Genomic DNA, 56753 nt, shown 5'->3' on the forward strand with positions numbered 1-56753 from the left:
CGTCCCGGAGGCCGGCTCGTTCACGGCGCGGCCTCGTACCAGGCGCGGGCCACGTGGCTTTCGTTGAGCGTCACCCGGATCCGCTCGATCCCCTCCGAGCCCACGCCCAGGCCCCCCGCGCGCGCCGCGGCCGAGAGCTGGTCGTGGACGTGCTTCGCCAGCCATTCGGTGGTGGTCAGCTCGCCGGGGAAGGTCTCGTCGAGGTTGGCGTAGTTGAGCGGGGCGAGCGCCGCCTTCAGCGCCTCGTGGGCGCGGCCGATGTCGACCACGATCCGCTCCGGCCCGAGCTCTGCTCGGTAGAAGGCCACGTCCACCACATAGGTCGCCCCGTGCAGCCCCTGGGCGGGGCCGAACACCTCCCCGGGCAGGGAATGGGCCAGCATCACGTGGTCTCGGACCTCGACGGCGTACATGGAATTCTCCGGTTCGGGGACGGTCAACGGCTCGCGCGCAGCTTCACGGACCAGCGCGGCAGGTCAAGCGCCGCCCGGTCACGATGACGGAACGAGGCGGCGGAAGAAGGGCGGCCGGTCTCACGGATAGCGCACCAGGGTCGCGATCCCCTCCGCCCCGGGCGCGAGCAGCTCGGGCAGGCGGGCGGGGAGCTCGGCGAAGGGCGTCTCGGCCGAGATCAGCGCGTCCAGCGCCGGGTCCTCGGCCAGCAGCCGCAGGGCCGCGCCCATCCGCCGGGCGTGGTCCCAGCGGGGCGCGCGGGAGGGGGGCAGGCGGCCCACCTGGCTGGAGACGAGCGAGAGCCGGCGCGCGTGGAAGGCGCCGCCGAGGGGCACCGGCGTCTCTCCCGCGCCGTGCCAGCTCGCCTCCACCGCCCGCCCCTCGGGCCCCAGCGCGGCGAGCGCGGCTGCGAGGCCCGCGGCGGAGGCGGAGGCGTGGATCGCCACGTCGCAGGCGCCCCCGTCGAACCCCGCGAAGGGCGGCGGGAACTCACCGGGCGATGACGTGAACTTGACGCCCAGCGCGTCGGCCGCCGCTTGGCGCGAGGCCAGCCTGTCGCACAGGATGACCTGCGTGCCGGGGATCCGGGCGCAGAGCCGGGCGACGAGGCAGCCGACCAGCCCCGCGCCCACCACCGCCACGCGGTCGCCGGGGCCGACGCCGGCGTCCCAGGTCACGTTCAGCGCCGTCTCCATGTTGGCGGCGAGCGCCGCGCGCCCGGGGGGCAGCCCTTCGGGCAGCGGCGTCAGGGCCGAGAGGGGGAGGCGGAAGCGCGCCTGATGGGGATGCAGAGCGAAGACCCGCCGGCCCAGCCACTCGGCCGGCCCCTCCTCGACGCGGGCGACGGCGCAGTAGCCGTATTTCACCGGGAACGGGAACTCGCCCGCCTGGAAGGGCGCGCGCATCCGGGCGCGCTCGCTCTGCGGCACGCGGCCCTCGAAGACCAGCCGCTCGGTCCCGCGCGAGAGGGCCGAGACCTCCATGCGCAGCAGCGCCTCGCCCTCGCCCAGCGGCATCTCGCGGATCTCGGCCTGCCGGGGGGCCACGTAGACCAGCGCGGGCGCGGTCTCCTGCCGCAGCGTCGTCGCCGGGTCGTGATTGGAATTCGACTCCACGTTCGCCTGTTTCCGTCTACCTCTGCGGGAATGACGAGAGAACGCGGCCCGCGCCGCGCATGCAAGGGACAAGCATGACCGAGATCGCCACAGGCCTGCCGCTGCCGAGCGATGCGCCCTCGACCACGCCTGCGGGGCTGCAGCAGGCCCGCGCGCTGACCCGGCGCCGGGCGCTGGCGGCGGGGCTGAACCTCGTCTCGCTCGCCGCGGTGATCTGGGGGGCGACCCAGGTCTTCGGCGCCGGCGGGTGGAGCGCGACGGACGTCGTGATCCTGGTCTGCATCGCCGTCGGCGCGCCCTGGACGCTGATGGGGGCGTGGAACGCGGTCATCGGCCTGTGGCTGCTGCATGGCGCGCGCGACGGGCTCGCGCGCGCCGCGCCGCATCTCGACGTCGATCCCGACCAGCCGATCCGTCTGCGCACCGCGGTGGCGATGACCATCCGCAACGAGGCGCCCGACCGCGCGCTCGCCCGGCTGGCCGAGATCCGCCGCTCGCTGGACCTGACCGGCGAGGGGCACGCCTACGACCTCTTCGTCCTCTCCGACACCACGGACCCCGAAATCGCCGCGGCCGAGGAGGCCGCGATGGCGCGCTGGCGTCCGCGGCTGGGCAACGCCGTCTATCGCCGCCGCAGCCGCAACGACGCCTGGAAGGCCGGCAACATCCGCGACTTCCTGCGGCGCTGGGGCAAGGACTACGACCTGTTCCTGCCGCTCGACAGCGACAGCCTGATGGCGGGCGAGGCGATCGTGCGCATGACCCGCATCCTGCAGAGCCACCCGCGGATCGGCATCCTGCAGTCGCTGGTGGTCGGCACGCCGTCGGCCTCCGCCTTCGCGCGGATCTTCCAGTTCGGGATGCGCCACGGCATGCGCTCCTTCACCATCGGCGCGGCCTGGTGGCATGGCGACTGCGGCCCGTTCTGGGGCCACAACGCGCTGGTGCGCGTGGCCCCGTTCCGCGCCAAGTGCGCCATGCCGCGCCTGCCGGGCAAGCCGCCGCTGGGGGGCTGGATCCTGAGCCACGACCAGGTCGAGGCGGCGCTGATGCGCCGGGCGGGCTACGAGGTCCGCGTGATCCCCGTCGAGGGCCCGTCGTGGGAGGACAATCCCCCCACGCTCCTCGACTTCACCCGCCGCGACCTGCGCTGGTGCCAGGGGAACATGCAGTATCTCAAGCTGCTGGCCCTGCCGGGGCTGAAGCCGATGAGCCGCTTCCAGATCTTCGCGGCGATCATGATGTATTTCGGCGCGCCGGCCTGGATGCTGATGACGCTCGCCGCCGCCGCCAAGATCGTGCTGGGGGAGGCGAACGACGTGAACCTCGCCTTCGGGCTCGCCATGTTCCTGGTGATGTTCGCCATGTCGCTGGTCCCCAAGGTCGCCGGCTGGATCGACGTGGCCCTGACCCCGGGCGCGATCCGCGCCTATGGCGGCGCGCCGCGCTTCCTCGCCGGGGCGCTGATCGAGACCGTCTTCTCCATCCTCCTCGCCCCCGCCGCCGCGCTTCGGGTGACGATCTTCCTGATCGGCCTGGCCCTCGGCCGCACGGTGACCTGGAACGGGCAGGAGCGGGACGTGCACGCGCTGACGCTGGCGGACGCGGTGCGGGGCCTCTGGCCCCAGACGCTGTTCGGCGCGGGCCTGACCGCGCTGATCGCGGCAAGCGTGCCCGGCGCGCTGCCCTGGGCCGCGCCGGTGCTGGCGGGGCTGACGCTCGCGATCCCCTTCGCGCTGCTGACCGCCTCGCCCGCCGTGGGCCGGGCGCTGGCCCGCGCAGGCCTCTGCGCCGTGCCGGAGGAGACGAGTCGCCCCGATACGCTGCGCGCGCTCAGCGATGCGGGTCCCTCGGAATCGCCTCGCCCCGCGGTCGCCGCCGCCTGAGCTTGCTGCATCGCGGCGACGGATTGCACGGGGCCGCCCGCAGGCCCCGGTTCCGTGCACGACCCTTGCGCCAAATCCGCCGGCCGCGGGAGGATGTTGCGAATTATCGTCAGTGCGCGAACGAATATTGACGGGCGGGGCCGTGAAATGGTCGAGTATCGATAACTTCCCGCAGCTTGCCCGACCATGGAGCGGCCGATGATCGAGCTTCCCTACCTCCTGTTCCTGGGCGACGCGCCCGATCCGCTTGCGGCCAAGGTCGCCCAGGGGATCAAGGACTGGAACCCCGACGCCGCCGTCGGCCAGCTTCGCCTTCCCGGCTGCAACGCCGACATGAAGCTGCCCGAGATGACCATCGACCAGGCGGTCGAGGCCGGCGTGAAGACGCTGGTGATCGGCGTCGCCAACCGCGGCGGCATCATCTCCGACAAGTGGAAGGTCGTGCTGAAGGAGGCGCTGGAGAAGGGCCTCGACCTCGCCTCCGGCCTGCACAACCTGCTGCGCGACGAGCCCGAGCTGGTGGCGCTGGCCAAGGCCAACGGCCGCTCGCTGCACGACGTGCGCATCCCGACGGTGAAATACCCCATCGCCTCGGGCGTGAAGCGCACCGGCAAGCGCTGCCTCGCGGTCGGCACCGACTGCTCGGTGGGCAAGATGTACACCGCGCTCGCCATGGGCAAGGAGATGGAGAAGCGCGGGATCAAGTCCTCGTTCCGCGCCACCGGCCAGACCGGCATCCTGATCACCGGGGGCGGCGTGCCGCTCGACGCCGTGATCGCCGACTTCATGGCGGGCTCGATCGAGTATCTCACGCCCGACAACGACGCCGACCACTGGGACCTGATCGAGGGCCAGGGCTCGCTGTTCCACGCCTCCTACTCGGGCGTGACGCTGGCGCTGATCCACGGCGGCCAGCCCGACGCGCTGGTGGTCTGCCATGAGCCGACGCGGCCCCACATGCGCGGCCTGCCGGACTACAAGGTGCCCTCGATCGGCGCGGTGGCGGATCTGGCGCTGACCATGGCGCAGATGGTCAATCCCGACTGCAAGGTGATCGGCATCTCGGTCAACACCTCGGGCATGCCCGAGGCCGAGGCGCTGGCCTACCTCAAGGAGCTGGAGGCGGAGTACAAGATGCCCGCCGTGGACCCGTTCCGCACCGGCGTCGGCGCCCTCGTCGACGCGCTCGTGGCCTGAGCCCCGTGGCCGGCCCGATCCTGACCGCCCGCCGGGAGGTCTTCCGCTTGCGGGAGGCCTTCACCATCTCGCGCGGCTCGCGCACCGAGCAGGCGGTGGTGACCGTCGAGGTCGCGGCCGGCGCCTTCAAGGGATGGGGGGAGTGCACCCCCTATCCGCGCTACGACGAGACGCCCGAGGGCGTGATCGCCGAGATCGAGGCCCTGGAGACCCAGGGCCTCAACCGGGCCGCGCTGCGCGAGCGGATGCACGCGGGCGCCGCGCGCAACGCCGTCGACTGCGCCCTGTGGGACCTGGAGGCGAAGGCCGCTGGCATCGAGGCCTGGCGCCTCGCTGGGCTGGAGAAGCCGGGCCCCTGCATCACCGCCTACACGCTCTCGCTCGCCGATCCCGAGTTCATGCGCCGCAAGGCCGCCGAGAACGCCTTCCGCCCGCTCCTCAAGATCAAGCTGGGCGGCGAGGGCGACATGGCCCGCCTCGAGGCGGTGCGCGAGGGGGCGCCCAAGTCGAAGATCATCGTCGACGCCAACGAGGGCTGGTCGGCCGCCGAATACGCCGAGCTCGCGCCTGCGCTGCAGCGCCTGGGCGTGGCGATGGTCGAGCAGCCGCTGCCCGCCGGCAAGGACGACGACCTCGCCGAGGTCGAGCGCCTGGTGCCGGTCTGCGCCGACGAGAGCTGCCACGACACCGCCACGCTGCCTGCCCTGAAGGGCAAGTACGACATGATCAACATCAAGCTCGACAAGACCGGCGGCCTGACCGAGGCGCTCGAGCTTCGCGACGCCGCGCGCGCCGAGGGCTACCAGGTGATGGTGGGCTGCATGATGGGCTCGTCGCTCGCCATGGCGCCGGCGGTGCTCTGCGCGCAGGGGGCGGAGGTCGTGGACCTCGACGGGCCGCTGCTGCTGGCCGAGGACCGCGAGCCGCCGCTCTTCTACGACGCCGAGGGCGTCCACCCGTCCACGCCGGCCCTCTGGGGCTGATCCGCGCCACCTGCGCGCGCAAGGAGTCTTCGCGATGTCCCGCATCGTCTACGTCAACGGCGAGTATCTCCCCGAGGAAGAGGCCAAGGTCTCGATCTTCGACCGCGGCTTCCTGATGGCCGACGCCGTCTACGAGGTCTGCTCGGTCCTCGACGGCAAGCTGCTGGAGTTCGAGGGCCACATCGCCCGCCTCCACCGCTCCCTGTCGGAGCTGAAGATGGCCGAGCCCTGCTCGGACGAGGAGCTGCTGGAGATCCACCGCGAGCTGGTGAAGCGCAACGAGGTCAAGGAAGGCGGCGTCTACCTGCAGGTGACCCGCGGCGCCTCGGACCGCGACTTCGTCTGGGCGAAGGACCTCAAGCCCACGCTGGTGCTGTTCACGCAGGCCAAGTCGATCGAGCATTCGCCGACCGCCACGACCGGCATCAAGGTGATCGCCATCGAGGACCAGCGCTGGGCGCGGCGCGACATCAAGACGGTGCAGCTGCTGTTCCCGTCGCTGGCGAAGATGGAGGCCAAGGCCCAGGGCAAGGACGACGCCTGGCTGGTCGAGGACGGCTTCGTGACCGAGGGCACCTCGAACAACGCCTGGATCGTCACGAAGGACGGGACCATCGTGACCCGGGACCTGTCGACGGACCTGCTGCACGGGATCACCCGCGCCTCGGTGATGAAATACGCCAAGGAAGCGCAGATGAAGGTCGAGGAGCGCAAGTTCACGATCGAGGAGGCGCAGAACGCGGCCGAGGCCTTCTTCACCTCCGCCTCCGCCTTCGTGACCCCGGTGGTCGAGATCGACGGCGCGACGCTGGGCGACGGGACCCCGGGCCCGGTGGCCAGGCGCCTGCGCGAGATCTACCTCGCCGAGAGCCGCGCCCGCGCGATCTGACCTGCGGGCCGTTCCTGCCGGTTTCGGGCGCTCCCTTCGCGGGGAGCGCCCGTTGCGTTTGCGGCCAGGGCGCCGCGTCGGGTGGCGCGCCCGGGGCGGGCGGCGGGCTCGCGGCGCGCGGGGGCGGACGGGCGTGCGGCCCGGGGGCCCTGGGCGGGCGGCGGACGGGACGGCCGGAGGGGCGCGGGGGGCGGGCGGGGAGATGTCCGTCTTCGCCGGACGCGCCGCGTCGGCCGTCGCGCCGGGGGGGCGGGTCCGCCCGCGGCGCGGGGCGGGCGGGGCGCCTGCGGGCCTCCGGGGCGGGCCGGATGACGTTGCGGCGGGCGGAGCGCCAGGGGCCGGGCTCGCCGCGGTTCCGCCATCGACGGCCGCTAGGCGGGGGGCTCGGGATTTCAGCGGCGGAGCGTTCATGAGACGGGTTCGGTCTTTCCCTCGGGCGCCGCGGGCGATCCTGGCGCTGGCGGCCGCGGGGCTGCTCGCGGGGTGCACGGGCATCGGGCCGCGGGCGGTGGTGACCGACCAGGCCGACTACGCCGTCGCCCTGCGCGACGCGCGCAAGAGCCAGCTCCTCCAGAGCATCGTCGCGGTGCGCAACGGCGACATCCCCAGCTTCGTGCGTGTCGACCAGATCGTGGCGGGCTACGAGCGGCGGGTGGTCGGCTCGGCCGGCAACGTGCTGGGCACCGACTTCCTCTTCAACAGCGATTTCAACGTCTTCGCCGAGGGCTCCTTCGCCGACCGGCCGACCTTCACGCTCAAGCCCCTGCAGGGGGTGGACTACGCCCGCGTGGTGCTGCGCCCCGTCACGCCCGCCGACCTGCTGGCGCTGGCTTCCGGCGGGGCCGACCTGCGCGCGCTCTTCGGCCTCGCGGTGCAGAGCATCAACGGCGTGGTCAACCAGCGCCTGCCGGGCCCGCCGCCCGAGCCGGGGTCGAGCGGGGACTTCGACACGCTGATCTCGGCCCTGACCCGGATGCGCGACGCGGGCCGGCTGCTGATGGAGTTCGAGCGCGACGCCGACACGGGCGCCGCCGTGGCCTATCTGACGATCCTCGACGACCCCTCGGGGCGCGCCTCGGCCGACGCGCAGACCGCGCGCCGCCTTCTGCGCCTGCCCGAGGGCGACGAGCGCCATCCGGTGACGCTCGCCCAGGCGCGGCGGGCGCCGGCCTCGATCGCCATCCAGACCCGGCCGCTGATCGAGATCCTCGACGACGCCGGGCGCACGATCCTGGCCGAGGACTCGGAGGAGCCCTACTTCCTGACCGGCGACTGGCGTCGCCCGCCCGGCGTCATCGTGATCCGGCGCACCGACCGCGCGCCGCTGCTGCACGGCGCCTATGCGGCGACGGAATACAACGGCGACTATTTCTGGATCGACGCGGACGACGCCCCCAGCAAGGCGAGCTTCGCCATGCTGATGCTGCTCGCCACCGTCATGGAGCAGACCAGCTCCGAGGCGAACCCGGTGCTGATGATCCCCACCAACTGAGCCCGCGCCGGGCGGCCGCTCACTCGGCCGCCCTCGGGTGCGCCTCCTCGAAGAGGTTCAGCGAGCGCTGGGCCGCGGGGGCGGGCGCGCCGGTCCACACCAGATCCGCGGGCGCGGTGCGCGCGGCGGCCCGGCGCAGGCGCATCCCCTCGCGCGCATCGCGCGACCAGGCCAGCGCCTTCGCCGCCCCGACCCCGATCCAGATCCGCGCCGCCAGCGCCGCGGGCGTCACCACCAGCGTCAGCACCGTGGCCGAGCCCAGCCCGAAGACCACCGCGGTCGAGAGCTGCTTCCACCACAGCGCCGAGGGCGCGTCGATCGTGTAGCCGCCCCCGAAGAAGTCGACCGAGATCCCGAACATCATCGGCGCGAGGCCGGCCATGGTGGTGATCGTGGTCAGCAGCACGGGGCGGATGCGCTGCTCGGCCGTGCGCACGATCGCCTCCAGCTCCGGCATCTGGCGGCGGAACTCCTGGTAGGTGTCGATCAGCACGATGTTGTTGTTCACCACGATGCCCGCCAGCGCCACGATGCCCGTCCCGGTCATGATGATCGAGAACGGCTGCTGCATGATCACCATGCCCACCAGCACGCCCGCCACCGACATCACCACCGCCGAGAGCACCAGCGCCGAGTTGTAGAACGAGTTGAACTGCGCCAGCAGGATCACGAACATCAGCCCCAGCGCGCCGGCGAAGGCCTTCATCAGGAAGTCCTGCGACTCCGCCTGCTCCTCCTGGTCGCCGGTGAAGGACCAGGCGACCGAGGCGGGGAAGGGGTCCTCGGCCTCGATCCAGGCCTGGATCTCGGCGATCTTGACGTTGGCGTTGACGCCTTCCTCCACGTCCGCCTTCACGTCGAAGAAGCGGGTCCCGTTGAAGCGGTTGATCTCGCCCAGCTTCTTCACGGGCTCGCGCTCCACGAAGTTCTCCAGGGGCACGAGGCCCGCGGAGGTGCGGATGCGCATCGTGTCCAGCGTGGAGATCACCCGGTCCTCTTCGGGGTAGCGCACGCGGATCTCGATCTCCTCGTCCGAGCCGTCGGGGCGCATCTCGTCGAGCAGGATGCCCCGCGTGATCAGGCTGACCATCGGGCCGATCTGGCTGACGTCGGCGCCGAAGCGGCCGGCCTGGGCCACGTCCACGTCCAGCGCCCAGTCGATGCCGGGCAGGGGGCGGGTGTCCTCGACCTCGGCCAGGCCCTCCATCTCCTCGAAATGGTCGCGGGCCAGCGCGGCGGCGTCCTGGAGCTCCTGCCAGTCGTCGCCCTGCAGGCGCAGCTGGATCGGCTTGCCCTGCTGGGGGCCTTCCTGGGCCTGGGCGACCTCGGAGATCACGCCGGGATAGGCGGCGATGGCCTCCTCGATGACGGCGAGCACCTCGTCGCCCGGCGGGCGCGTGCCCCAGGGCGAAAGCTCGAGCTGGATGCGGCCGACGGCGTCCTTGGGGGCGTTGCCGCCGCGGTCGTTCAGCCCGCCGTCGCCGGCGAAGGCGAAGACCGACTGCACGCCGTCGATGTCGAGCACGATGTTCTCGACCGCATGCAGCAGGCGATCGCGCTCTGCGAGGCTGAGGTTGCCCCGCGCGCGCACGTAGATCACGGCGCGCTCCGGCTCGGTCTTCACGAAGAACTCGGTGCCGAGCTGGTTGGCGGGATACCACACCGCCATCACGAAGAAGACCGCGGCCAGCGTCGAGCCGATGGCCACGAAGGGCATGATCGGGTTGCCGGTCAGGAACCGGATCACCTGGCCGAAGGGCGTGCGGCGGTAGCCCGCGCGCGACGGCGGCGGCAGGCCGTGGTCGCGGAACGAGCCGGCGACGGCCGACAGCTCCAGCCAGAACAGCACCAGGACCACGGCGAAGAGGATGCGGGCCGGGGTCCCGGGCGCCTCGATCATCATGAAGGCGGCGCCGGCGGTCAGCAGGGCCATGACCGCGAAGCGCGCCGCGCGCGCGCCCCGCGACCAGCTCGCCTGCATGGCGGCCGAGCGGCGGTCGAGCGTGCGGGTCAGCCGCCCCGCGACGCCGCCCACGACCGGCAGGTAGATCAGCGCCACCACCAGCGAGGCCGAGAGCACGAAGATCAAGGTGACGGGCAGGTTGCCCATGAACTCGCCCGGGATCCCCGGCCAGAACAGCATCGGCAGGAAGGCGCAGAGCGTCGTCGCGGTCGAGGAGACGATGGGCCAGAACATCCGCTTGGCCGCCTCGACATAGGCGTGCATCGGGCCGGAGCCCTCCTTGATGCGCTGGTCGGCGTATTCGACGACCACGATCGCCCCGTCCACCAGCATTCCCACCGCGAGGATCAGGCCGAACATCACGATGTTGGTGATCGACATCCCGAACACCGCCAGCAGCCCGAAGCACAGCAGGAACGAGGTCGGGATCGAGAAGCCCACCAGCAGCGCCGAGCGCACGCCCAGCGAGCCCAGCACCACGATCATCACCAGCGCGATGGCGGTCAGCACCGAGCCCTCGAGCTGGCCGACCATCCCCGCCACCTGGGTGGATTCGTCCATCGCGTAGTTGATCGCCACCGCCTCGCGCAGCGGCTGGGGCCATTCGGCCTTGGCGCGCTCGAGTTCGGCCTTCACCGCGTCGACGGTGTCGATGACGGGCATGCCCTTGCGCTTGACCACCTGCAGGGCGACCGTGGGGTGGCCGTTGTAGCGCGCGGTGCCCCGCGCGTCCTCGAAGGTCAGGCGGATGTCGGCGATGTCGCCCATGGTGACGATGCGGTCGCCGTTGACCTTCACCGGCAGGTTGTAGACGTCGGAGGGGTCCTCGAACGAGCCCGGCAGCTTCACCGAATACTGGCCCGAGCCGCTCTCGACCGCGCCGGCCGCCACCAGGGCGTTGTTGTTGACCACCACCTGCACCAGCTCCTGGCCGGTGACGTCGTAGGCCTCCAGCTTGAGGGGGTCGATGACCACCTCCAGCATCTCCTCGCGGTGGCCGGCGAGCCCCGCCTCCAGCACCTCGGGCAGGCCCTCGAGCCGGGTCTGCAGGTCCTTCGAGACCTTGAGCAGCGTGCGTTCCGGCACGTCGCCCGACAGCGCCACCACCAGGATCGGGAATTCGGAGAAGTTGAACTCGTCGACTTCCGGCTCCTCCGCGCCGGCGGGAAACTCGACCTTGGCGGTGTCCACCGCCTCGCGCACGGAGGCGAGCGTGGCGGTCTTGTCCCAGCCGAACTCGAACTGCAGCAGGACGCCTGCGTAGCCCTCCGAGGCGAAGGAGGTCATCTTGTCGAGCCCGTCGATGGAGCGCAGCTCCTGCTCGAGCGGCTTGACCATCAGGCGTTCCGAATCCTCGGCGGTGATGCCGGGGAAGGGCGCCGAGATGAACACCATCGGGATGTCGATGTCGGGCTCGCCCTCCTTGGGCAGGCCCACGTAGGCGAGCGAGCCCGCCCCGATGGTCAGCAGGATGAAGGCGAAGATCATCCGCGCCCGGGCCGCGGCCCAGTCGATGATGCCGGTCATGCGAGGGATCCGTTCGTGCTGAAATCCGTGCGGGGGGTCATTGCGCGCCGTCCCAGTCCTTCCAGGTCACGTCCAGCGCGCGGCCGTCGGCGACGAACTCCTGGCCCACGTAGATGATCGCGACCTCGGCGGGCAGGCCGGTCAGCCAGATGCCGTCCTCGTCCTCGCGCAGGATCTCGGCGGGCTCGAACCTCGCCTCCGGCGCGCCGCCCTCGCCCTCGGCCACGGTGCGCACGCCCAGCACGCCCGAGTCGTCGAGCGTCAGCGCCGACTGCGGCGCCAGGTGCGCCTGGTCGGAGGCGACGGGGATCAGGATCTCGGCGGTCATGCCGTCGCGCACGCCCTGGTCGGGGTTGGGCGCCTCGATCTCCACGCGGAAGGTGCGGGTGGTCTGGTCGGCGGAGCGCGAGACGAAGGCGACCTCGCCCGAGATGGTGCGCCCGTCGACCAGCCGCGCATGGGCGGGCATGCCCACCGAAAGCTCGTCGACCTCCGATTCCGGGACGAAGCCCACGATCTCGATGGGGCTGAGCGAGATGATCGTGGCGCAGACGTCGCCGGTGCGCACGAGGGAGCCGATCTCGGCCGAATCCGTCTCCAGCACGCCGGAGAAGGGGGCGTCGATCTCCAGCCGCTCGATGTCGAGCTGGATGGCGCGCGCGGCGGCGCGGGCGGCCTCCAGCGCGGCGCGGCGGGCCTTGGCGGTGTTCTCGGCGGTCAGCCCGCGCTGGGCGAGCGTGTCGGCCGCCTCGGCGTCGGCCTCGGCCTGGCCGAGCTTGGCCTGCGCCTCGGCGAGCTGCGCCTCGCGCGAGCCGGAATCGAGCCGGCACAGCAGGTCGCCCGCCTGAACATGCGCGCCGGCGCGCAGCGGGTCGGAGACGACGAGGCCCGCGGTCTCGGCCTTCACCTCGACCAGGCGGTGCGCCTCGGTCCGGCCGCGCAGGACGATGGCGTTGCGCACGTCCTGCGCCTGGGAGCGGAAGGCCACGACCTTCACCGCCGGCGCCTCGCCGCGCGGATCGGCGCCGGCGGCGGGGGCGTCCACCGCCGCCACCTGCTGGCCGTTCGCCGGAACGATCCAGAACCAAAGCCCGACGCAGACGGCCAACGCCATCAGAACGGGAACCAGTCTCATGAAACCGCCTTTCGTCCACCGGCGGGCGCCGGCCTTCGTCACTTTCCGGCGCGCGCCGGTCCACTCGATGCGGAGCCCGGCCGGGCCGGCCCCCTTCTCTCACGCCGCGGGCGGCGGGTTCCGTCGCGCCCCGGACGCGCCTCTCCGCGCTCGCCGGAGCGGCGCGCGCCGCTCCGTCTCGCGGCTGGCGCCGCGCCGCGTTCCGACGGCCCGGCCGATCGTCAACCTCGTCATTCTGACGCAAACGTCAACCGCGTCCGGAGGGCGCGCGCTTCGGTCACGCCGACGGTGACGTGTCCGTGAGAGCGCGTAGATGGCGCGGGGCGCTAGTCCGCGCAACCTTGCGCCGCATCCAGACGACAACTATACGCAAAACCGCGGTCTTCGGATCGCCGACACGGGGAAATCCGCCCCCTCGCGGCGATCCCGGCACGCGACGACGCGCCCGCGGGGCCGGGGAAACGACAAGGGATCCATTTACGTGGCCGACAGGGACTCCTTCATCGACGAGGTCTCGGAAGAGCTTCGCCGCGACCGGATGCTGACGGCCTGGCGGCGCTGGGGCCCCTGGGTCGTGGGCGTCGTGGTGCTGGCGGTGGCCGGCGCCGGGATCGCCACCTGGCTCGACCAGCAGGACGACGCGGCCGCCCGGGCCGCCGGCGCCCGCCTGATCGAGGCCGCCGACATTCCCGACGCGACCGAGCGGGCCGAGGCCTACGCCGCCCGCGCCGCCGAGCTCGACGCCGGCGCCGCGGTGATCGCCCGCCTCTCGCAGGCAGCCGCCCTGGTCGAGGCCGGCGAGCGCGCGGCCGCCGTCGAGGTGCTCGACGGGCTCGAGAGCGACGGGGCCGCCGACCCGCTCTACCGCGATCTCGCGGGCTTCAAGGCCGCGCTCCTGCGCGCCGAGGATCTCGACCCCGCCGCGCGCGCCGACGCGCTGGCCGCCTACGTGGCCGAGGGCCAGCCGTTCCGCCTGCTGGCGCTGGAGGCCCGCGCCGTCGCCCGCCTGCAGTCGGGCGACCTGCCCGGGGCGCGCGAGGACGTCGAGACGGCGCTCGCCGATCCGATGCTCAGCCCGTCGCTGGGGCAGCGCCTGACCCAGCTTCAGGAACTTCTGGGGGAGGGCGAGGGATGATGCGTCCGGTCCTGCTGACCGCCCTGATGGCGGCGATGGCCGTCGCCGGCTGCTCCGACGACGAAGACGTGCGCCTGCCGGGAGAGCGGATCCCGATCCGCGCCGCCGCCGAGGCCGCGCCGCCGGCGGCGACGCCGCGGCCCCTGCCGCCCGTGCAGGGCGCGGAGGAATGGACCCACCGCGGCGGCGGCGCCCAGCGCTCCGGCGGCCGGCTGGAGGCGCCCGCCTCGCTGTCGCTGGCCTGGCGGGTCTCCGCCGGCGCCGGCGCGGACGAGCGGATCCCGATGGCCGGTCCGGTGATCGCCGACGGCACGGTCTTCGTGCGCGACGGCGAGACCGGGGTCGAGGCCTTCACCACCTCGGGCTCGCGCAAGTGGTCGGTGGACCTGACGCCCGAGGACGAGGACGGCGACGCGGGCTACGGCGGCGGCCTCGCCTATGCCGACGGCAAGCTCTACGTCACCGACGGCTTCGGCCAGCTCACCGCCCTCGACGCCGCCGGCGGCGAGGTGCTGTGGACCGTGCAGGGCGCCGCCCCCTACCGCGCCGCGCCGACCGTGCGCGGCGGCATGGTGGTGGCGGTGAACCGCGCCGACGTGGCCGCGGGCTTCGACGCCGCCACCGGCGAGAAGCGCTGGGAGATCCAGACCGGCCTCTCCAACGCCGGCAACCTGGGCGGCGCGGCGCCCGGGCTCGCCACCGACGTGGCGGTGCTGCCCTTCGGCTCGGGCGAGCTGATGATGGTGCGCACCGCGCCGGGCTTCCGGGTCTGGACCGCGACCCTCGTCTCGCTGGGCAAGAGCTCCGGGCTCTCGGCCTTCTCCGACGTGACCTCCGACCCGGTGCTGGCGCCGGGGCCGGTGGTGATCGCGGGCAATGCCGCCGGCGCGCTGGCGCTGTTCGACGGCCGCAACGGCCGCCGGGTGTGGCAGCGCGACTTCGGCTCGCTGTCGCCGGTCTGGGCGGCGGGCGAGACGCTCTACGCCGTGACCACGCAGCCCGCCGTCGTGCGCCTCGACATGCAGACCGGCGCCACGCTGTGGCGCACCGAGCTCGAGGCGCGCGAGGATGCCGACGACGCCACCACCCGCATCGTCTACGGCGGGCCGGTGCTGGCGGGCGACCGGGTGCTGATCACCTCTTCCGACGGCCGGCTGCTGAGCTTCGACGCCCAGACCGGCGCGCCGGGGCAGGCGATCGAGATGCCGGGCGGCTCGCGCACGGGGCCGGCGGTGGCCGGCGGAACCGTGTATGTTCTGACCGACGAGGGCGAGCTGCTCGCCTATCGTTGATGGCCCCCTCCGGATCGGACCGGGCCGGATTTCTTTTGGGACCGGCCGGGACGGCCGGAATGGTGACGCGGTGTTCAAGCTCGCGATCGTCGGGCGGCCCAACGTGGGCAAGTCGACGCTGTTCAACCGCCTGGTGGGCAAACGCCTGGCGCTGGTCGACGACCAGCCCGGCGTCACGCGCGACCTGCGCGAGGCCGAGGCGCGGCTGGGCGACCTCCACTTCATGGTGATCGACACCGCCGGCCTCGAGGAGGCGGACGCCGAGTCGCTGCCCGGCCGGATGCGCGCGCTGACCGAGCGGGCGGTCGACATGGCCGACGCCTCGCTGTTCCTGGTCGACGCCCGCGCCGGCCTGCTGCCCCAGGACGCGACCTTCGCCGAGATCCTGCGCCGCAAGGGCGCGCGCGTCCTGCTGGGCGTGAACAAGGCCGAGGGCCGACAGGGCGCCGACGCCGCGATGGAGGCCTGGAGCCTCGGCTTCGGCCAGCCCATCCCCCTCTCGGCCGAGCATGGCGAGGGCATGGGCGACCTCTACACCGCCCTGCAGGAGGCGATGCAGGAACACGAGGCCCAGGCCGCCGCCGCCTCGCAGCCGGTCGCCGACGACGACCTCGAGGCGCCCGCGGGCGACGCCGAGGGCGACGGGATCGAGCCGGGCGCGCCCCAGAAGCCGATCCAGATCGCCGTGGTCGGCCGGCCCAACGCGGGCAAGTCGACGCTGATCAACAAGATCCTCGGCGAGGACCGGCTGCTGACCGGCCCCGAGGCCGGCATCACCCGCGACGCGATCTCGGTCGAGATCGACTGGGCGGGCACCCGGATGCGGATCTTCGACACCGCCGGGATGCGCAAGAAGGCCCGCGTGTCGGAGAAGCTCGAGAAGCTCTCGGTATCCGACGGCCTGCGCGCGCTGAAGTTCGCCGAGGTGCTGGTGGTGCTGGTCGACGCCGACAAGCCCTTCGAGACCCAGGACCTGCGCATCGCCGACCTCGCCGAGCGCGAGGGCCGGGCGGTGGTGATCGGCGTCAACAAGTGGGACCTGGTCGAGGACCGCAACGGCGCCCTGAAGCTGCTGACCGAGGAGTTCCACCGCCTGATGCCCCAGCTCAAGGGCGCGCCGGTGGTGCCGGTCTCGGCGCTCTCGGGCGAGGGGCTGGAGCGGCTGCGCGCGGCGATCCTCAAGGCGCGCTCGCGCTGGGAGATGCGGATCTCGACGGCGAAGCTGAACCAGTGGCTGGGCGAAATGACCTCGGCCCATCCGCCCCCCGCGCCGGGCGGGCGGCGGATCAAGCTGCGCTACATGACCCAGGCGAAGACGAGGCCGCCGACCTTCGTCGCCTTCTGCTCGCGCCCCGACGAGCTGCCCGACAGCTACAAGCGCTTCCTGGTCAACGGCCTGCGCCGCGACTTCGGGATGGAGGGCACGCCGATCCGCCTGAACTGGCGCAAGGGCGAGAACCCCTACGAGGGCAAGCGCAAGAAGCGCTGAACCCGGGAGGACCGGTCTACAGGCGCCCTGCGGGCGGGCTTGGCTGCGGCGCGCTCGTGGGGGCGTTGGGAAGGATCGTCGGGGGCGGGAGCCTCCGGCGGGCTCCTGACTCACCCAAGAACAAGCCCGCGCCTGTTCCCCGGATCCGTCTCTCGCTTGCGATGCCTGAGCGACTCGGCCCCCGGGGTCAAGGACAAGCCGCGCTTCGCGCGGTCGCTGCGCGATCCTTGACCCCGGGGGCCGAGTCGCTCTGGTCGGCATCCGCGAGAGACGGCTCCGGAGAACAGGCGCTTGGCGAGGGCTGGCGGACGTCGCGCCACAGGCGTCCGGGGCGGGCGTCGGGGCGTCAGGGGGCGCGGGCGATCCAGGCGGCGAGGGCGGGGTCGAGGCCCTCGGACGGTTTCGCGGGCGGGCGGGCGTAGGCGCCCCGGTCCGCGCCGCGCGGGGCGAGGCGGACCAGCGCCTCGGCCTGGGTCACGGCGGCGGAAATCGGGTCGATCGCCACGCAGGGCAGGTCCGGGGCGAGGTCGCGCGCGAGGCCCGCGAGCGGCGCGCCGCCGAAGATCACCGCGTCGGCCTCGTCCTCGCGCGCCATGCGCTCGGCGAGGCGCAGGAGGGTGTCGCGCATGGTCGAGGCCACCTCGGTCACCGGGCCGTCGATGTCCTCGGCCGAGCGCAGGCCGGCGAAGCGGGCCTCGAGCCCCAGGTCGCGCACGGAGGCGTGATACCACGGCTTCAGCCAGGGCGCGAAGGTCACCACCCCGAAGCGGCGGCCGAGCTGGCAGGCGGCCAGCATCGAGGCCTCCGCCATCCCCGTCACCGGCAGGTCGAAGAGCTCGCGCGCCGCGTCGAGGCCGGGGTCGCCGAAGGCCGCGATCACCACCGCGTCGACCTCGCGCGCATGGGGGGCGATCATCTCCAGCGCGATGGCGCCGGCGATCTGCGCCTCGGCGCGGGACGAGATGTAGGGGAAGCCGCGGGGCGCGGTGAGGGGGAGGATCTCGGTGCCGGGGGCGGCGACGGAGCGGGCGACCTGCGCCAGCCGCTCGGTCATCGCCTCGGTCATATTGGGGTTCGCCAGCAGGATCTTCATGGCGTGGGCTCCGGCAGAGAAGGCGTCCAGGGGGGCAGGCCGGCGGCGGCGCGCCAGCGCTGCGCGATGTCCCGGCGACGGGCAGGCCAGACCTCGCCGGTCTCGGCGAGGCGGGCGAGGGCGGCGAGCAGCGTCTCCAGCCCGCCGATGCGCGCGGGGCGGCCGATCAGGCGGGGGTGCAGGCCGATGGAGAGCATCCGCGCCTCGCCCCGGGCGGCCTCGGCGCGCAGGCGCTCGAGCGCGGCGAGGCAATAGTCGGCGAAGTCCCGCGCCTGGATGAAGCCGCCCCCCGGCTCGAAGCGCATGTCGTTGGTGTCGAAGGCGTAGGGCAGGACCACATGCGGGCGGCCGGCGACGGCGACCGTGTAGGGCAGGTCGTCGTCGTAGGCGTCGGAATCGTAGAGGAACCCGCCATGTTCGGCGAGCAGGCGGCGGGTGTTCGGAGAGGAGGCCGAGCGGGTGTGCCAGCCGACCGGCGCCGCGCCGGTCGCGGCGGCGACGGCGGCGTGGGCGCGGGCGATGGCGGCGCGCTCGTCGGCCTCGGCCATGCCGGCGTGGGATTCCCAGCGCCAGCCGTGGCAGGAGATCTCGTGTCCCGCCGCCTGCGCGGCCTGCACCAGCCAGGGCGTGCGCTCGGCCGCGCGGCCGCAGGTGGAGAAGGTCGCGGGGACGCCGTGGGCCGCCAGCGCGTCCAGCACCCGGCGGAAGCCCGCGCGCGCGCCATAGGCGAACTGGCTTTCCATGCAGGGATCGGGCAGGGCGTCGAGGCGCTGGTTCGCCTCGGGCAGACGCTCGTTCACGGCGTCGCCGTCGGCGACCGAGAACTCGGCCCCCTCCTCGACGTTCACCACCACCGAGACGGCCAGCCCCCGCCCCTCCGGCCAGGGCGGGGGCGGCGCGCCGTCCCACCAGCCGCGCAGGTTCCTGCGGTCGTCCATCGCGCCCCCCGAGCCACCCAGGGGCGCAGCGTCGCACGCGCCGCGGCGCCGGGCAAAGGGCAGGGCGTCGCGCCCGGGGAACCGGCACGAGTCCAGGCGCTGTCCGCTGGCCGGCGGCCCGTGGAGAAGGGAGTTTCGACAGCGGCGGACATGCGTTCGGCAAGGGAGCGGAGCCGGGATGCAGCCGGCCGCGATCTGGTCGGGGAAGTCGGGCGCCGCCTGCCTCGCGCTGGGCTTCGCCCTCGACGGGGCGGACGCCGGCGATGTGCGTGGCGGCGCTGGCGGCGGATCACGCCCGCGCCGCCCTCGGCCCCGGCGGCGCGCTGCTCGGGAGCCGGCGCCGGCGCGGCGCCCCTGGGGTCCGACCTGGGCGTGACGCAGATGCGCGACGAGCGCGCGGCCGACCTCGCCGCGGCCCTCGGAGCGTTCCGGCCGGACGCCGCGCCCTCCGCCGCCCGGCGCGGCGTCGCCTGAGGCCGCGGTTCAGCCGCGGTTCAGCGCCGCGCGCGTAGCCCTGCCGCAGGGTCGGGCGCGGGCGGTTCGAGGTTGGCTCGGCCGACGGTCCGCCCGGGCGGAGGTTTCCGCCGCGATTTCAAGGGAGATCGTCATGCTCCAGCTTTCCTTGCGCGCCGCGGCCGCGGCCCTGGCCGCGCTGCTCGCCGCCGGGTCCCTCGCCGGGCCGGCCGCCGCCCAGGACAAGGACGTCCGGGTCGAGTTCGGCGTGCTGACCTGCACGCTCGCCGACAAGACCAACCTGATCATCGTCTCCTCGACCAAGTTCGACTGCGTCTTCGAACATGCCGACGACCGCCCCACCGAGGAGCTGACCGCCGAGATGGGCAAGCTGGGCGCGGACCTGACCATCAAGGCCGAGGAGACGCTGAAATGGGCGGTGCTCGCGCCCTCGATCGACGCCGAGGTCTCGGCGATGGAGGGCGACTACTTCGGCGTCGGCGCGGACGTGGCCGTGGGCAAGGGCGTGGGGGCGAACGCGCTGCTGGGGGGCTTCGACAAGTCCTTCGCGCTGCAGCCGCTGTCGGTCTCGACCTCGGACGGCGTCGGCGCCTCGCTGGCGATCGAGCGCTTCACGCTGGACTACGTGGGCCTGGCCGAGTGAGCTGAGCCCGAACGCCGGCCGGCCGGGCGGCGTCGCCTGGTCGGCCGGCGCTCCGCGAGGGGCCGCGTCCTTTGCCGGGGGCGTGCGGGGCGGCGGGGCCGCCGCCGCGGTCCCGCCGTGGCGGGTCGGCGTTCGCGGCGGAAATTCAACGGCTTCGCGCGCCTGCGCCGTTGCCCGCCCGCCGCCCGGCGCGCTATTTCTGCAGGCCGGGGCAGGTCGCGGCCCGCCCGCCAGCGTCGCGTCCTCCACGGCGGCGCACAGCACCGGAGCCCGCCCATGCGCCGCCTCGCGTCCCCGATCCTCGTCCTGCTGGCGGCCCTGGCGCTGTCCGCCGGGGCCGATGCGCAGGAGGCGGGCTACGTCGGCTCGCAGAGCTGCGCAGGCTGCCACCGGGCGGAGGCGGAGGCCTGGACCGGCTCCCACCACGACCTCGCCTGGACCCTGCCGGAGGAGGGCCGCGCGCTGGGCGACTTCTCGGGCGTGGAGCATGACGAGAACGGGCTCGCCGCCCGCTTCACCACCGACCCCGACGGGACGCCCCGCATCGCCGTGACCGAGGCCGACGGCGTCCGCGCCGCCTACCGGGTGCGCGGGGTGATCGGCATCGCCCCCCTCCAGCAATACGTGCTGGAGACCGAGCCGGGCCGGCTGCAGAGCTTCGACCTCGCCTGGGACGCCGAGCGGGGGGCCTGGTATCACCTCTACCCCGACCAGGACCTGCCTCCGGGCGACGGGCTGCACTGGACCGGGCCCTACAAGACCTGGAACAGCCGCTGCGCCGAGTGCCACGCCACCGGCTACGACAAGGGCTACGACCCGCGCAGCGGGCGCTACGCCTCGAGCCAGGCCGAGATCGGGGTGGGTTGCGAGGCCTGCCACGGCCCCGGGCGCGGCCATGTCGACTGGGCGCAGGGCGGGCAGGGCACGGACCCGGGCTTCGCCGTCGACGTCTCGCAGACCGGGGCGGCGATGGAGCAATGCGCCGGCTGCCACTCCCGCCGCGAGGCGTTCCTGCCGGGCAACCCGCCGCCCGGAACGCCCTATGCGGACGCCTACAGCCTCGCGCTTCTGCGCCCCGGCCTCTACCACGCCGACGGGCAGATCCTGGACGAGGTCTACGTCTACGGCTCGTTCCTGCAGTCGAAGATGCATCGCAAGGGCGTGGGCTGCATGGACTGCCACGACCCCCACGCGGCGCAGGTGAAGATCGAGGGCGACGCGCTCTGCGCCCAGTGCCACTCGCCCGCCGGCAACCCCGAGTTCCCGTCCCTGCCGCTCGTGGACTTCGCCTCGGCCGAGCACCACTTCCACCCGCAGGACTCCGACGGCGCGCGCTGCGTCTCCTGCCACATGGTCTCGCGCGACTACATGGGGATCGACGGGCGGCGCGATCACTCGTTCCGGATCCCGCGGCCGGATCTGGCGGCGCTGACCGGCGCGCCCGACGCCTGCACCGGCTGCCACGCCGACCGCGACCCCGCCTGGGCCGCGGCCGAGATCGCGGCCCGCCATCCCGACGCCGCCGCCCGCCCGCATTTCGGAACCACGCTCGCGCGTGGGCGCGCGAACGCCGCCGCCTCGGCCGGCGAGCTGGCCGCGCTCGCCCTCGACCCCGAGCAGCCCGGCATCGCGCGCGCCACCGCCCTGTGGCTGATGGAGGGCGCGCAGGACCCCGAGGCGGCGCGCCGGGCGCTGCCGCTGCTCTCGGATCCCGACCCGCTGGTCCGCGCGGCCGCCGTCGGCGCCCTGCGCCCGCTGAGCGCGCAGGAGAGCTTCGCCCAGCTGGCGGTCCTGCTGCGCGACCCCGCCCGCCTGGTCCGCCAGGCCGCGGCCCGCGCCATGCTGGGCGCGCCGGTCGCCTATATGCCCGAGCGGACCTCGACCGACCTGCGCGCCGCCCTCGGCGAGTGGCAGGGCGCGATGGCCGCGCGCCTCGACTTCCCCGAGACGCATCTCCAGCTCGGCGGCTTCGCCCTGACCACCCGCCGTTTCCCGGCGGCGGCCGCCGCCTTCGCCGAGGCGACCGAGCTCGACCCCCAGCTGATCGACGCCTGGCACATGCGCGCCCGCATCGCCGCCGCGACCGAGGGGGCGGAGGCCGCCCAGGCGATCCTCGCCGACGCGCTCGCCGCCAACCCCGGCGACCCGACGCTCGAGGACCTGATGCGCCAGGCGGGCGGGCGGCCGTGAGCCGCGCGGCCCCGCCGGCGCCCGTAGCCGCGATCCGCCCGGCCCGGCCCGAGGAGGCCGCCCCCCTCGCTGCGCTGCATGTCGAGGTCTGGCGCGAGACCTACCGCGACCTCGCCCCGCCCGAGGCCCTGCGCCGGCTGGACGAGGCCCGCCGCCTGCCGTTCTGGCGCGCGACCCTCGCAGGCGGGGAAGCGGGCGCCGGCGCGCTGGTCGCCGAAGGCCCGCAGGGCCTGCTGGGCGTGAGCGCCTTCGCGCCCGCGGGCCACCCGGCGATGGCGGGCGCGGCGGAGATCAAGCATCTCTACGTGCGCCGGGCCGCCCGGGGCGGAGGCCTCGGCGCCCGCCTGCTGTCGGAGACGCTCGCCGGGCTCCGCGCGCGGGGCCACGCCGCCGCGGCCCTCGCGGTGGTCGAGCAGAACGCCGGCGCCCGCGCCTTCTACGCGGCGCAGGGGGGCGAGGAGGCGGGGCGCTTCACCGACCCCGGTCCGCTGTGGCGATCGTCGAACATCGTGGTGCGCTGGCGCCTCGACTGACCCCGGCAGGCCGGACGCCGGGGTCGGCGCAGCGCCCGCTCCGCCGGCGACGGACGCTCAGACGGCCGCTTCGCGCGCCCGGCGGTATTCGAGGTCGCGCAGCACCCGGCGCTGGACCTTGCCGGAGACGGTCTTGGGCAGCTCGTCCAGGAACTCGATCTTGCGCGGATACTTGTAGGGCGCGGTCTGGGCCTTCACGTGGTCCTGCAGGACCCTGGCCATCGCCTCGTCGCCCACATGGCCCGCGTGCAGCACCACGAAGGCCTTCACCACCACGCCCCGCTTCTCGTCCGGGCTCGCCACGCAGGCGCACTCGCGCACCGCGTCATGGGACATCACCGCCCCCTCCACCTCCGCCGGCCCGATCCGGTAGCCGGCCGCGTTGATCACGTCGTCCGCCCGCCCCTCGTACCAGAAGTACCCGTCCGCATCCTTGCGCGCGAGATCGCCCGTCATGAACCACCGCGATCCGTCCGCGGCGGTCCGGAAACAGGCCTCGGTCCGCTCCGGGTCGCGCCAGTAGCCCAGCATCAGGCCGTCGAACGGGCATTTCAGCGCCACCGCCCCGGTCTCGCCGGGGGGCAGAGGCGCGCAGGTCTCCTCGTGGACCACGTCCACCGGGAACCCCGGCATCGGCAGGCCCATCGAGCCCGGCCGGATCTCGGTGCAGGGGAAGTTGGCGATGGACATGAAACTCTCGGTCTGCCCGTAGCTTTCCAGGAACTTGGTGCCCGAGAGCCGCATCCACCGCTCGGCCGTCGGCGCGTCCAGGCTCTCGCCCGCGGTGATCGAGAGGCGCAGCTTCGTCAGGTCGAAGCTCGCCACGTCCTCCCCCAGCATCCACCGATACTCCGAGGCGGCGGCGGCGTAGATCGTCACTCCCCAGTCCTGGATGAGCTGGAGGCGCATCTTCGGGTCGAACGGCCCGTCATGGACGAAGGCGCAGACCCCCGCCAGCCACGGCCCCATCAGCGTCGAGGTCGCGTTGAACCCCCAGGCCGTGTCCGCCGTGCCCCAGCAGACGTCCTCCTTCGACTGGTCGTTCATGTCGAACCAGTAGGCCGCGATCTCGATGAACCCCAGCGCGAACCAGGCCGAGTGCGTCACCCCCTTCGGCGTCCCCGTCGAGCCGGAGGTGAAATAGATGTAGCCCGGATCCTCCCGCGCCATCCGCTCGGAGGCGATCTCCTCCGACGCCCCGTCCATCGCCGCGTGGACGTCGGTCCAGCCGGCGGCCTCGCCCTGGCCGTAGGGCACGACCAGCCGGGCGCAGCCCTCGGGGACGAGCCCCTCGAACTTCGCGGTCTCGCCCGGCACGGTGAGGATCGCCGCGGGCTCGGTCGCCCCGATCCGGTATTCGAGGTCCTTGCGGGTCAGCATCGTCAGGCAGGGAACCACGATCGCCCCGAGGCGCGACAGCGCCGTGACCGCGATCTGCCACTCCGGGATCCGGGGCAGCATCACGACGACCCGGTCGCCGCGGGCGACGCCCGCCGCGCGCAGCGCATTGGCCATCCGTTTCGAGAGCACGGCGATCTCGGCGAAGGTGAAGCGCTTCGAGGCGCCCTCGGCGTTGGTCCAGATCAGCGCCTGCCGCTCGGGGTCCTGCGCGTGGCCGTCGACGATGTCGGCGAAGCAGAAGCGCTCGGGCGGGGGCGGGCGGCGATGGGCGCGGGCGGTCTCGTGGTAGTCGACCATCGGGGGCAGCAGCATGCGTCTCTCTCCCTGACGAGCGTCTCTTGCCGGACGCTCCTTCGCCCCTCCCCGGGGCGCGGGGCGCGCGGGGCTCTCTGCGGCCCCGTCGCGCGGTTTCAGCCGATGCGGTGCAGCGCCCGGCCCATCAGCGCCACGGCGGTGGCGTGCAGCAGGTCGCCGGTGGCCTTCGGCGCCCGGCCCGCGCAGGCGCGCGCGTGGGTGCCCTCCAGGATGATGCCCAGCCGGAAGCAGGCGAGCACGACGAACCAGTCGACATGGTCGAGGCTGCGTGGCGACAGCGCGGCGTAGCGCGCGATCAGCTCGTCGGCGGTGGGGAAGCCGTCCCAGGGCTCGACCTTGAGCACCGGCAGCTCCGGTCCGCCGGAGCCGGGATAGCAGGCGACGATCCAGCCCAGATCCACCAGCGGGTCGCCGATGGTGGCGAGCTCCCAGTCCACGATGGCGGCGAGGTCGCCGGAGCCCGGGCGATACATCACGTTTCCGAATTGATAGTCGCCATGAAGGATGCCGGGCGGCTGCTCAGGGGGCAGGTTCGCGCGCAGCCAGTCGGCGATGCGGTCGACGCCGGGCAGTCCCGCGCGGCCGGGCCATTCCGCGTGGCGCTCGTAGTCCTTGAGCTGCCCCAGCCAGCGGTCGGCCTGGCGGGCGATGTAGCCCTCGGGCTTGCCGAAATCCTCGAGCCCTGCCGCCTTGTAGTCGACCGAGTGGAGGGCGGCGATGCCTTCCACCAGCGCGAACCCCATGCGCCGGCGGATGGCGGGGTCGGAGCGGTGGGGCTCGGGCAGTCCGGTGACGGCGTTGAAGCCCTCGACCGGCTCCATCAGGTAGAAGGCGACGCCCAGCGGCTCGGGGTCCGTGCAGGCGGCGATCAGGCGGGGATGGGGCGCGTCCGAGCCGGCGAGGGCGGCGAGGACGCGGGCCTCCCGTTCCATGGTCCGGTTGGAGCCCTGGCGGGGGACCGGCGGCGGGCGGCGCAGGACATAGTCCCGCCCCGCGCGCCGGAAGCGCAGCAGCACATTCTGGGTGCCGCCGGAGAGCGGGCGGGCGGCCTCGATCGGCCCCTCGCCCAGGTCTTCCGCGTCCATCCAGGCGGCGAGACGGTCGAGGTCCACGCCCCCGACCTCCCTTTTCCCCTGTGTGTCAGGGGCCTGGCTCACAGAACCAAACCTCCGTCGCAGGCGATGGTCTGGCCGGTGACATAGGCCGCCAGCGGCGAGGCCAGGAACAGGCAGACGCCGGCCATGTCCTCGGGTTTTCCGAAGCGGCCCATGGGGATGCGGGACCGCATTGCGTCGGCGCGATCCTCGCGGGCGGTGGTGACCTCGGTCATCCTTGTGGGCACGAAGCCGGGGGCGAGGCCGTTGACCCGCACGCCGGAGCGGGCGTAGGCGGCGCCGAGCGTGCGCACCAGCGCCACCGCGCCGGCCTTGGAGGCGTTGTAGGCCGGGTTGCCGACGGTGGCGTGGTAGGCCGCGGTGGAGCTGACCACGATCGCCGAGCCCTTGGTTTTCTCCAGCATCGGCAGGAACTTGTCGATGATGACCATGTTGGCGGTGAGGTTTACGTCCGTAACCTCCTGGAATCCCTTCCACTTGAACTCGCCGCGCTTGTAGATCACGTGGCCCTGGGCGCAGACCACCACGTCGAGGCTGTCGAAGGGGGCCTGCCAGTTCTCCACCGCCTCGAAGTCGGAGACGTTCATCTGGTGGTAGTGGATGCCCTCGAGGTCCGATTCCGGCACGCCCTCGTAGTCCTTGGCGGAGGGTTTGCGGGCCCAGACGTGGACCTCGGCGCCGCGCTTGCGGAAGCCTTGAGCGACGGCGTTGCCGATGCCGGCGGAGCCGCCGACGACCAGGACCCGCTTGCCGGAGAAATCGGTGTCTTTCACGTCCATTACCCGGCCTCCTTCACACGCTGGGCCTGCTTCTCCTGCGCCTTCCAGCGCACGTAGTCGGGGAACATCTCCGGGTTGGGCTTGTATTGCTTCAGCAGCTGGCGGGCGACGACGGACTTGTGGACTTCGGTCGGCCCGTCGGCGAGGCCGATCATGAAGCTGTTCATCAGGTGGTCCGAGAACGGCACGTCGGTGGTGATGCCCAGCGAGCCGTGAAGGTGAAGCGCCATCGAAGAAATGTCGTGCAAGACCTTGGTCATCATGACCTTCACCGCCGAGACCTCCTGGCGCAGGTCGCGCCAGTCACGGCCCTGGTCGGCGAGCCAGGCCGTCTCGAGCACCATCAGGCGGAACTGGCGCAGCTGGATCCAGGCGTCGGCGATCCGCTCCTGCACCATCTGCTGCTTCCACAGGGGCTCGCCCTTGGTCTGGCGGCTCACGACCCGCTCGCAGGTCATGTCGAGGCATTTCTGGCTCTCGGCGATGGCGCGCATGGCGTGGTGGAGGCGGCCGCCGCCGAGGCGGGTCTGGGCCACCGCGAAGCCATCTCCCCGTCCGCCCAACAGGTTCTCGGGCGGGACGCGCACGTTGGTCCAGCGGACGTGGGCGTGCTCGGGCTCGGCCTGGCCGTGGTAGCCGTAGTCGCGGATGATCTCGATGCCGGGGGTCTTGGCGTCGACGATGAACATCGACTGGCGGCGGTAGGGGTCGTTCGCCTCGGGCTCGGTCTTCACCATGATGATGTAGAAGGCGGCGAACTTGGCGTTCGAGCTGAACCACTTCTCGCCGTTGATCACCCAGCCGTCGCCGTCCTGCTCGGCGGTCGTCTGGATCATCAGCGGGTCCGCGCCGCCCTGCGGCTCGGTCATCGCGTAGCAGGACACGATCTCATTGTTCAGAAGGGGTTCCAGCCACTTCTTCTTCTGCTCGGGCGTGCCGAAATGGGCCAGGATCTCGGAGTTGCCGGTGTCGGGCGCCTGGGTGCCGAAGGTGATCGGACCGAAGCGCGACCGCCCCAGCTGCTCGTTCATCAGCGCCAGTTTCAGCTGCCCGTAGCCCTTGCCGCCGAGATGCGGGCCGAGGTGGCAGGCCCAGAGACCCCGCTCCTTCACCTTGGCCTGGAGGGGACGCACCAGGCGCTTGAAGCCCTCGTCGTGGATGTTCCACTGGCTGGGCAGGACGTGGTCCAGGGGCTCGACGTTCTCGCGCACGAAGTCGCGGATCCAGTCGAGCTCCTTCTGGAACTCGGGGTCGGTCTCGAAAGACCACATGGGCGTTTCCTCCGGTTTCTTTCGGCGCAGGGTCGCGCAGGCGGTCGGCGCTTTCCAATATCGGATTCTTGGGCGATCATTCGGGATCGCTTATGGATCGGAGCGCCGATGGACCTCGAAGCCACCCCCTTCCGCGCCTTCGTGAAGGTCGCCGAGCATGAAAGTTTTACGCGGGCGGCCGCCGAGCTGAACATCTCTCAGCCGGCGTTGTCGGCGATGATCAAGGAGATGGAGCGCCGGCTGGGGTTCCGGCTGTTCGAGCGGACCTCGCGCAGGGTGTCGCTGACGCGCGAGGGGCGGGCGCTGATCACCAACGCCAAGCGCGTGGTGCTGGAGCATGACTGGGCGCTGCAGCGGGCGAGGGAGATCCTTTCCAACGATTTACGGATTGCGGCGCCGCTCGACTCCACCCTCATCGCCGAACGCGCGGCGCTGACGGAGGCGTTCGCGACCCAGCATCCGAAGGCCAGGATCGACGTGCTGGCGCTGAGCCCGTCGCGCCTCTACGACGCGGTGCGCACGGACGAGGCGGACCTGGCGCTGACGCTGGAGCCCTCGGCGCGGGACGAACTGTCGCCGATCAATGCGGTCCGGGGGGCGGAGTTCGAGGCGCGGGTGCTGGCGACGCGCCGCGTGGGGCTGCTGGCGCCGCCGGGGCATCCGTTCTTCGGGCGGGCGAAGGTAACGGAATCCGAATTGAAGGGCGTGCGGGTCGCCGTGGTGGGGCGGGTGCATGGGGGGCCGCTGGCCTCGGGCGTGGGGCGCTGGCTGGCGGAGGTCGGCGCCGAGACCGTGAGGACGGGCGAGGCGGATGCCATCTCCTTGATGCGGCTCGCTTTGCGCACGGGAGTGGCGGCGGTTGATATCGGCTGGTTCGAGATGGCGCGGCCGGCGGTGGGGCCCTCGCTGGCCACGGTGGGGATCGAGGGGCGTGGGGTCTCCACCGATCTGGTGATGCTGCGCAAACCCCGTGCGCCCCGCCCGCTGGCGGAGCGCTTCTGGAGTTTTGCGGGCGCGCGGGCCGAGGCCTCGCCGCTCTAGGCGCGGCGGATGGTCAGGCCGCCGTCGACGGGGAGCGCGGTGCCGGTGATGTAGCTGGCCGAGGGCAGGGCGAAGCTGAGCACGCCGTTGGCGATGTCCTCGGGGTCGCCGTAGCGTTTCAGGGCGGTGCGGCGCTTGGCGTAGATCACCTTGTGCTCCTCGGGGATGCGCTCGGTGATGCCGGAGCGGATCGGGCCGGGGCAGATGGCGTTGACGGTGATGCCCTCGGGGCCGAGGTCGCAGGCGAAGCCGCGGGTGATGCCGATGACGCCGTGCTTGGCGGCGACGTAGGCGGTGTTGCCGGGGGTGGCGCCCAGGCCCTCGGTCGAGGCGATGTTGATCACCCGGGGGTTGGCGGATTTGCGCAGCCAGGGCAGGGCGGTGCGGATCGTGCGCTGGTGGGCGGTCAGCATGCCGTCGAGGGCGCGGGCCCACTGGGTCTCGTAGGCGTCGGGGTCGTCGATGGGGGCCCAGGCGGAGAAGCCGGCGTTGTTGACGAGGATGTCGAGGCCGCCGAAGTGGTCGGTCGCCGTCTTGATCCCGGCCTGGATGGCGTCGAGCTTGGAGACGTCCATGGCGAAGGCGAGGACCTCGCCGATCGAGGGGTCGTCCTTGCGGGCCTCGGCGATCTCGGCGGCGACGGCGTCCACGCCCTCCTGCGTGAGGTCGGAGATGGCGACCTTCGCGCCCTCCCGCGCGAAAAGATGCGCGGTCGCGCGGCCCATGCCGGAGGCGGCCCCCGTGACGAAGGCGATGCAGCCGGCGATGGAGCGCGAGCGGTGCTGATAGGGGGGCAGGTTGGTCATCCGGGTCTTCCTCCGAGCGCGGCGCGTTGCGGCCGCTTGTTGATTGGCGCGCAGGGCGAGGGCCCGCGCGGCCTTTCAGGGGGAGCATGACGGAGGGGCGCCGCGCAAGAGGTCTGTAAGGGAGACGGATGAGGTCGCGTCGCGCGGCGGCGGCCCCAGGCGGGCGCCCCGGGCTTGACCCGGGGCCTGTCGCGGCCGGGAGCGGGCGCTTCGCCGGCGGGCGGGCGCGGCGCTTGCGGCGGAAGCCCCGGGTCAAGCCCGGGGCGCCTGCGCGCGAATGTCAGTCGAAGGTGCGGTAGGAGCGCACGGCCTCGCGGTCGTAGCCCTCGGTCGCGGACATCAGCTGGGCGGTATAGGGCTCGGACGGCGTGTGGGCGCGCAGGGTGTCCTCGGTGACCTCCTCGACCATGCGGCCGCGGTTCATCACCGCCACGCGGCCGCAGAGATGGGCCACCACGGCGAGGTTGTGGGAGACCATCAGGTAGGTCAGGCCGCGGTCCTGCTGCAGGCGCTTGAGAAGATTGAGGATCTCGGCCTGGACGGAGACGTCGAGGGCGGAGGTCGGCTCGTCCAGCAGCAGGATCTCGGGCTCCAGGATCAGGGCGCGGGCGACGGCGATGCGCTGGCGCTGGCCGCCGGAGATCTGGTGGGGGTAGCGGAAGCGGAACTCGGGGCCGAGGCCGACGTCCTTCAGGGCGGCGAGGATGCGGGCGTCGCGGTTGTTCAGGCCGTGGATCTCGAGGGGCTCGCGCAGGATGGCGTCGACGGTGTGGCGGGGGTGGAGCGCGCCGTAGGGGTCCTGGAAGACCATCTGCATGGCGCGGGCCTCGGCCTTGGTGCGCTTGGACGTGAGATAGCGGCCGTTGACGCGGATCGTGCCGGACCACTGCGGGTTGATGCGGGCGATGGCGCGCAGGATGGTGGATTTGCCGGAGCCGGATTCGCCCACCAGGCCGTAGCTTTCGCCCTCGGCCACCGAGAAGGAGACGTTGCGGACCGCGTGGACGGTCGAGGCGCCCTCGCCGAAGGTGATGGAGAGGTTCTCGATCTCGATCATCGGCGCGCCTCGGTCAGCCAGGCGGGGTCGCGGTCGAGCACGGGGAGCATCTCCTGGCGATGGTCGAGGCTGGGGAGGCAGTTCAGCAGGCCGCGGGTGTAGGGGTGCTGCGCCTCGTGCAGGCGGCCGGCCTCCAGGACCTCCATGATGCGGCCGCCGTACATGACGATGACGCGGTCGCAGAAGCTGGCGACCAGGTGGAGGTCGTGGGAGATCAGGACGAGGCCCATGCCGCGGTCGCGGACCATGTCGTCGAGGAGCGCCAGCACCTGCATCTGGACGGTGACGTCGAGGGCGGAGGTGGGCTCGTCGGCGATCAGGACGTCCGGTTCCGGGATCAGCATCATCGCGATCATCACCCGCTGGCCCATGCCGCCGGAGACCTGGTGGGGGTAGAGGTGGAAGACCTTCTCCGGCTCGCGGATCTGCACGGTCTCCAGCATCTCCAGGGCGCGGCGGCGGGCGACGCGCTTCGAGGCGTGCGCGTGGATCGCGTAGGCCTCGGCGATCTGCTCGCCGACCTTGACCACCGGGTTCAGGGAGAAGCGGGGGTCCTGCATGATCATCGAGATGCGGGCGCCGCGGATTTTCCTCAGCGTCCGGGGGGAGGCTTTCAGCAGGTCGATGCCGTCGAAGGTCATCCTGTCGGCGTCGATGCTCCCGTTGCGGGCGGTCAGGCCGAGGATGGCGCGGCCGGTCTGGGATTTGCCGGAGCCGGACTCGCCGACGATGCCGAGGCGCTCCCGGCCCAGGGTGAAGGAGACGCCGCGGACGGCCTCGATGGGGCCGTGAGGGGTGCGGAAGGAGACGCGGAGGTTCTCGACCTCGATGAGGGGTTCGCTCATGCGGAGGCGCTCTTGGGGTCGAGGACGTCGCGAAGGCCGTCGCCGAGGAGGCAGAAGCCGAGCGAGACCAGGAAGATGGCGGCGCCGGGGGCCGTCGGGACCCACCACTGGTCGAGCAGGAACTGGCGGCCGGTGGAGATCATCGCGCCCCACTCGGGCAACGGCGGCTGGGCGCCGAGGCCGAGGAAGCCGAGGCCCGCCGCCGTCAGGATGATGCCGGCCATGTCGAGGGTCAGGCGGACGATCACCGAGGCGAGGCAGAGCGGGACCACGTGGCGGCGGATGATGCGGAAGGTGGAGGCGCCCTGCGCCTCGGCGGCGACGATGAAGTCGGATTTGCGGATGGTCAGGACCTCGGCCCGGGCGATGCGGGCGTAGGGGGACCAGGTGGTGAGCGCGATGGCGAGGACGGCGTTCTCGATGCCGGCGCCCAGCGCCGCGACGAAGGCCAGCGCCAGGATCAGGCGGGGGAAGGCGAGGAAGATGTCGACGATGCGCATCAGCACCGCGTCCACCCAGCCGCCGGCGTAGCCCGCGATGGTGCCCACCGCGAGGCCGATGGGGGCCACGATGATCGAGACCAGGATGACGATGTAGAGGGTGATGCGGGAGCCCCAGACGATCCGGTCGAAGATGTCCCGGCCGAGCTGGTCGGTGCCGAGCCAGTGCTCGGCCGAGGGGGGCAGCAGGCGGGCGCCGAGGTTCGGCGTCAGGCCGTCGGTGGCGGTGATCCAGGGGGCGAAGGCGGCGGCCAGCAGCAGCGCGGCCACGATCACGAAGCCCGCCATCGCGATCGGGTTGGAGCGGAAGCCGACCCAGCCGAGATAGCCGCGCTGCGCCCGCGCCTGCCAGGTGGAGGCCGGCGACGGGTCCATCAGCCAGCCGCGAAGCCCCGCGGCCCGGGGTTGGGTGGCCATGGTCATGCGAGGGTCCTCATGCGCGGGCCCTCGGGTCGGCGAGCTTGTAGAGCAGGTCGGAGAGCATGTTGATCCCCACGAAGCAGATGCCCACCACGACCGTCCCGCCCAGAACCGCGTTCATGTCGGCGTTGAACAGCGAGGTGGTGATGTACTGGCCGATGCCGGGCCAGGCGAAGACGGTCTCGGTCAGGACCGAGCCCTCCAGCAGCGAGGCGTAGGTCAGGCCGATGATGGTGATCAGCTGCACCAGCACGTTGCGGAAGGCGTGCCGCCAGATCACCGAGAACTCGGAGGCGCCCTTGATCCGGGCCGCCAGGATGTACTCCTGGCCAAGCTGGTCGAGCATGAAGCTGCGCGTCATCCGCGCGATGTAGGCCAGCGCGTAGAGGCCCAGGACCGAGGCCGGCAGCACAAGGTGCGAGACGGCGTTCCAGAAGATGTCCCACTCGCCCTGCAGGGCGCTGTCGATCAGGATCACGCCGGTCACGCTGTCGACGACGCCGTCGTAATAGATGTCGATGCGCCCGGGCCCGGCCACCCAGCCGAGGTTCCCGTAGAACACCAGCAGCCCCACCATGCCCAGCCAGAACACCGGCACCGAGTAGCCCGCGAGCCCCAGCACGCGCACCACATGGTCGATCCAGCGGCCCTGGTTGACCGCGGCCCAGACGCCCATGGGAATGCCCAGCAGGCAGCCCGCCAGGGTCGCGAGCGTCGCGAGCTCGAGCGTCGCGGGGAAGAACCTCAGGATGTCCTCGGTGACGGGCCGCGTGGTCATGATCGACATGCCGAAGTCGCCGGTCAGGATCTGGCCCAGGTAGCGCAGGTATTGCTCGTAGAGGGGCTTGTCCAAGCCCATCTCCAGGAACACGCGCTGATAGACCTCTTCCGAGGCGCGGTCGCCCACGACCGCGAGCACCGGGTCGGCGGGCATCACCCGGCCGATCACGAAGGTGATCGCCGTCAGCCCGAGGAAGGTGAGGACCAGCGACAGGACCGCGCCCGCCGTGGCCTTGAGGGCGCGCGGCGCCGCCGGGAAGGCTCCCGACGCCGCCGCGCTCGTCTGCTCCGTCAAGCGAGGGTCCTCACTTCGTCACGGTGCGGTAGTAGATCAGGTCGAAGGTCGGGCCCGAGACGAAGCCCTCGACCTCGGCCCGCATCACCGCCTGCTCGGTCTGCTGGAAGAGGATCGCGTAGGGGCCTTCCTCCATCAGCTTCTTCTGGATGTCGAAGTACTGCTGCTCGCGCGCGTCGACGTCGCCCTCGTTGCGGGCGTTCACGACCATCTCGTTCATGGCCTCGTCCATCCAGGCGTTCCGCCAGGCGAGCACGCCGGTCAGCTTCGCCTCGAGGGAGTTGTCCGGGTTGTGGGCGAAGGCGTCGAGGTTGGAGTGGGGGTCGACGTAGTCGGGCGACCACTGGGCGAGGATCAGGGCGTGCTTGCGGGCGCGATACATCGGCCACAGCGTCTTGCCCTCGGCCGTGGTGATCGAGGCCTTGATGCCCGCCATCGACAGGGTCGCCTGAACGGCCTGCGCGATCTCGGGGTAGGGCGACTGGTTGAGCGTGTCCATCTGGATCTCGAACCCATCGGGATAGCCCGCCTCGGCCAGCAGGGCCTTGGCCTTCTCGACGTCGAGCGCGTAGGGCGTCTCGGTGTAGCCGGCCCACATGCCGCCGGGCCAGGCGGCCTGGTGGACCTTGAACTGGCCCTTCAGGAAGCTGTCGGCCATGCCCTTGTAGTCGACGAGGTAGCGGATCGCCTCCATCACCTTGGGGTTGCCCAGGATCTCATGGTCCTGGTTGCCGGCCATGTAGATCAGGGCCGCCTTGGCGTCGGTCTGCACCTTCACCGAGGAGTCGCTCTCCAGCGCCGCCACCATGTCGGGGGTCAGGTCGCGGGCGAGGTCGATGTCGCCCTTCTCGATCATCAGCCGCTGGGCCGCGGGCTCGGCCACGTGGCGCACGATGGCCCGCTTCACGCCCGGCGCGCCGGAGCGGAAGGTCTCGTTGGCGGTCATCGAGACGAGCTCGTTGGCCTTCCAGGTCTGCAGGCTGAAGGGCCCGGAGCCGGCGGAGTTGTTCTTCAGCCAGGCGTAGCCCATGTCGCCGTCGGTCGCGTTCTCCTCGACCGTCTTCATGTCGACGATGGAGGCGACGCCGGCCGAGAGCGCGTTGAGCACGAGCGCGGGCGAGAACTCCTCGGTGATCTCGACCACCGCCTTGCCGTCCTCGACGCGCACCAGCTCGTCCACGTTCTCGGGCGTCCAGCCGAACTGGGTGATGATGAAGGACGGGGTCTTGTTGAGCTTCACCACACGGCGCAGCGAATAGACCACGTCGTCGGCGGTGACGGGGTTGCCGCTCTCGAAGGTCATGCCCTCGCGCATGGTGAAGGCGATGGTCTTGCCGTCGTCCGAGATCTCGTAGGACTCGCACACGCCGCAGACCAGCTTCGACATGTCGTCGGGCTCGAACCACATCAGGCGGTCGTAGATCTGGGCGATCATCTCGCCGCCCGAGAACTCGAACACCTCGGCCGGGTCGAGGGTGATGATGTCGGAGATGTCCTTCGCCATGACGAAGGTGTCGGCGGGCGGGGCGGCGCGCAGCGGACCCGCCGCCACGCTCGCCATCAGCGCCGAGGCGACGCCGAGCGTCGCCAGCCGACCCAGGGATCGTCTGCCCAGGAATTTCATGTGACCCTCCGCTGTTGCTCGCCGCGCCGGTCAGCGCGCGGCGGGTGCGGGCCGGCGTCGAGGCCGAGCCCATGATTTGTCGGCGCGGGAGGAGCCCGCGTCCGGGGGCCAGCGTGCAAGTATCGATATCGCATGTCCACAAGTGAATTCCGCCGCCGCGCCTGCGAAACGCGCGGCGGGGCGTCGCGCGCCGCGCGGAGGGGCGCCGCGAACGCGGACGGCCCCGGGGAGGGGATCCCCGGGGCCGTTTCGGATCGCGGGCGCGGGCGGTCTCAGGCCCTTGCGGGGCCCTGGTCCTCGGCGTTGGCGCGCAGGTGCAGGAAGATCAGCGCGATGCAGGCGAGCGTGGCGAGCCAGGTGGCCGCGGTCATCCACATCACCGTGCCCGGCGGCAGCAGGCACAGGGCCCCCAGCGCCAGGGCGGCCAGCCGCTCGACCGGGGTCAGGCGGCGGCGGCCGTAGCCGATCAGCGCCCCGGTGATCATCGGCACCGCCACGACCGTGGTGACGGTGGCCGCGAAGATCTCCCACAGGCTGCCCTGCATCAGCAGGCCCGGGTGGTAGACGAAGATGAAGGGCAGCACGAAGGCGATCCAGCCCAGGCGCACGCTCTCCCACGCCGTCTCCATCGCCCGGGCCCCGGCCATCGAGGCGGCGGCGAAGCTCGCCAGCGCCACGGGGGGCGAGATCATCGAGAGCAGGCCGAAGTAGAAGACGAAGAAATGCGCCTCCAGCTTGCCCACGCCGAGCTGCACCAGCGGCGGCGCCGAGAGCGTGGCGAGCAGCAGGTAGACGCCCGAGGTCGGCAGGCCCATCCCGAGGATGATCGAGACCACGGCGGTCAGCAGCAGCAGCAGGAGCAGCGAGCCCTCGCCGAGCTGCAGCAGCACGAAGGACAGCCCGAAGGAAAGGCCCGAGGAGGACAGCAGCCCGATGATCATGCCCGCGACCGCGCAGATCAGCAGGATCTCGGCCGCGTCGCGGCCCGCGTCGTAGAGCGCGCGGGCGACCTCGCCGAAGCGGATCCGGTGCAGGCCCGCGAGGTTCAGGAGCCCGATCGCCAGCAGCGCCAGCGAGGCCCAGACCACCGCGGTCTCGGCCTCCATGTTGAAGGCGAACATGCCGGTCAGGAGCGCGCCGATGGGCACGATCACCACCATCGCGTGGCGCAGGATCTCGCGCGCGGGCTTGGCCGCCTCCTGCTCGCCGGCGCCGAGGTCGTGCTTGTCGGCCAGAAGGGAGATCTGCACGTAGACGGCGTAGAAATACAGAAGCGCCGGGATCAGGGCGGCGATGATGATGTCCCGGTAGGGCATCTGCAGGAATTCGGACATCAGGAAGGCGGCGGCGCCCATCACCGGCGGCAGGATCTGGCCGCCGGTCGAGGCCACCGCCTCGATCGCGCCGGCGGTCTTGGGCTTGAAGCCCGCCTTCTTCATCGCCGGGATGGTCACCACCCCCGTCGACATCACGTTGGAGACCGCCGAGCCCGAGATCGAACCCATGAAGGCCGAGGCGATCACCGCCATCTTGGCCGTGGCGCCGCGCCTGTCGCCGGCGAGCGCGCGGGCCGCGTCGGTCAGCACGCCCGCGCCGCCGGTGATCACCAGCAGCCGGCCGAAGACGATGAACAGCACCACCACGAAGGCCGCGACCTGCAGGGCCGAGCCGAGCGTCGCGGCCGAATCCACGCCGATGAAGCGCACGATGTCCGCGGCCGGGATCGGCCGGCCCTGCAGCTTGCCCGGCACCAGGTCCGAGAACAGCGCATAGAGCACCAGCGCCCCCAGGATCGCGATCAGGCTCCAGGCGCCCAGCCGGCGCAGCCCCTCGAGCGAGACGACGGCGACGCCGATGCCCAGCGCCAGGCTCTCCTCGGGATGGAAGAACGCGCCCTCAGACAGCACCGGGAAGCGGACCAGCAGGTGCACGCCGACCCACAGGCTCGCCAGCGCCAGCGCCAGGTCCACGAAGACCAGCGCCCCGGTCCGCTCGGGGGCCGAGCGCAGGAAGACGGTGCAGGCCGCGAGGCCCAGCATCAGGCCGGCCACCTGCTCGGGGTAGAGCAGCAGGCCCAGCCAGAGCGGCGCGTTCAGCGCCCAGGCCACCGGCAGCAGCGCCACCACCAGGCACAGGGTCCACTGGATCGGAGTGAGGATGCGCCCGCTCATGGCCGCCTTTCGTCGATATCGGTCGGGAAGGATCGGGCCCCCGGCCCGCGAGGGGGGCCGGGGGCGGATGCGGTCAGGCCGCGGTCAGAGGATGCCCAGCTCCTCGCAGGCGGCGAGCGCCCCGGGGTGGAACTCCAGCTCGACGTTCTTGCACAGCAGCGCGGGGTCGAACTCGTTCCACATCGGCGAGGACTCCTTGAGCGCCGTCGCGTGGTTGTAGATCGACTTCACCACCGCCGAGACCACGTCGTCGGCGACGTCCTTGTTGGCCCACAGCAGGTAGTTGTAGGCGAAGATCGTGGCCGGCTCGTCGAGGCCGGGGATCTCCTCGGAGGCCTCCAGCGGGAACAGGAAGATGCCGGGCATCAGGTCCTTCATGCCGGGCAGGTTCTCCTCGGTCATCGACAGGAACTGGATGTCGCCCAGCGACGCCTCGAGGTCGTAGGCCGGGCGCGCGCCGACGGCGGAGATCGAGATCACGGTCTGGCCGGCCTTCAACGCCTCGTACATGCGCGGGAAGTTGGCGACGGGCACCTCGGTGACGTCGGCGTAGGTCAGTCCGCCGGCGGCGAGCGCCATGCGGATCACGAACTCGCCCAGGCTGTTGTCGGGGAAGCGGGGCACGCCCTTGCCCTTCACGTCGGCGAAGGTCTGGATGCCGGCGGACTCGGGCGTCACGATCCCGGCCTTGAACGGGAACAGGTTGGCGACCATCACCAGGTTGGGGTTGGGCTCGGTCGACATGCCCGTGCCTTCGATCGCGTACCAGGTCTGGGGGTAGTTCGCGACGCCGAACTCGATCTGGCCGGCGTTCACCAGCGGGATGTACTGGGAGGTGTTGGCCATGATCTGCGGGCGCATCTGCACCGCGCCGTCCTCGGACACCGCGTTGGCGATGGCGATGGCGAGCTGGTTGGTGGCGCCGCCCTGGGTGGTGCCGATGGCGACCGTCTGGGCCTGGGCGGAGACGGCCGCGAGGGCGCCCGCGACCAGCGCCGCGGCGGCGATCGGAAGGCGGGACGCGAGGCGCGTGCGGGTGAGGCTGGGCATGAGGCGGGTCCTTTCCTGATGGGCATCGCCGCCGCCCTTCTTCGCGGTGCGGGGCGGTCGGGGCGTGGGGCCGGGCAGGGGTCTCCAGCCCCCCGCCCGGCCCGTTATCATGTATACAAACCTGGGTCGGCGCCGGGATCCCCGGGGCGGGTCCCCGCCCTGCGCCGCGGGCGTGCGGAAGCGCCGGGCCGGACGGGACGCGCCTGGCGCGGGCCCTCGCGGCTGTGGCTCTCCGGAGCGCTCGCGGACGTCACGGCTTCGCATCCCCTTCGTTTCCCGCGCGTCCGGCTGGAAAGCGCCTGGCTCTCCCACGCCGCCGGCGCGCCGACATACGGCGTCGCCTGGACCCTCGCTCCGCTTGCACCGGACATTCGGTGAAAAAGCGGATTGATATGTCCTGACAACTTGTACACATTGGGAGCGGCCCGGTGGGCTGTCAAGGAAATGTTGCAGGAGGCGAAGGATCGTCGATGAGCGGTGAGAACGAGCGCGTTCTGGTTGTCGGGGCCGGCCCTGTGGGCCTGGTCGCGGCCTGCAGCCTGGCGATGGACGGGATCCCTGTGACCGTGGTCGAACGCAGCCGGGAGCTTCCCAAGGACCTTCGCGCCTCCACCTTCCATCCGCCGACCATGGACATGCTGGACCGGTTCGGCGTGATGGACAACCTGATCGAGCGCGGCCTGATCTGCCCCCAATGGCAGTTCCGCGACCGCGAGAAGGGCAATGTCGCCACCTTCGACCTCGGCCTGCTGAAGGGGGAGACCAACCACCCCTACCGCCTGCAGTGCGAGCAGTGGAAGCTGACCGAGAAGCTGCGCGACATGATCGACGGCTGGGACCTGGCCGACATCGTCTACGACGCGACCGCCGTGGGCGTGAGCCAGGACGACGACGGCGTGACCCTGACGGTGAAGAACTCCGACGGCGACGAGGAGCGGCTGCGCGGCCGCTACCTGATCGCCTGCGACGGCGCGCACAGCCGCATCCGCGACATGCTGGGCATCGAGTTCGAGGGGATGACCATCCCCGAGACCTTCTTCTCGATGTCCACCACCTTCGACTTCGCCGAGGCGATCGAGGACCTCGCCCCCATCGCCTACATCACCGACCCCGCCGAATGGGCGGTGCTGCTGCGCACGCCCTCGCTGTGGCGGATCCTGCTGCCCACCGAGGCCGGCATGACCGACGAGCAGATCAAGGACCCGGTCCTGATGGAGAAGCGCCTGCAGGCGCTGTGCCCCAAGGACGGACCCTACGACGTGGTCCACGCCACCGCCTATCGCGTGCACCAGCGGGTGGCGAAGACCTACGACATGGGCCGGGTGTTCCTGGCGGGCGATTCGGCCCACCTCAACAATCCGCTGGGCGGCATGGGCATGAACGGCGGCGTCCACGACGCGGTCAACCTGACCGAGAAGCTGGCGAAGGTATGGAAGGGCGAGGCGGACGCCTCGATCTTCGCGCAGTACACCCGCCAGCGCCGCAAGGCCTGCGTGGACACCGTGCAGGCCCAGTCGATCCGCAACCGCAAGATGATGGCCGAGACCGACCCCGCCGCCCGCGAGGCCTTCCACCAGGAGATGCGCGACACCGCCGCCGATCCCGTGCGCCACAAGGCCTTCGTGATGGGCTCGTCGATGATCCAGTCGCTGCGCGACCTGGAAGAGGTCGCCTGAGCCCGCCCCGAACCTCGAGCCCGAAACCCCGAGATCGCCCCCCGCGAACCAGAAAACACCGACAGGATCAGACTATGACCGACTCCCTCGGCTACCGCATGAAGTTCGGCGTGATCGCGCCCTCGACCAACACCTCGGTGCAGCCCGAATTCGACGACATGCGCCCGGTCGGCGTGACCAACCACTTCAGCCGCATCATCATCCCCGACAACCCGGTGCACTCGGACGAGGACTTCAACAACCTCGTCATGGGCATCCGCGCGGCCACCATGGACGCCATCGACGCGGTCAAGACCTGCTCGCCCGGCGCGATGATCATGGGCATGTCCGCCGAGACCTTCTGGGACGGCAAGGAGCGCGCCGACAAGCTGCAGGCCGAGATCGTGAAGCGCGCGGGGATGCCCGTGGCGATGGGCTCGGACGCCTGCATGAACGCGCTCAAGTGCTTCGGCGACATCAAGAAGATCGCCGTGATCACCCCCTACATGCCGATCGGCGACCAGCAGGTGGAGCGCTACTTCACCGACTGCGGCTTCGAGGTGGTGCAGGTGAAGGGGCTGAAATGCGCCTCCCCGATGCTGATCGCCCACGAGACCGAGAAGACGCTGCGCGACGCGATCATCGAGGTCAACGACCCCTCGGTCGAGGCGATCGTGCAGGCGGGCACCAACCTGGCCATGGCGCGGGTCGGGGGGATCGCGGAGTTCTGGCTCGACAAGCCGGTGATCGCGATCAACACCGCCACCTACTGGCACGCGCTGCGCATGAACGGCATCGAGGACAAGATCCAGGGCTACGGCTCGCTTCTGTCCCACCACTGAAGGGGGCGCCCATGGGCCTCGACCATCCGGACGTTCACGTCGCCGAACCCGAGGCCGGGCAGAAGCCGGCCGAGCGCGCCTACGAGACGATCCGCTCCGCGATCCTCTCGGGCGAGCTCGCCGCCGGGACCCATCTGCGCGAGGAGCCCCTCGCGCGGATGACCGGCACCTCGCGCACCCCGGTGCGCGAGGCCCTCCACCGGCTCACCGCCGAGGGGCTGGCGCTGGCCCAGAACCGCCACCGCTACGTGGCGGATTTCTCGTTCCACGAGGTCGCGGTGATCTTCGAGCTGCGCGCGCGGCTGGAGAGCTACGCCGCCACCCTCGCCGCCACGCGCATCACGCGCGAGGAGCTCGACCGCATGAAGGGGCTGATCGAGGAGATCGACGGCCTCGGCGACGCCTCGGGCGAGGGCGAGGCGGAGCGGTTCTTCGGCCTCAACGCGCGCTTCCACGAGGTGATCATCGCGGCCACGCGCTCCAGCCAGCTCCGCGCGCTGACCGCGCAGGCCTTCGCCCTGCCGCTGGTGACCATCAAGCGCTTCGTCTGCGAACAGGAGATCAACGTGCAACGCTCGAACGCCCAGCATCGCGACATCGTCACCGCGCTGGAGCGGCGCGACCCCGAATGGGCGGCGGCCGCGATGATGAGCCATATCATCTCGACCAAGCCCACCGCGCTCGCGAGCCGGAGGCCGGGGGCATGAGCGGCGCGCTGACGGGCCGGGTCTGCATCGTCACCGGCGGCTCGCGGGGCCTGGGGCTGGAGATGGCGCTGGAGCTCGCGGGGCAGGGCGCCTCGGTCTGCGTGACCGGCGCCGCCGCCTCGCCCGCGCTGGAGGCGGCCGGCGAGGCCTGCCGCGCGCTGGGCGCGCCGGCGCTGGCCTTGCCCTGCGACGTCGCCGACTTCGCCGCCTGCGAGGCGCTGGCGGCGCGGGTGGAGGCCGAGCTCGGCCCCGTCGACGTGCTGGTCAACAACGCCGGCATCGGCATGCGCGCGATCTCGGAGACCTTCAACACCGTCCCCACCCGGTTCTGGGAGGCGGACCCGCAGGCCTGGGGCCGCATCGTGCAGGCGAACCTGACGGGCGCCTTCAACATGGCCCGCGCGGTCGTGCCGGGCATGGTGGCGCGGGGATCGGGCAAGGTGATCAACGTCTCCACCTCCGACCAGACCATGGTGCGTCGGGGCTATTCGCCCTACGGCCCCTCGAAGGCGGGGCTGGAGGCGGCGAGCCGGGTCTGGGCGCAGGACCTCGAGGGCACGGGCGTGAGCGTGAACGTCTACCTGCCGGGCGGGGCGGCCGACACCGACCTGCTGCCGCCCTCGGCCGACAAGAAGGGCGCCGACGGCAACCTGCTGCCCGCGGCGATCATGCGCCGCGCGATCGGGTGGCTGGCGGGCCCGGGCTCGGACGGGGTCAACGGGGGGCGCTACATCGCCCGCCTGTGGGACGAGCGCCTGCCGCCGGCCGAGGCCGCGGCCGCCGCCGCCTCGCCGCACGTCGACAAGCCCGCGATCATGTGAGGGCCCGGCCGCAGAGGTCCGCGCCCCCGGCCCGCCTCCCGCGCGAGCGGTCCGGGGCGCCGCGTCCGCCGTTCCGTCCGCGGCAGGCGTCCGGCCCGCGGCGCGATCCGGCGGCGCGCCCCGGGCCCGGGGGCCCCGGGCGGAGCGCCCGCCCTGCGCCGCGGGCCAGACGCCGGCCGCTGGCGCGACGCGCGACGCGGCGCCTCTGCGCGCGCAGGGGGCCGGAGGTTCCAGGGGCCGGCGGCGGGCGCACGGGGCGAGGCGCATCGAGGGATGACCGGCGCGATCGCGCGTGGCGGGAGGCGCGGCCAGGCTCCGCGGCGGCGGCTACGCGGGGCCGCCGAGCTTCGAGCGGTGGATGCGCATCACGTAGGTCATGTGCTCGGCCGGATGCCAGTTGAACGAGGCGATCAGCACGCCCCCCGCCGTCACGTAGCGGCGCAGCAGCAGCATCGCCCAGCCCCCCGGCGCCTGGCCCAGCTGGCGCTGGAAGGCCTCGGGCATCGGCTGGGCGCGGATCTCCTGCACGCACTCGTCGATGGGATGCTCGGAATGCTGCTCGAGAAGCGCGAAGAACGGGCCCTGCAGGCCGCGGAACTGGGGGACCACGTCGCGGAACCGCTCGGGCACGTAGCTCTGGATGTAGCACAGCGGCTTGCCGCCGGGCTCGGTCCAGCGCACGCCGTCGACCCGGATCCAGGTCTCGCCGGGCAGGCCGCCCACGTCCTCGGCGAGGTCCGCGTCCAGCACCACGTCCTGGACGTCCATCACCACGTAGAACGTGTCCATCGCCACCTGGAACAGCTCGTGCAGGTGGTCGAAGCTCTGGGTGTAGGTCGCCTGCGGCCGGGCGGCGATGACGCGGGTGCCCACGCCCTGGCGCCGCTCGACATAGCCGTTCTCGGTCAGGTGGCGCAGCGCCTCGCGCACCGTGAAGCGGGAGGCGTCGAACTCCGCCGCCAGCTCGATCTCGGTGGGCATCAGCGAGCCCACGGCGTAGACGCCGTCGCGCACGCGCTGCTCCAGCACCTTGCGGATCCGGGCGTGACGAGGTCCGGACTCGTCGGCCGCGTCGGAGGCGGGTCCGGGCGTCTGGCTGGCAGGCTGGCTCATGATCGAATCTACTCCGTGGGCGGCTGCGGTCGGCGAAATTTCCGGGCCGGGCGCCGCGTCATGGCGCATGCGCAACCTTCGCGCAACCTGAGGGCGCATGTCGAGTGCGAAAAGGTCTGGACAAACGCCCCGCAACCAGATGGATTGGGGACGCTATGGACCTGACCTCTTCGAATTCCAACCCCGAATCCGGCCCGGCTGCGGTTTCGCCGCGCCACTCTTCGGCCTATGGGCCAAGGGCCCGGCTGGGTCTGATCGTTCCGCCGACCAATACGGTCAACGAGGCGGAGTGGGCCCGCATGATCCCCCCGGGCGTGACCTTCCACACCCATCGCATGCGCCTGCATGACGCGGGGACCGCCGAGGGTCTCGCCCACCTGCACGCCGATCTCGACGCCGCCGTCGCCATGCTGACCCCCTGCGGCGTGGACGCGGCCGCCTACGCCTGCACCGCGGGCTCGATGATCTCGCCGCCCGAGCGGCTGGAGCAGGAGCTGACCGCCCGCAACGGGGTCGCCTGCCTGACCACCTCCGCGGCCATCGTCAAGGCGTTGCGGTCGCTCGGCGCCCGGCGCCTGTCCGTCGCCACCCCCTACGCCCGCCGGGTCAACGAGCACGAGACGCATTTCCTGGCGGACTGCGGCTTCGAGGTCGCCCGCATCGAGGGCTTGGGGCTGGGCGAGAACGGCCCCCACGAATTCATCCGCATCGCGCAGACCCCGATCGAGCAGGTGGCGGCCCATGCCCGCGCCTGCTTCGTGCCGGGCTCGGACGCGCTGCTGATCACCTGCACCGACTTTCCGACCCTGCCGCTGATCGAGCCGCTCGAGGCCGAGCTGGGCGTCCCCGTGGTGACGTCCAACCAGGCCACGCTGTGGGCGATGCTGCGGGCGGTCGGCATCGAGGACCGCGTTCCCGGAGGCGGACGGCTGCTGGCCGGCGCCTGAACGCGACGCACAACCACCGGAGGAAAACCTATGGCCGATCCCGCACTGAAGGCGGCGCTGAAGAACGGGGAGTTCATCCTCGCGCCCGGGATCTTCGACCTGATCTCGGCGCTGGTCGCCGACCGCGCAGGCTTCAAGGCGCTCTACGTCACCGGCTACGGCACGGTGGCCTCCTACCTGGGCCTGCCGGACGCCGGCATCGCCACCTATCGCGACATGGTCGAGCGCATCGGGCAGATGTGCGCGCGCACCTCGACCCCGGTGATCGCCGACGCCGACACCGGCTACGGCGGGCTTCTCAACGTGCGCCACACGGTGCAGGGCTACGAGGCCGCCGGCGTGACCGCGATGCAGATGGAGGATCAGGAGTTCCCCAAGCGCTGCGGCCATACGCTGGGCCGCCGGGTGGTGCCGGTGGAGGAGATGGTCAAGAAGATCGAGGTGGCCGTGGACAGCCGCCGCTCGGACGACTTCCTGATCATCGCGCGCACCGACAGCCGCACCTCGCTGGGCCTCGACGAGGCGATCGCGCGCGGCAAGGCCTACGCCGCCGCCGGCGCCGACGTGATCTTCGTGGAATCCCCGGAGTCCGAGGACGAGATGAAGCGCGTCGCCGACGAGATCGACGCGCCCCTCTTCGCCAACATGGTCAACGGCGGCCGCACGCCGCTGCTCTCGGAGACCCGTCTCAAGGAGCTCGGCTACTCCATCGCCATCCACCCCGCCGTCGGGTTCCTTGCGGTCGGCCAGGCGCTGACCAGGGCCTACGGCGATCTCAAGGCCCATGGCGAGACCACCTCGGCCGTCGACCTCTACGACTTCGGCGAGTTCAACAAGCTCGTCGGCTTCGAGGACGTCTGGGCCTTCGAGAAGAAGTTCCCCGAAATCGCCTGACGCGAGGCTCGCGCCGGGCGGACGCCCGCCCGCCCGGCGCCGCGGCAAGGAGGACAGGACATGGCCGAGGATCTCGGCGACAACTACGCCCGCGCCTACGGCAAGAAGGCCGGGTTCGGCGCGCGCCCGGCGCTGGTGATGGTCGACTTCGCCCACGCCTATTACGACCCCGACTGCCCGCTCTACGGCGGGCAGGGCTGCATCGACGCGCTCGCCTCGGCGCTGCGCATCCGCGCGAAGTGCCGGGAGGTCGGCGTGCCGGTGATCCTGACCGAGGTGAGCCTGCACCCCTCCGGCCTCGACGGCGGCCGCTTCCTGCAGAAGGCCAAGCCGCTGGACGCCTTCATCCAGGGCCGCGCCACCGCGGCCTTCGCCCAGGGCCTCGCGCCCGAGGCGGACGAGCTGGTGATCTCCAAGCAATACCCCTCGGCCTTCTTCGGCACCTCGCTCGCCTCGACGCTGACGGCGGCGGGGATCGACCAGGTGATCCTGACGGGCCTGACCACCTCGGGCTGCGTGCGCGCGAGCTGCGTGGACTCGATGTCCCATGGCTTCATCACCACGGTCGTCTCCGACGCCTGCGGCGACCGCCACCCGGGCCCGCACGAGGCGAACCTCTTCGACATGAACGCGAAATACGCCGACGTGGTCGACGAGGCCGAGATCCTGGCCTTCCTCGACGCGCTCGCCGTGACCCGCGCCGCCGCCGAATGACCCCCCCGGCGTCGCCCGCCATCCGGGGCGGCGCCCTCTCCCGTCCGGGCGCGCGGGCGCGACGCCCCACGCCCCTCGCAAAGCGCCTGTTCTCCGGAGCCGTCCATCGCGGATGCCGATCAGAGCGACTCGGGGGGAGGGGTCAAGGATCGCGCAGCGACCGCGCTTGCGCGGCTTGTCCTTGACCCCTCCCCCCGAGTCGCTCAGGCATCAGGCGCGATGGACGGCTCCGGAGAACAGGCGCGGGGCTTGTTCTTGGGTGAGTCCGGAGCCCGCCGGAGGCTCCCCCCTCCGCCCGTCCCGCCCGCCCATCCCTCGCGCCCTCCCCGAAAGGCGCCCCGCAGCCAAGCCCGCCCGCAGGGCGCCTGTAGACCCCGCCTCCCTTCAAGGACCCAGCCTCATGCCCCTCGACCCCGCCCTTTCCCAGCGCATCCTCGACGCGGTCGACGCGGGTTTCGAGGCCCAGGTCGCGCTGACCCGCACGCTGGTCTCCTACGACACCACGCGGGGCAACGAGCACGCCGCCCAGGACTGGGTGTTCCGCCAGTATCGCGACCGGGGCCTCGCCATGGAGCGCTTCGCGATGGACGAGGCCGCCATCGCCCGCCATCCCGGCGGCAGCGCCTTCTCCGAGACCCACTCGAAGACCCCCATCGTGGTCGGCATCCACCGCCCGCGGCAGGAGACCGGCCGCTCGCTGATCCTGCAGGGCCATCTCGACGTGGTGCCCACGGGCCCGGTCGACATGTGGTCCCGCCCGCCGTTCTCGGCCGAGGTCGAGGACGGCTGGCTGCACGGGCGGGGCGCGATCGACATGAAGTCGGGCCACGTCTCGATGATCGCCATCCTCGACGCGCTGCGCGCCATCGGCCTGCAGCCCGCCGCCACAGTCTACGTGCAGTCGGTGGTCGAGGAGGAGTCCACCGGCAACGGCGCGCTCGCCGCCCATCTGCGCGGCTACAAGGCCGACGCCGCCCTGATCCCCGAGTCGATGCAGGAGGTGCTGGTGCGCGCCGGGGTCGGCGTGATGTGGTTCCAGGTGAAGGTGCGCGGCATCCCCGTCCACGTGCGCGAGATGGGCGCGGGTTCCAACGCCATCGACGCCGCCTGGCGCATCGTCGGCGCCCTGCGCGAGATGGAGGCGCGGTGGAACGAGGCCGCGGCCTGCGATCCTCTCTTCGGCCATATCGACCACCCGCTGAACCTCAACATCGGCAAGATCGCGGGCGGGGACTGGGCCTCCTCCGTCCCGGCCTGGTGCACGGTCGACTGCCGCATCTCCTACCTGCCGGGCAAGAGCGCGGACGCGGCCGAGGCCGAGATCCGCGCCTGCGTCGAGGCGCTGACCCGGGGCGACAGGTTCCTCTCCAACAACCCGCCCGAGATCGTGGTCAACGGCTTCCACACCGAAGGCTTCGTTCAGGAGCCGGGAACCGAGGCCGAGGCGATCCTCGCCGCCGCCCACGAGAGCGTCTTCGGCGCGCCCCTGCGCACCGAGGTCACGCCGGCCTATCTCGATGCGCGGGTCTACGCGCTCTACGACCGGATGACGACGCTGTGCTACGGGCCCGCGGGCGACGGGATCCACGGGGTGGACGAGCGGGCGGACCTCGAATCCGTGCGCCGCTGCACCAAGGCCATGGCCTTGTTCGTGGCCGAGTGGTGCGGGGTCGAGCCGATCGGGGGCTGAAGGACCGGGCAGGGGGCCGCGCGGCCCCTCGCCCTCCCGGCTCAGTCGGGCTGATAGCCCGCGATCATCCGGTGCAGGCCCAGCGCCGCGCCGGCGCAGATCGCGGCCAGCGTGACCGGCCCCGACCAGGCGAGCGTGGCGAAGCCCGAGAGGCCCTGGCCGATGGCGCAGCCCATCGCCACCACGCCGCCCACGCCCATCAGCGCCGCGCCGCCCACCTGGCGGCCCAGCTCGCGCGGGTCCTCGCAGGCCTCCCACCGGAAGCCGCCGCGGCGCAGGGAGCCCGCCAGCGCCCCGATCACCACCCCCAGCACCGAGCCGACGGAGAACGAGGCGTCCGCCCCCGTGGAGGTCATCAGCCACAGGATCGTGCGCCCCACCGGCGCGGTGAAGGAGGGGCCCTCGACCGCCACCCCGCCGAGGCTCGCCCAGGCGAGCCAGGAGGTGGCGGCGAATCCCCAGGCGACCGCCAGCCCCGCGACCGCCGCCCAGGCGATCTGCGCCGGCGCCGCGCGCAGCGGCGCGTGCGTCAGCCCCCAGGCCAGCAGCGCAAGGCCGATGCCGAGCGCGACCGCGCCCGCCGGCAGGCCGGAGACGGAGGCGAGGACGCTCGCGATGTCCTGGGGCCCCTCGCTGGGCGACTGGGGGAACAGCGCCGCGCGCAGCGGCGCGAGGGGGCCTGCGAGCGTCGCGAACCCCGCCACCCCCATCACCGCCACCACCACCAGCGAGCGCGCGTCCCCGCCCCCCACGCGCACCAGCGCGCCGAAGCCGCAGTTTCCCGCCAGCGCCATGCCGTAGCCGAAGGTCAGCCCGCCCAGCACCGAGGCGAGCGGGTTCCAGGCGATGGCGCGATGGAAGGAGGCCGGGAGGTCGATCAGCCCCAGCCCCGCCAGCCCCTGCACCGAGAGGACGGCGACCCCCAGCGTCACCCCCCACATCCGCAGCCGGGTGCGGTCGCGGCCGAACAGGGCGTGCTCCAGCGCGCCCAGGGTGCAGAAATTCCCCAGCCGGGCCGCGAGCCCGAGCGCAATGCCGCCCAGCAGCCCCGCCAGGGCCGCAAGCGTCTCGTAACCCATCGTCTCCTCCCCTGCGGAGGGTCTCAGCCCTCTTCGTCAGGTCGCCGGTAAAGCCGGTTCAGCAACGTCACGATCTCGGCCGCCTTGGGGTCGAGGATCGAGTAGAAGATCGCCTGGCCCTCGCGCCGGGCCTGCACCAGCCCCTCGAGCCGCAGGCGGGCGAGCTGCTGGGAGACGGCGGCCTGGCGGGTCTCGAGCAGGGCCTCGAGCTCAGTCACGCTCTTCTCGCCGCCGATCAGGTGGCACAGGATCTGCAGGCGGCCCTCATGGCCCAGCGTCTTCATCAGCTGGGCGGCCTCCTCGGCGCAGGCGACGACGTCGCGGACCGAGGGGGCGGGGGGCGAGACGGCGGCCGGGGGCTCCGCCTCGGTCCGGAACATCGCGCCGGAGCGCGGCAGGGTCGCGTCGGTCACTCGGTCGCCTCCGCCAGCATCTGGTCGAGCAGGCCCCAGAAGAAGGCCTCGCCCGCATAGCCCTCGATCCGGCCGGCCTCCCGTCCGTCGCGCAGCAGCACGAAAGTGGGGGTGAAGACCGCCGGTCGGCTCAGTCCCACACCCTCGGGCAGGGGGGCGTGGATGTCGAGGCGGCGCAGGGGCGCGGCCCGGCCCGCCTCGGTGCGCGGGTAGATCGGCGCGATCTCCGCGTCCCAGCGGCGGCACCAGGCGCAGCCGGGCGTCTCGAACATCAGCAGCGACAGCGACGGCGCGGCCCGCGCCCGCACGGCCGAGACCGCCCCCGCGGCGACCAGGCCGGCGAGCAGGGCGCGGCGCGACGGGGTCGCGCCGGGAGCGGTGTTCCACAGTCTGCGAATGTGCATTGACGACTCATAGGGATATCGAGATATACAGTAGAACGCTGCCGGTCGGCGGGCAAGCAGGACCATGGGAGGGGTCCGGCGGATGCTCCAGATCAGTTTCGGCGGCGCGGCGCTGGCGGGGCTCCTGTCCTTCCTGTCGCCGTGCATCCTGCCGATGACGCCCTTTTATCTCAGCTACATGGCCGGGCTCTCGATGCAGGAGCTGCGCGGCGACGGGCTGGTCGCGCCCGGGGCGCAGCGCCGGCTGATGGGCTCGGCGATCGCTTTCTCGCTGGGGGTCACGACGATCTTCGTGCTGCTGGGCCTGGGCGCCACCGCGGCGGGTCGGCTGTTCGTCGAGTGGCGCGAGCCCCTCTCCTACGTCGCCGCCGCGGTCCTGCTGGTCTTCGGTCTGCACTTTCTGGGCGTCGTGCGGATCCCGTTCCTCTACCGCGAGGCGCGGGTGCACAGCGCCTCGGACCCTTCGGGCGTGGCCGGGGCCTATGTGATGGGCCTCGCCTTCGGCTTCGGCTGGACGCCCTGCGTCGGCCCGGCGCTGGCGGCGATCCTGATGGTGGCCGCGGGCATGGACGAGGTCTGGCGCGGCGGCCTGCTGCTGCTGGTCTACGGGCTGGGCATGACCGCGCCCTTCGTGATCGCGGCCCTCTTCGCGCGGCCGTTCCTGGGCTGGGTCGCGCGCAACCGCCGCTGGCTGGGCGTCGTGGAGAAGGCGATGGGGGCGATGCTGATCGTCTTCGCGCTGCTGATCGCAACGGGCTCGGTGAACCGCATCGCCGAGTTCCTGCTGGACCATTTCGACTGGAGCGCGACGCTCTCCTGAGCGTCGGGGAGGACCTGATGATCCGCGCCGCATTCTTCGCCCTCGCCGCCCTGCTGGCGCTGCCGGCCGCGGCCTCGCCGGTGGGCGACGACGGCCTGCACAAGCCCGACTGGCTGCGCGAGACCTTCAAGGATCTGCGCGAGGACCTGGCCGAGGCGACCGCCGAGGGCCGGCGCCTGCTGATCCTCGTCGAGCAGCGCGGCTGCATCTACTGCGCGAAGATGCACGAGGAGGTCTATCCGCGGCCCGAGATCGACGCGCTGATCCGCGAGAAGTTCTTCGTGGTGCAGATCAACATGTTCGGCGCCTCGGAGGTCACCGACCTCGACGGGGAGGTGCTGACCGAGAAGCAGGCCGTGCGCCGCTGGGGCGTGGTGTTCACGCCCACGCTGATCTTCCTGCCGGAGGAGGCGGGGGAGGACGTCACGGCCGCCCAGGCCGCCGTGGTCTCGATGCCCGGCGCCTTCGGGCCGGCGACGACAGAGGCGCTGCTGAACTGGGTGCTCGAGCACGGCTACGAGGGCGACGAGCTGTTCCAGGAATACCTCGCGCGGCGGCTGGCGGGGAACTGAGGCGCAGGTCGGGGAAATCGTAAATGCAGATAACCATATATTCGATTGAAACTCGGCCAGCGCGGCGATAACCTTACGGGAAGAAGATCAGGGAGGATCGGATGACTCGGATCGCAGGGATGCTCGCAACGGGGCTCGCCGCGACGCTGGCCTGTGGGATGGCGTGGGCGGAGACGGCGCCCGGGGCGGTCCAGTACGACGAATACGGCGCCATCGCCGCGTCGCTGACCGGCGCGCCGGGCGACCCGGGCGTGGGGGCCAAGGTGATGTCCTCCCGCGCGGAGGGGAACTGCGTGGCCTGCCACCAGGTCTCGGCGCTGGACGCGGACTTCCAGGGCAACGTGGGCCCGTCGCTCGACGGCGCCGCCGACCGCTGGTCGGAGGCGGAGCTGCGCGGGCTGGTGGCCGACGCCAAGCACACGTTCGAGGGCACGGTGATGCCGTCCTTCTACAAGACCGGCCCCTACATCCGCCCCGGCGACGCCTACACCGGCAAGGCCGCGAAGGGAGAGCTGCCCCCGATCCTGACCGCGACGCAGGTCGAGGACGTGGTCGCCTTCCTGATGACGCTGAAGGAGTGACGGGCCGCGGGCCCGTGCGACGCATCCGGGCGGCGACGCCCGAACCAGGCAGGACGCCGCGGCGCCGCCGACTGATCAGGGCGCCCCGCGCCCGGGAGGACCGACGATGAAACTGACGAGACGTGCGCTCCTGGCCTTCGGGGCCGGCGGGCTCGCCGCTGCGGCGCTGCCGTTCCGGGCGATGGCCAGGACCCTGGACGAGGCGATGGCCGCCTTTTCCGGCGGCGCCGCGCCCGCCGAGGGCGGGCTGACCCTGACCGCCCCCGAGATCGCCGAGAACGGCAACACCGTTCCCGTGACCGTCTCGGCCCCGGGCGCGGTCGAGATCGCGATCTGGGCGGCGGGCAACCCCTCGCCCGACGTGGCGACCTTCCGGTTCGGGCCGGCGGCGGGGTCGCAGACCGCCTCGACGCGGATCCGGCTCGCCAAGACCCAGGACGTGGTGGCGATGGCGAAGATGGCCGACGGGTCGGTGGTGAAGGCGCAGGCGACCGTGAAGGTCACCATCGGCGGCTGCGGCGGCTGAGCGGACAGGCAGGAGGACAAGACCATGGACGGTGTGAAGCCCCGCGTGAAGACCCCCAAGTCCGCCTCGGCCGGCGAGGTGGTGACCATCAAGACCCTGATCTCCCACCCGATGGAATCCGGGCAGCGCAAGGACAAGGACGGCGCGGTCATCCCCCGCCAGATCATCAACCGCTTCACCTGCGAGCTGAACGGCGCGCTGGTGGTGGACGTGGCGATGGAGCCGGGCATTTCGACCAACCCCTACTTCGAGTTCGAAGCCAGGGTCGACGCCTCGGGCGAGTTCAGGTTCGCCTGGTACGACGACGACGGCTCCGTCTACGAGGACGTGAAGCCGATCGAGGTCGCGTGACCCGACCGGGCCGCCCGCACGGGCCCTGGGAGGGGGCGCGCGGGCGGTCCGACCGCAGGGAGGACACCCCATGAAGAAGACCGCAACGGCCCTGGCCGCGCTTCTCGCGCTCGGCCTCGCGGGGTCGGCCGGCGCCGACCCTTCCGAGGACGCGGAGCTCTCGATCAACGGCGAGCCGCCGCTGATCACCCGCGCCCCCGCGCCCGCCCATCTCGAGGGCGCGCTGCCCGAGCTGATCTCGGGCTGGCTCTATCGCGACGAGGCCACCCGCGCGATGGAGATGGACGATTTCGACAACCCCGCCATGGTCTTCGTCGACCAGGGCCTGGACAGCTGGGCCGCGGTCGAGGGCTCGGCCGGCAAGTCCTGCGCCGCCTGCCACGGCGACATCGAAAGCCTGAAGGGCGTGCGCGCCACGACCCCGAAGCTGAACGCCGCGGGCGCGCTGTGGTCGGTCGAGGACTTCATCAACGACTGCCGCACCAACCGCATGGGGGCCGAGGCCTGGGGCTGGTCCTCGGACCCGATGCTGAACATGACCGCCGCGATCTCGGTGCAGTCGCGCGGCCTGCCGGTGGCGGTCGAGATCGACGGCCCCGCCGCGCCCTACTACGAGCAGGGCAAGGACATGTACTACACCCGCTACGGCCAGCTCGAGCTGAGCTGCGCCAACTGCCACGAGCAGAACAACGGCAACATGATCCGCGCCGACCACCTCAGCCAGGGGCACACCGCGGGCTTCCCGACCTACCGGCTGAAGAACGCGGGCCTCGTCTCGATCCACAACCGCTTCAAGGGCTGCATCCGCGACACCCGCGCCGAGACCTTCAATGAAGGCTCGGACGAGTTCCGCGCGCTCGAGCTCTACGTCGCCGCCCGCGGCATGGGCCTGGCGGTCGAGGGCGTGGCCGTCCGTCCCTGACGGGCGCGCCGCGTCCGCCGCACTCTCGACCCTGCGCGGCGGCCCCCGGGCCGCCGCCGATCCAGTCCCGACGCGACGGACCCCCTGCGGGTCCGCTCGGAAGACCTGCGCGCACGCGCCTTGAAGGAGCCTGACCCGATGATCTCACGCCGCGAATTCCTGCAGGCGGGCCTGGCGGCCTCGGCGCTGGTCGGGGCCTCGGGCTTCGGCGGCTGGTCGCGGCTCGCCGCCCAGCAGAGCCTGACGCAGGACCAGCTCCTGCAGTTCGACGACTTCGGCAACGTCACGCTGATCCACATCACCGACATCCACGCCCAGACGAAGCCGATCTGGTTCCGCGAGCCCTCGGTGAACCTCGGGGTCGGCGAGGCCAGGGGCCGCCCGCCGCATGTCACCGGATCGGAGTTCCTCGAGACCTTCGGGATCAAGCCCGGCTCGGCCGAGGCCTATGCGCTGACCTCGGAGGATTTCGTGGCGCTTGCGCGGGGCTACGGGCGGATGGGCGGGCTCGACCGGGTGGCGACGGTGGTGAAGGCGATCCGCGCCGCGCGCCCCGAGGCGCTGCTGCTCGACGGCGGCGACACCTGGCACGGCTCGTTGGTCTCGCTGGAGACGCGGGGCCAGGACATGGTCGACGCGATGAACCTGCTGGGCGTCGAGGCGATGACCTCGCACTGGGAATGGACCTTCGGCGCCGAGCGCGTGAAGGAGATCGTCGAGACGCTCCCGTTCCCGTTCCTGGGCGCCAACATCTTCGACGTCGAGTGGGACGAGCCCGCCTTCGAGCCCTACGCGATCTTCGAGCGCGGCGGCGCCAGGGTCGCGGTGATCGGCCAGGCCTTCCCCTACATGCCCGTCGCCAACCCCAGGTGGATGTTCCCCGGCTACTCCTTCGGGATCCGGCAGGAGCGGATGCAGGAGATGGTCGACGAGGTGCGCGCCGAGGGCGCCGACCTGGTCGTGTGCCTCTCGCACAACGGCTTCGACGTCGACCACAAGATGGCGGGGCAGGTCTCGGGCATCGACGTGATCCTCTCGGGCCATACCCATGACGCGATCCCCGAGCCGGTGCTGGTCGGCGAGACCATCATCATCGCCTCGGGCTCCAACGGCAAATTCGTCTCGCGGGTCGATCTCGACGTGCGCGACGGCCGGATGATGGGGTTCCGCCACAAGCTGATCCCGATCTTCTCGGACGTGATCGCGCCGGACGCCGAGATGGCCGCGCTGGTCGACGGCCACCGCGCGCCCTTCAAGGCCTCGCTGGAGGAGGTGGTGGGGCGGACCGAGAGCCTCCTCTACCGGCGCGGCAACTTCAACGGGACCTGGGACGACGTGATCTGCGACGCGATCCGCTCCGAGCGGGACGCCCAGATCGCGCTTTCCCCCGGCGTGCGCTGGGGCCCGACCCTGCTGCCGGGCGACCCGATCACCCGCGAGGACATCCACAACGTCGCCTCGATGACCTACGGCCGGTGCTACCGCACCGAGATGACCGGCGAGACGCTGAAGACGGTCATGGAGGACGTGGCCGACAACATCTTCAACACCGACCCCTACTACCAGCAGGGCGGCGACATGGTTCGCGTCGGCGGCATGAGCTACCGCATCGACGTCTCCGCGCCCATGGGCTCGCGGATCTCGGACCTGGCGCTGAGCGACACCGGCGAGGCGCTCGAGGCCGGGAAATCCTACACGGTCGCCGGCTGGGCCTCGGTCAACGAGGGGACCGAGGGCCCGCAGATCTGGGACGTCATCGAAAGCCACATCCGCAAGCTGGGGACCGTGAACCGGCCCCCCTCCGACACCGTCACGGTCGTCGGCGCCTGATCCCTTTGACCAAGGAGGACCTGACCGCATGAGCGACGACAGCGACAAGGGACCCTCGCGCCGGGGCTTCCTCGGCGCCATGGCCGCGGGCGGCGCGCTCGCCGCCGGCGGCGCGCGCGCCGCGTCCGACCCGCTGATCACCGAGGTGCAGCCCTGGAACCAGCTGCTGGGCGAGGGCGTGGACGAAACCCCCTACGGCCTGCCGATCCGCTTCGAAAGCGACGTGGTGCGCCGCGACGTGCCCTGGCTGACCGCCGATCCGATCAGCTCGGTCAACTTCACCCCGATCCACGCCCTCGAAGGCACCATCACCCCCCAGGGCTGCGCCTTCGAGCGGCACCACGCCGGCGCCATCGAGCTCGCCAAGCCCGACTACCGGCTGATGATCAACGGTCTCGTCGACCGGCAGATGGTCTTCACCTACGCGGACCTCGAGCGCTTCCCGCGCGAGACGCACGTCTATTTCATGGAATGCGCCGCGAACTCGGGGATGGAGTGGGCGGGCGCGCAGCTCAACGGCTGCCAGTTCACGCAGGGCATGATCCACAACATGGAATACGTGGGCGTGCCCGTGCGCCTGCTGCTCGAAGAGGCCGGCGTGAAGCCCGAAGGCAAGTGGGTGCTGGCCGAGGGCGCCGACGCCGCCGGCATGACCCGCTCGATCCCGCTGGAGAAGATGCTCGACGACTGCCTGGTGGCGTTCAAGGCCAACGGCGAGGCGCTGCGCAAGGAGCATGGCTATCCCGCCCGCCTGGTGGTGCCGGGCTGGGAGGGCAACATGTGGGTGAAGTGGCTGCGCCGACTGGAGGTGGGCGACGAGCCCTGGGAGCAGCGGGAGGAGACCTCCAAGTACACCGACGTGATGGCCGACGGCTCCGCCCGCAAGTGGACCTGGGTGATGGACGCGAAGTCGGTGATCACCTCGCCCAGCCCGCAGGCGCCGATCACCCATGGCAAGGGGCCGCTGGTGATCACCGGGCTGGCCTGGTCGGGCCGGGGGACGATCCGGCGGGTGGACGTGACCACCGACGGCGGGATCACCTGGCACGAGGCGCGGCTGTCCGGGCCGTCCTTCTCCAAGGCCCTGCACCGGTTCCATTTCGACGTCGACTGGGACGGGTCGGAGATGATCCTGCAGTCGCGCGCGATCGACGATACCGGCTACGTGCAGCCCACCAAGGACCAGCTTCGCGCCTTCCGGGGCGAGAACTCGATCTACCACAACAACGGCATCCAGACCTGGCTCGTGATGCCGGACGGGAGGGTTGAGAATGTCGAGATTTCCTGAACTGACCGCGCTCGCGCTCGCCGCCCTGATCGCGACGCCCGCCGCCGCCCAGATGGGCCTGGGCCGCGAGGCCACGCCAGAGGAGGTCGCCGCCTGGGACATCGACGTGCGCCCCGACGGCCTGGGCCTGCCGGAGGGCTCGGGCGACGTGGCGACGGGCGAGGGCCTCTATGTCGAGAAATGCGCCGTCTGCCACGGCGACTTCGGCGAGGCGGTCGGCCGCTGGCCGGTGCTGGCGGGGGGCGAGGGCACGCTCGACCGCAAGGACCCGGTGAAGACGGTGGGCAGCTACTGGCCCTATCTCTCGACGGTCTGGGACTACGTCCACCGCGCCATGCCCTTCACCGAAGGGCGCAGCCTGACCGGCGACGAGACCTACGCGATCACCGCCTACCTGCTCTATCTCAACGACCTGGTGGACGAGGACTTCGAGTTGTCGCGCGAGACGTTCCTCGAGGTCGAGATGCCCAACGCGGACGGGTTCTTCGTCGACGACCGCGACGCGGTGGAGGTCGCCGAGTTCTCGAAGCCGCCGTGCATGAGCGCGTGCAAGGCCGAGACGACGGTCACCCGACATGCGACCGTGATCGACGTGACGCCCGACGACGACGGGGCCGAGACCTCGGAGACGGAGGCGCCGGTCGAGACCGCCGCCGTGCCGGCCCCGGCCGCAGCCGCGCCGGAGGC

The 56753-nt window shown here is 71.9% G+C and carries 52 protein-coding genes (2 of these 52 cut by a window edge); 29 read left to right on the plus strand and 23 right to left on the minus strand.

The features are described 5' to 3' along the window. The 3 genes from BM064_RS13400 to BM064_RS13410 form a co-directional block, all read right to left on the minus strand. Positions 1-24, minus strand: partial view of a glycosyltransferase family 4 protein gene (locus tag BM064_RS13400; protein ID WP_092860270.1) — the start only. 1068 nt of this gene lie to the left of the window's left edge; the window shows 24 of its 1092 coding nt (coding positions 1-24); it begins with the start codon at positions 22-24; its stop codon lies off the left edge, out of view. After that, positions 21-413 carry a 6-pyruvoyl trahydropterin synthase family protein gene (locus tag BM064_RS13405; protein WP_092860271.1) on the minus strand — a complete coding sequence of 131 codons (393 nt, stop codon included), beginning with the start codon at positions 411-413 and terminating at the stop codon, positions 21-23. The genes BM064_RS13400 and BM064_RS13405 overlap by 4 nt, the downstream gene beginning before the upstream one ends. A gap of 120 nt (positions 414-533) precedes the next feature. Further along, entirely contained in the window at positions 534-1568 is a 1035-nt protein-coding gene (locus tag BM064_RS13410) for a zinc-dependent alcohol dehydrogenase (RefSeq protein WP_245779149.1), read from the minus strand. Positions 1569-1642: 74 nt separating this feature from the next. On the opposite strand from BM064_RS13410, the gene mdoH reads away from it, so the two are divergent. From mdoH to BM064_RS13435, 5 genes are all read left to right on the plus strand, one after another. Next, positions 1643-3454 carry a glucans biosynthesis glucosyltransferase MdoH gene (mdoH, locus tag BM064_RS13415; protein WP_218161033.1) on the plus strand — a complete coding sequence of 604 codons (1812 nt, stop codon included), beginning with the start codon at positions 1643-1645 and terminating at the stop codon, positions 3452-3454. Positions 3455-3652: 198 nt separating this feature from the next. Next, positions 3653-4651, plus strand: a complete 999-nt coding sequence (dgcN, locus tag BM064_RS13420; protein WP_092860273.1) for an N-acetyltransferase DgcN — start codon at positions 3653-3655, stop codon at positions 4649-4651. A 5-nt stretch (positions 4652-4656) separates the two neighbouring features. Beyond that, the gene (gene dgcA, locus BM064_RS13425) at positions 4657-5634 is read left to right on the plus strand and encodes an N-acetyl-D-Glu racemase DgcA (RefSeq protein WP_245779150.1); all 978 of its coding nucleotides are present in this window, start codon (positions 4657-4659) and stop codon (positions 5632-5634) included. 34 nt (positions 5635-5668) lie between these two features. Beyond that, the gene (locus BM064_RS13430; RefSeq protein WP_092860274.1) at positions 5669-6523 is read left to right on the plus strand and encodes a D-amino-acid transaminase; all 855 of its coding nucleotides are present in this window, start codon (positions 5669-5671) and stop codon (positions 6521-6523) included. 409 nt (positions 6524-6932) lie between these two features. After that, positions 6933-8015 carry a hypothetical protein gene (locus BM064_RS13435; RefSeq protein WP_092860275.1) on the plus strand — a complete coding sequence of 361 codons (1083 nt, stop codon included), beginning with the start codon at positions 6933-6935 and terminating at the stop codon, positions 8013-8015. 19 nt (positions 8016-8034) lie between these two features. On the opposite strand, the gene BM064_RS13440 is transcribed toward BM064_RS13435, so the two are convergent. After that, positions 8035-11505 carry an efflux RND transporter permease subunit gene (locus BM064_RS13440; protein WP_092860276.1) on the minus strand — a complete coding sequence of 1157 codons (3471 nt, stop codon included), beginning with the start codon at positions 11503-11505 and terminating at the stop codon, positions 8035-8037. A 37-nt stretch (positions 11506-11542) separates the two neighbouring features. Further along, positions 11543-12640: an efflux RND transporter periplasmic adaptor subunit gene (locus tag BM064_RS13445; RefSeq protein ID WP_092860277.1), complete on the minus strand. Its 1098-nt coding sequence runs from the start codon at positions 12638-12640 to the stop codon at positions 11543-11545. A 481-nt stretch (positions 12641-13121) separates the two neighbouring features. Here BM064_RS13445 and BM064_RS13450 point away from each other — a divergent pair, with 481 nt between their 5' ends. From BM064_RS13450 to der, 3 genes are all read left to right on the plus strand, one after another. After that, positions 13122-13775: a hypothetical protein gene (locus BM064_RS13450; protein WP_092860278.1), complete on the plus strand. Its 654-nt coding sequence runs from the start codon at positions 13122-13124 to the stop codon at positions 13773-13775. Then, on the plus strand, positions 13772-15067 hold the full coding sequence (locus BM064_RS13455; RefSeq protein WP_092860279.1) for an outer membrane protein assembly factor BamB family protein: 1296 nt from the start codon (positions 13772-13774) through the stop codon (positions 15065-15067). Before BM064_RS13450 ends, BM064_RS13455 begins: the two co-directional genes overlap by 4 nt. A gap of 70 nt (positions 15068-15137) precedes the next feature. After that, complete coding sequence (der, locus tag BM064_RS13460; RefSeq protein ID WP_092860280.1) at positions 15138-16556, plus strand: ribosome biogenesis GTPase Der; 1419 nt, start codon at positions 15138-15140, stop codon at positions 16554-16556. A 346-nt stretch (positions 16557-16902) separates the two neighbouring features. Here the strand turns inward: der and BM064_RS13465 are convergent, their stop codons facing one another. Continuing rightward, entirely contained in the window at positions 16903-17649 is a 747-nt protein-coding gene (locus tag BM064_RS13465; protein WP_092860281.1) for an aspartate/glutamate racemase family protein, read from the minus strand. Next, on the minus strand, positions 17646-18587 hold the full coding sequence (locus BM064_RS13470; protein WP_092860282.1) for a polysaccharide deacetylase family protein: 942 nt from the start codon (positions 18585-18587) through the stop codon (positions 17646-17648). The genes BM064_RS13465 and BM064_RS13470 overlap by 4 nt, the downstream gene beginning before the upstream one ends. A gap of 607 nt (positions 18588-19194) precedes the next feature. Here BM064_RS13470 and BM064_RS13475 point away from each other — a divergent pair. The 3 genes from BM064_RS13475 to BM064_RS13485 all read left to right on the plus strand — a co-directional run bounded on the left by BM064_RS13475 (position 19195) and on the right by BM064_RS13485 (position 22427). Beyond that, positions 19195-19704, plus strand: a complete 510-nt coding sequence (locus BM064_RS13475; RefSeq protein ID WP_092860283.1) for a DUF992 domain-containing protein — start codon at positions 19195-19197, stop codon at positions 19702-19704. A gap of 276 nt (positions 19705-19980) precedes the next feature. Beyond that, positions 19981-21894, plus strand: coding sequence for a multiheme c-type cytochrome (locus BM064_RS28355; RefSeq protein ID WP_092860284.1), 1914 nt, complete (start codon positions 19981-19983; stop codon positions 21892-21894). Then, positions 21891-22427 (plus strand): GNAT family N-acetyltransferase, encoded by a 537-nt coding sequence (locus BM064_RS13485; RefSeq protein WP_092860285.1) that lies wholly within the window; start codon positions 21891-21893, stop codon positions 22425-22427. Before BM064_RS28355 ends, BM064_RS13485 begins: the two co-directional genes overlap by 4 nt. Positions 22428-22484: 57 nt before the next feature. Here BM064_RS13485 and BM064_RS13490 read toward each other — a convergent pair whose 3' ends face one another. The 4 genes from BM064_RS13490 to BM064_RS13505 all read right to left on the minus strand — a co-directional run bounded on the left by BM064_RS13490 (position 22485) and on the right by BM064_RS13505 (position 27308). Beyond that, positions 22485-24140, minus strand: a complete 1656-nt coding sequence (locus BM064_RS13490) for an acetate--CoA ligase (RefSeq protein WP_092860286.1) — start codon at positions 24138-24140, stop codon at positions 22485-22487. Positions 24141-24238: 98 nt separating this feature from the next. After that, complete coding sequence (locus tag BM064_RS13495; protein WP_245779151.1) at positions 24239-25255, minus strand: phosphotransferase family protein; 1017 nt, start codon at positions 25253-25255, stop codon at positions 24239-24241. 41 nt (positions 25256-25296) lie between these two features. Further along, positions 25297-26037 (minus strand): SDR family NAD(P)-dependent oxidoreductase, encoded by a 741-nt coding sequence (locus BM064_RS13500; RefSeq protein ID WP_245779152.1) that lies wholly within the window; start codon positions 26035-26037, stop codon positions 25297-25299. Further along, the gene (locus BM064_RS13505; protein ID WP_092860287.1) at positions 26037-27308 is read right to left on the minus strand and encodes an acyl-CoA dehydrogenase family protein; all 1272 of its coding nucleotides are present in this window, start codon (positions 27306-27308) and stop codon (positions 26037-26039) included. Before BM064_RS13505 ends, BM064_RS13500 begins: the two co-directional genes overlap by 1 nt. A gap of 108 nt (positions 27309-27416) precedes the next feature. On the opposite strand from BM064_RS13505, the gene BM064_RS13510 reads away from it, so the two are divergent. Continuing rightward, entirely contained in the window at positions 27417-28349 is a 933-nt protein-coding gene (locus BM064_RS13510) for a LysR family transcriptional regulator (protein WP_092860288.1), read from the plus strand. On the opposite strand, the gene BM064_RS13515 is transcribed toward BM064_RS13510, so the two are convergent. The 8 genes from BM064_RS13515 to BM064_RS13550 all read right to left on the minus strand — a co-directional run bounded on the left by BM064_RS13515 (position 28346) and on the right by BM064_RS13550 (position 37897). Beyond that, positions 28346-29155 carry an SDR family NAD(P)-dependent oxidoreductase gene (locus BM064_RS13515; protein WP_092860289.1) on the minus strand — a complete coding sequence of 270 codons (810 nt, stop codon included), beginning with the start codon at positions 29153-29155 and terminating at the stop codon, positions 28346-28348. The two genes, BM064_RS13510 and BM064_RS13515, sit on opposite strands and share 4 nt — an antisense overlap. Positions 29156-29435: 280 nt before the next feature. Further along, positions 29436-30212, minus strand: a complete 777-nt coding sequence (locus BM064_RS13520; protein WP_092860290.1) for an ABC transporter ATP-binding protein — start codon at positions 30210-30212, stop codon at positions 29436-29438. Continuing rightward, the gene (locus BM064_RS13525) at positions 30209-31057 is read right to left on the minus strand and encodes an ABC transporter ATP-binding protein (protein ID WP_092860291.1); all 849 of its coding nucleotides are present in this window, start codon (positions 31055-31057) and stop codon (positions 30209-30211) included. The genes BM064_RS13520 and BM064_RS13525 overlap by 4 nt, the downstream gene beginning before the upstream one ends. Further along, positions 31054-31980 (minus strand): nickel transporter permease, encoded by a 927-nt coding sequence (gene nikC / locus BM064_RS13530; RefSeq protein ID WP_092860292.1) that lies wholly within the window; start codon positions 31978-31980, stop codon positions 31054-31056. Before nikC ends, BM064_RS13525 begins: the two co-directional genes overlap by 4 nt. A 10-nt stretch (positions 31981-31990) precedes the next feature. Next, a complete protein-coding gene (locus BM064_RS13535; protein ID WP_425426166.1) occupies positions 31991-33052 on the minus strand; it encodes an ABC transporter permease in 1062 nt (353 codons plus the stop codon). Between the two features lie 10 nt (positions 33053-33062). Next, positions 33063-34676 (minus strand): ABC transporter substrate-binding protein, encoded by a 1614-nt coding sequence (locus BM064_RS13540; protein ID WP_092860293.1) that lies wholly within the window; start codon positions 34674-34676, stop codon positions 33063-33065. Between the two features lie 272 nt (positions 34677-34948). Next, a complete protein-coding gene (locus tag BM064_RS13545; RefSeq protein WP_092860294.1) occupies positions 34949-36847 on the minus strand; it encodes a TRAP transporter permease in 1899 nt (632 codons plus the stop codon). An 84-nt stretch (positions 36848-36931) separates the two neighbouring features. Then, on the minus strand, positions 36932-37897 hold the full coding sequence (locus BM064_RS13550) for a TAXI family TRAP transporter solute-binding subunit (protein ID WP_177236246.1): 966 nt from the start codon (positions 37895-37897) through the stop codon (positions 36932-36934). A 470-nt stretch (positions 37898-38367) separates the two neighbouring features. Here BM064_RS13550 and BM064_RS13555 point away from each other — a divergent pair, with 470 nt between their 5' ends. The 4 genes from BM064_RS13555 to BM064_RS13570 all read left to right on the plus strand — a co-directional run bounded on the left by BM064_RS13555 (position 38368) and on the right by BM064_RS13570 (position 41922). After that, a complete protein-coding gene (locus tag BM064_RS13555; protein WP_092860296.1) occupies positions 38368-39573 on the plus strand; it encodes an FAD-dependent oxidoreductase in 1206 nt (401 codons plus the stop codon). A gap of 74 nt (positions 39574-39647) precedes the next feature. Further along, on the plus strand, positions 39648-40394 hold the full coding sequence (locus BM064_RS13560; RefSeq protein ID WP_092860297.1) for a maleate cis-trans isomerase family protein: 747 nt from the start codon (positions 39648-39650) through the stop codon (positions 40392-40394). A gap of 11 nt (positions 40395-40405) precedes the next feature. Further along, positions 40406-41101, plus strand: a complete 696-nt coding sequence (locus BM064_RS13565) for a GntR family transcriptional regulator (RefSeq protein WP_092860298.1) — start codon at positions 40406-40408, stop codon at positions 41099-41101. Then, complete coding sequence (locus BM064_RS13570) at positions 41098-41922, plus strand: SDR family NAD(P)-dependent oxidoreductase (RefSeq protein WP_092860299.1); 825 nt, start codon at positions 41098-41100, stop codon at positions 41920-41922. Before BM064_RS13565 ends, BM064_RS13570 begins: the two co-directional genes overlap by 4 nt. A gap of 327 nt (positions 41923-42249) precedes the next feature. On the opposite strand, the gene BM064_RS13575 is transcribed toward BM064_RS13570, so the two are convergent. After that, on the minus strand, positions 42250-43035 hold the full coding sequence (locus BM064_RS13575; protein WP_092860300.1) for a GntR family transcriptional regulator: 786 nt from the start codon (positions 43033-43035) through the stop codon (positions 42250-42252). Positions 43036-43190: 155 nt separating this feature from the next. Between BM064_RS13575 and BM064_RS13580 the strand changes: the two genes are divergently transcribed. The 4 genes from BM064_RS13580 to BM064_RS13595 all read left to right on the plus strand — a co-directional run bounded on the left by BM064_RS13580 (position 43191) and on the right by BM064_RS13595 (position 47280). Further along, entirely contained in the window at positions 43191-43982 is a 792-nt protein-coding gene (locus tag BM064_RS13580) for a maleate cis-trans isomerase family protein (protein ID WP_143103325.1), read from the plus strand. 30 nt (positions 43983-44012) lie between these two features. Continuing rightward, positions 44013-44876: an isocitrate lyase/PEP mutase family protein gene (locus BM064_RS13585; RefSeq protein WP_092860302.1), complete on the plus strand. Its 864-nt coding sequence runs from the start codon at positions 44013-44015 to the stop codon at positions 44874-44876. A 60-nt stretch (positions 44877-44936) separates the two neighbouring features. Beyond that, positions 44937-45590: an isochorismatase family protein gene (locus tag BM064_RS13590; RefSeq protein ID WP_092860303.1), complete on the plus strand. Its 654-nt coding sequence runs from the start codon at positions 44937-44939 to the stop codon at positions 45588-45590. Between the two features lie 400 nt (positions 45591-45990). Continuing rightward, entirely contained in the window at positions 45991-47280 is a 1290-nt protein-coding gene (locus BM064_RS13595; protein WP_092860304.1) for an ArgE/DapE family deacylase, read from the plus strand. A 41-nt stretch (positions 47281-47321) separates the two neighbouring features. Here the strand turns inward: BM064_RS13595 and BM064_RS13600 are convergent, their stop codons facing one another. The 3 genes from BM064_RS13600 to BM064_RS13610 are packed head-to-tail and all read right to left on the minus strand — an operon-like array spanning position 47322 to position 49176. Continuing rightward, positions 47322-48359 (minus strand): YeeE/YedE family protein, encoded by a 1038-nt coding sequence (locus tag BM064_RS13600; protein WP_092860305.1) that lies wholly within the window; start codon positions 48357-48359, stop codon positions 47322-47324. A gap of 23 nt (positions 48360-48382) precedes the next feature. After that, on the minus strand, positions 48383-48739 hold the full coding sequence (locus BM064_RS13605; protein WP_092860371.1) for an ArsR/SmtB family transcription factor: 357 nt from the start codon (positions 48737-48739) through the stop codon (positions 48383-48385). Between the two features lie 29 nt (positions 48740-48768). Further along, positions 48769-49176 (minus strand): thioredoxin domain-containing protein, encoded by a 408-nt coding sequence (locus BM064_RS13610; protein WP_218161034.1) that lies wholly within the window; start codon positions 49174-49176, stop codon positions 48769-48771. Positions 49177-49258: 82 nt separating this feature from the next. On the opposite strand from BM064_RS13610, the gene BM064_RS13615 reads away from it, so the two are divergent. The 9 genes from BM064_RS13615 to BM064_RS13655 all read left to right on the plus strand — a co-directional run. After that, positions 49259-49996, plus strand: a complete 738-nt coding sequence (locus BM064_RS13615; protein WP_092860306.1) for a cytochrome c biogenesis CcdA family protein — start codon at positions 49259-49261, stop codon at positions 49994-49996. A gap of 17 nt (positions 49997-50013) precedes the next feature. Beyond that, on the plus strand, positions 50014-50568 hold the full coding sequence (locus tag BM064_RS13620; protein WP_092860307.1) for a SoxW family protein: 555 nt from the start codon (positions 50014-50016) through the stop codon (positions 50566-50568). A gap of 101 nt (positions 50569-50669) precedes the next feature. After that, positions 50670-51149, plus strand: a complete 480-nt coding sequence (gene soxX, locus BM064_RS13625) for a sulfur oxidation c-type cytochrome SoxX (protein WP_092860308.1) — start codon at positions 50670-50672, stop codon at positions 51147-51149. Positions 51150-51255: 106 nt separating this feature from the next. Next, on the plus strand, positions 51256-51675 hold the full coding sequence (gene soxY, locus BM064_RS13630; RefSeq protein WP_092860309.1) for a thiosulfate oxidation carrier protein SoxY: 420 nt from the start codon (positions 51256-51258) through the stop codon (positions 51673-51675). A gap of 24 nt (positions 51676-51699) precedes the next feature. Next, the gene (gene soxZ, locus BM064_RS13635; RefSeq protein ID WP_092860310.1) at positions 51700-52026 is read left to right on the plus strand and encodes a thiosulfate oxidation carrier complex protein SoxZ; all 327 of its coding nucleotides are present in this window, start codon (positions 51700-51702) and stop codon (positions 52024-52026) included. 70 nt (positions 52027-52096) lie between these two features. Next, positions 52097-52948, plus strand: a complete 852-nt coding sequence (soxA, locus tag BM064_RS13640; protein WP_092860311.1) for a sulfur oxidation c-type cytochrome SoxA — start codon at positions 52097-52099, stop codon at positions 52946-52948. 138 nt (positions 52949-53086) lie between these two features. Further along, the gene (gene soxB / locus BM064_RS13645) at positions 53087-54778 is read left to right on the plus strand and encodes a thiosulfohydrolase SoxB (protein WP_092860312.1); all 1692 of its coding nucleotides are present in this window, start codon (positions 53087-53089) and stop codon (positions 54776-54778) included. A 28-nt stretch (positions 54779-54806) separates the two neighbouring features. Next, entirely contained in the window at positions 54807-56066 is a 1260-nt protein-coding gene (soxC, locus tag BM064_RS13650) for a sulfite dehydrogenase (RefSeq protein WP_092860313.1), read from the plus strand. Further along, on the plus strand, positions 56050-56753 hold the 5' portion of the coding sequence (locus tag BM064_RS13655; RefSeq protein ID WP_092860314.1) for a c-type cytochrome. 337 nt of this gene lie beyond the right edge of the window; only the first 704 of its 1041 coding nucleotides appear in the window; it begins with the start codon at positions 56050-56052; the stop codon falls past the right edge of the window. Before soxC ends, BM064_RS13655 begins: the two co-directional genes overlap by 17 nt.

Source organism: Albimonas pacifica, assembly GCF_900113695.1.
In the GTDB taxonomy this organism is placed as follows: domain Bacteria; phylum Pseudomonadota; class Alphaproteobacteria; order Rhodobacterales; family Rhodobacteraceae; genus Albimonas; species Albimonas pacifica.

Coding starts and splice junctions, on each gene's coding strand:
- BM064_RS13505 (WP_092860287.1), bottom strand. CDS start 27,308: ATGTGGTCTTTCGAGACCGACCCCGAGTTCCAGAAGGAGCTCGACTGG.
- soxC (WP_092860313.1), top strand. CDS start 54,807: ATGAGCGACGACAGCGACAAGGGACCCTCGCGCCGGGGCTTCCTCGGC.
- BM064_RS13560 (WP_092860297.1), top strand. CDS start 39,648: ATGACCGACTCCCTCGGCTACCGCATGAAGTTCGGCGTGATCGCGCCC.
- BM064_RS13620 (WP_092860307.1), top strand. CDS start 50,014: ATGATCCGCGCCGCATTCTTCGCCCTCGCCGCCCTGCTGGCGCTGCCG.
- BM064_RS13465 (WP_092860281.1), bottom strand. CDS start 17,649: ATGAAGATCCTGCTGGCGAACCCCAATATGACCGAGGCGATGACCGAG.
- BM064_RS13490 (WP_092860286.1), bottom strand. CDS start 24,140: ATGCTGCTGCCCCCGATGGTCGACTACCACGAGACCGCCCGCGCCCAT.
- BM064_RS13405 (WP_092860271.1), bottom strand. CDS start 413: ATGTACGCCGTCGAGGTCCGAGACCACGTGATGCTGGCCCATTCCCTG.
- BM064_RS13595 (WP_092860304.1), top strand. CDS start 45,991: ATGCCCCTCGACCCCGCCCTTTCCCAGCGCATCCTCGACGCGGTCGAC.
- soxX (WP_092860308.1), top strand. CDS start 50,670: ATGACTCGGATCGCAGGGATGCTCGCAACGGGGCTCGCCGCGACGCTG.
- mdoH (WP_218161033.1), top strand. CDS start 1,643: ATGACCGAGATCGCCACAGGCCTGCCGCTGCCGAGCGATGCGCCCTCG.
- BM064_RS13580 (WP_143103325.1), top strand. CDS start 43,191: ATGGACCTGACCTCTTCGAATTCCAACCCCGAATCCGGCCCGGCTGCG.
- soxZ (WP_092860310.1), top strand. CDS start 51,700: ATGGACGGTGTGAAGCCCCGCGTGAAGACCCCCAAGTCCGCCTCGGCC.
- BM064_RS13470 (WP_092860282.1), bottom strand. CDS start 18,587: ATGGACGACCGCAGGAACCTGCGCGGCTGGTGGGACGGCGCGCCGCCC.
- BM064_RS13510 (WP_092860288.1), top strand. CDS start 27,417: ATGGACCTCGAAGCCACCCCCTTCCGCGCCTTCGTGAAGGTCGCCGAG.
- soxY (WP_092860309.1), top strand. CDS start 51,256: ATGAAACTGACGAGACGTGCGCTCCTGGCCTTCGGGGCCGGCGGGCTC.
- nikC (WP_092860292.1), bottom strand. CDS start 31,980: ATGACCATGGCCACCCAACCCCGGGCCGCGGGGCTTCGCGGCTGGCTG.
- BM064_RS13615 (WP_092860306.1), top strand. CDS start 49,259: ATGCTCCAGATCAGTTTCGGCGGCGCGGCGCTGGCGGGGCTCCTGTCC.
- BM064_RS13565 (WP_092860298.1), top strand. CDS start 40,406: ATGGGCCTCGACCATCCGGACGTTCACGTCGCCGAACCCGAGGCCGGG.
- BM064_RS13430 (WP_092860274.1), top strand. CDS start 5,669: ATGTCCCGCATCGTCTACGTCAACGGCGAGTATCTCCCCGAGGAAGAG.
- BM064_RS28355 (WP_092860284.1), top strand. CDS start 19,981: ATGCGCCGCCTCGCGTCCCCGATCCTCGTCCTGCTGGCGGCCCTGGCG.
- BM064_RS13435 (WP_092860275.1), top strand. CDS start 6,933: ATGAGACGGGTTCGGTCTTTCCCTCGGGCGCCGCGGGCGATCCTGGCG.
- BM064_RS13500 (WP_245779152.1), bottom strand. CDS start 26,037: ATGGACGTGAAAGACACCGATTTCTCCGGCAAGCGGGTCCTGGTCGTC.
- BM064_RS13545 (WP_092860294.1), bottom strand. CDS start 36,847: ATGAGCGGGCGCATCCTCACTCCGATCCAGTGGACCCTGTGCCTGGTG.
- BM064_RS13540 (WP_092860293.1), bottom strand. CDS start 34,676: ATGAAATTCCTGGGCAGACGATCCCTGGGTCGGCTGGCGACGCTCGGC.
- BM064_RS13605 (WP_092860371.1), bottom strand. CDS start 48,739: ATGTTCCGGACCGAGGCGGAGCCCCCGGCCGCCGTCTCGCCCCCCGCC.
- BM064_RS13515 (WP_092860289.1), bottom strand. CDS start 29,155: ATGACCAACCTGCCCCCCTATCAGCACCGCTCGCGCTCCATCGCCGGC.
- BM064_RS13600 (WP_092860305.1), bottom strand. CDS start 48,359: ATGGGTTACGAGACGCTTGCGGCCCTGGCGGGGCTGCTGGGCGGCATT.
- BM064_RS13590 (WP_092860303.1), top strand. CDS start 44,937: ATGGCCGAGGATCTCGGCGACAACTACGCCCGCGCCTACGGCAAGAAG.
- soxA (WP_092860311.1), top strand. CDS start 52,097: ATGAAGAAGACCGCAACGGCCCTGGCCGCGCTTCTCGCGCTCGGCCTC.
- BM064_RS13575 (WP_092860300.1), bottom strand. CDS start 43,035: ATGAGCCAGCCTGCCAGCCAGACGCCCGGACCCGCCTCCGACGCGGCC.
- BM064_RS13525 (WP_092860291.1), bottom strand. CDS start 31,057: ATGAGCGAACCCCTCATCGAGGTCGAGAACCTCCGCGTCTCCTTCCGC.
- BM064_RS13455 (WP_092860279.1), top strand. CDS start 13,772: ATGATGCGTCCGGTCCTGCTGACCGCCCTGATGGCGGCGATGGCCGTC.
- BM064_RS13570 (WP_092860299.1), top strand. CDS start 41,098: ATGAGCGGCGCGCTGACGGGCCGGGTCTGCATCGTCACCGGCGGCTCG.
- BM064_RS13610 (WP_218161034.1), bottom strand. CDS start 49,176: ATGCACATTCGCAGACTGTGGAACACCGCTCCCGGCGCGACCCCGTCG.
- soxB (WP_092860312.1), top strand. CDS start 53,087: ATGATCTCACGCCGCGAATTCCTGCAGGCGGGCCTGGCGGCCTCGGCG.
- BM064_RS13520 (WP_092860290.1), bottom strand. CDS start 30,212: ATGATCGAGATCGAGAACCTCTCCATCACCTTCGGCGAGGGCGCCTCG.
- BM064_RS13555 (WP_092860296.1), top strand. CDS start 38,368: ATGAGCGGTGAGAACGAGCGCGTTCTGGTTGTCGGGGCCGGCCCTGTG.
- dgcN (WP_092860273.1), top strand. CDS start 3,653: ATGATCGAGCTTCCCTACCTCCTGTTCCTGGGCGACGCGCCCGATCCG.
- BM064_RS13475 (WP_092860283.1), top strand. CDS start 19,195: ATGCTCCAGCTTTCCTTGCGCGCCGCGGCCGCGGCCCTGGCCGCGCTG.
- BM064_RS13445 (WP_092860277.1), bottom strand. CDS start 12,640: ATGAGACTGGTTCCCGTTCTGATGGCGTTGGCCGTCTGCGTCGGGCTT.
- BM064_RS13550 (WP_177236246.1), bottom strand. CDS start 37,897: ATGCCCAGCCTCACCCGCACGCGCCTCGCGTCCCGCCTTCCGATCGCC.
- BM064_RS13585 (WP_092860302.1), top strand. CDS start 44,013: ATGGCCGATCCCGCACTGAAGGCGGCGCTGAAGAACGGGGAGTTCATC.
- BM064_RS13440 (WP_092860276.1), bottom strand. CDS start 11,505: ATGACCGGCATCATCGACTGGGCCGCGGCCCGGGCGCGGATGATCTTC.